We start from the raw sequence: 54,592 nt of genomic DNA on the forward strand, positions 1-54,592 counted from the left end.
CCTCTGGCCACCCCCTCCGTTCCCCCGCAGCGCAAGGAGCCCCGGAAATGGGAGACACGATCATCGAGTGCGGCAAAGGCCACGTCCGCTGGGGCACTTGGGTCCTCGGTGCCTCTGTGACCACGATCAAACTCGGACCACGCCGGCTGGGCTGGTGCCCGGTCGGCCGGCACGTGTCGCTCCTCCGGCGCACCGACGAATCCCAACTGACGCCGGCTCAGCGCCGCGAACTGTTCGGCGACACATGAGCGAGGTGCGTACGGAGCAGGTCGTCGCCGGCTACCGCCGACGGCCGGTGACCACCCCGCTCGATCTGGCCCTCGCACCGGGCGTCCACGTCCTGCTGGGCCGCAACGGCGCCGGCAAGACCACCCTGATGCGCACGCTCGCCGGCGTTCTTCCCCCTCTGAGCGGGCGCGTCAGCGTGGGCGGTACGGACATCGCCGAGAACCCGGACGTCAAACGACGCATCGGCATGCTCTCGCACCGCGCCGCACTCGCCCCTCAGCTCACCGTCCGGGACAACCTGGACTTCTGGGCCACCGTCCAGGGCCTGACGCCGGGCGAACGGGCGCGGCGCATCGCCGACGCCGCCGAGCGCTTCGACATCGCCGCTCTCCTCGGCCGCCGCACCGCCCGGCTCAGCAGGGGACAGCTCCAGCGGGCCGACCTCGCCCGGCTGCTCCTGACTGACCCTCAGGTGCTGCTCCTGGACGAGCCCCTGACCGGCCTCGACCCGGTCAGCGCGGCCGCCACCAGGGACCTGGTCCGAATCTGGGCCGCGGACCGCACCATCCTGTACTCCACCCACAGCGTGCCCGAAGCGCTGACGCTCGCCTCCGGCATCCTCGTACTCAAGGACGGCGCCATCACCTCCTTGCCCGCCGAAACCGGCAGCAGCCCCGGCTTCGAACTGCGCCGCACGCCCTCCGTCGCCGCCACCCGGAAGGACGGCTGGACACCGGTCGACGTGGGCCCGGACGCCACCATCGGCGACGTCGTCGCCCGGCTCGTCCGCGACGGTGTCACGGTCTGCGACATCCGCTCCGTACGGCCCGACACCGAGACCGCCGTCCACCGGCTCCTGGGCGGTGCGTCATGAACGCGGCACCGCTCGCCCGGGCCCTGGCGTCCCGCACCTGGCGGCACCAGGGGAAGCACATCGTGCTGGTCCCGCTCGGAGCGGGCCTCGCGCTCGTCCTCCTGCTGCTGGTCCTCCCCCAGGTCTACCCCGAGGGCATCCACGGCAGCGTCACCGCGGCCTCCGGCGACCTCGCTTCGGTGACCGGCCTGCACGACGCCACCGGCGCCGCCCTGAGCACCGCCCTGCTCTCGGCCCCCAGCCTGCTGGGCGTCGCCGCCGCGCTGATCACCCTCTCCATCAGCCGGGCCGTCGTCGCCGGGGACCTCACCAGCGGTGTCATGGAAGCGCTGCTCGCCACGCCGCTACGGCTCCGTGCCGTCTTCCTCGCCTACACCGGCACCGCGCTGGCCGCCGCGCTGCTCGCATGGCTGGTCCTGGTCGCGGCGTTCACCGGCCCCGCCTGGATCGCGCTCACCGCGGGCGGTGCCCACGTACACCTGAGCACCGGCTACGCCTTGCTGGGCGTCCTGGTCCCGGCGGGATCCATGCTCTGGGCGGCGTCGGTGACGGTCTTCACGGCCTTCCTCTACCCGGCGGGCCTGCGCGCCACGGCCGGCCTCAACGGCGGGCTCGTCCGGACGGTGGCACTGCTGCCCGCCCTCGGCACCACCCTGGCCGTCACGCTGGTGCCGCGGAAGTACACCGAGGTGACCGCCTGGTACGCGGGCGGATCCCTGACCCTGGCCGCCGTCCTGCTCACCGCCGTTCCCCTCGTCTTCAAGGCGGACCGCGTCCTCGAATGACCCTGCTCGTCCCGAGATATCCTCGGGACGAACGCTGGGGGAGGAACGGCAGTGATACGCGTACTCATCATCGATGACGAGGAATTGTTCCGGACCGGGCTGCGGATGGTGCTGGACTCCGCGGACGACATCGCGGTTGTGGGGGACTGCACGGCGACCGAAGCGCCGTCGGCGATGGACACGAGCGCACCGGACGTCGTGCTGCTCGACATCCGGATGCCCGACCGGGACGGCCTGACCGTCCTCGAAGACCTCAAGAGCCGCCCCGGGGCGCCCCCCGTGCTGATGCTGACGTCCTTCGACAGCGACGCCCACGTGGCCCGGGCCCTGCAGGCCGGCGCGGAGGGCTTCGTACTCAAGGACAGCGACCCCGCCTACCTGGCCGGCGCGGTGCGGGCGGTGGCCGCCGGGGGCGGCGCCCTGTCCCCGTCGATCGCCCGCTCGGTCGTCGGGGGATACGTCTCCTCGCTGGCCGGGGAGCGGGCCGAGAGCGTCACGCAGCCACCGGCGGCCGATGCGGGCGACCGCGTGGCGCAGCTGACACCGCGTGAGCGGGAGGTGCTGGCCCTCCTCGGCGCCGGGCTGTCCAATCGCGAGATTGCCACGGAACTGCACCTCAGCCCCGGTACGGTCAAGGAGCACGTGAGCACCGTGCTGGCCAAGCTCGGTACCGACAACCGGGTGCGCGCCGCCGTCATCGCCTGGCAGTCCGGTCTCGCGGGCGCCACGGCGGACCTCGCGCCCCACGGGCTGTGAGCGCGGCCCCGAAGCCCACCGCCGTCCTCCAGCGGGCCCTGGCCCGCTTCCGGCCGCCGACCTGGCTGGTCGAAGGCGCGCTCGTGCTCCTGGCGGGCAGCGACCTGATGACGCGGCTGGGCCCGAGCACCGAACACCCGGTCACCTTCGGTCTGTCGCTGCTGGCCCTCGCGGCCCTGCCCTGGTGCCGCCGACGGCCCCTGGCGGCCCTGCTCCTGACCCTTCCGGCCCTGGCGGTCGGCGGCATGTGGCTCGCCGCCATGATCGCCCTGGTGCGTGTGGCCGTCGTCGCCTCCGAAGCGACGGCGGCTGTGAGCGCCCTGTGCGTCTCCGTCGCGGCGCTGCTGGACTGGTCCGTGTGCGGCGGCCCGTTCCTCGACGCGGGCAACCGGCTCCGCGAGGAGGTCTACGCCGCCCTGGTGGGCGCGGGCCCCGTGGTCCTGGGCCGGCTCCTGCGCTCCCGGCGGCAGATCGCGGAACAGCTCCTGGAGCTGGAGCGGTGCCGGGACCGCGAGCGGGCGGCGGAGCGCGAGGCCGTGGCGGCCGGGGAACGGGCCGCCCTGGCCCGGGAGATGCACGACGTGGTGGGCCACGAGATGAGCCTGATCGCCGTACGCGCGGCTGCGATGGCGCAGGGCAGCGCCGACCCGGCCGTCCGGACAGAGGCCGAGCTCATCCGCGAGCTCAGCGTCCGGGCCCTGGACGAGGTCCGCCACACCGTCGGCGTCCTCACGACCCCCAGGGCCGAGGACGCCGGCCCGGCGGTGCGCCGGCTGGCCGACATCGCGGCGCTGGCCCGGCGCAGCGGCCTGCCGGTCCGGGCCGTCGTGGAGCCGGGGACCGCGGTCCGCTGGCCCGCCGCCGTGGAACTGGCCGCCTACCGCACCGTGCAGGAAGCCCTGACCAACGTCAGGCGCCACGGCGACCCCGCCCGGCCCGTCGAGGTGCGCGTCGAGTCGGTGGACGACGACACCTGCCTGGTGGTCGAGGTCCGCAGCGGGCGGGGGCCCGCCACGGGACGGCCGGCGGGCGGCCACGGCCTGGCGGGGCTACGCGAACGGGCCCGGCTGCTGGGCGGAGACGTGGTCGCGGGACCGGTTCCCGGTGACGCCTATCTGGTGCGGGCGGCGTTCCCCGCGCCGGGGCACGGGCTGGTGGGATCCGTGGAAGCGGCCTGACGGCGAGCGGGGCCGACAGCGGGCGGGCCTGAGGGCAGACGGTCTGACGGCGGGGGCCTGACAGCGGGCGGCCTGACGGGCTCGCAGGACGCGGTGGGCCGCGTCTCCGGTGCCGGCTGCGAAGCCATCGGCGGGACGGTTCGGCTCCGGTGCCGTGACCGGCACGCGTCTCTCCGGTACCTTGCGCCCTTGTCCACGACCGACAAGAGGTGAGCGATGGGCGCGGCGGCGGCTCCGGCGGGTGCGGGCGGGCTGAAGCGGCGGCTGGGGGTATTCGACGCCGTCATGATCGGCCTGGGGGCGATGCTCGGGGCGGGGATCTTCGCCGCCCTCGGTCCGGCCGCCGCTGCCGCCGGACCCGCTCTGCTGCCCGCCCTGGCCCTGGCCGCGCTCGTCGCGTACTGCAACGCCACCTCCTCGGCACGGCTGGCCGCCCGCTACCCGGCCTCGGGCGGAACCTACGTCTACGGCCGCGAGCGCCTGGGCGACTTCTGGGGCTGCCTGGCCGGCTGGGGGTTCGTCGCGGGCAAGACCGCCTCCTGCGCGGCCATGGCCCTGACCGCCGGCTCCTACGCGTGGCCCGGACACGCCCATGCGGTGGCCGCGGCGGCCGTCGTGGCCCTGACGGCGGTCGACTACACCGGGGTGCAGAAGTCCGCCCGGCTGACCCGCGCGATCGTCGCCGCCGTCCTGGCCGTCCTGGCGGCGGTGGTCACCGCCTGCCTGACCGGCGGAGCGGCCGGGGCCGGCCGGCTGCACATCGCCGCGGGCGCCGGTGCGGGCGGCGTGCTGCAGGCGGCCGGGCTGCTGTTCTTCGCGTTCGCCGGGTACGCCCGCATCGCCACGCTCGGCGAGGAGGTGCGCGACCCCGCCCGCACCATCCCCCGCGCGGTCCCGCTCGCCCTGGGCATCACCCTCGTGGTGTACGCGGCCGTCGCCGCCGCGGTGCTGGCCGTGCTCGGACCCGGCCGGCTCGCCGAGGCCGGCGCACCGCTGGCGGAGGCCGTGCGCGCGTCCGGAGCACCCGCCCTGGTGCCCGTCGTCCGCGCCGGTGCGGCCGTCGCCGCGCTCGGCTCCCTGCTCGCCCTCATCCTGGGCGTCTCCCGCACGGCCCTCGCCATGGCCCGCGACCACCGGCTGCCGCACGCCCTGGCCGCCGTCCACCCCCGCTTCGGCGTCCCGCACCGCGCCGAACTCGCCGTCGGGGCCGTCGTCGCCGTGCTCGCCGCCACCGTCGACGTACGGGGCGCGATCGGCTTCTCCTCGTTCGCCGTCCTGGCCTACTACGCCGTCGCCAACGCCGCCGCGTGGACGCTCACCCCGGAGGAAGGGCGCCCGCCGAGGGCCGTGCCGATCACCGGCCTGACCGGCTGCGCGGCCCTGGCGTTCGCCCTGCCCGCGACCTCGGTCGTGGCCGGATCCGCGGTCCTCGCGGCGGGAGCGGCCGCCTACGGCCTCCACAGGACCGTCTCCGAACGGAATTCCGACCGGCCGAGTCGGTGAACTCCCCGCGGTTCAGGGGCTGTTGGTGCCAGACTGCCGCACGCAGCCCCGGCCGGTGAGCCTCGGCGGGGCGGGAGAACGGGGGAAACACCGTGACGCGTCGCACTGTGAAACGCTCGGCGGCCGGCAAGGCCCGTAGCGCGGGCAAAGGTGCTGCAACAGGCAAAGGCGGGAGGGCCCGTAGGGCGTGGAGGGCACGCAAGGAGGCCCTCCTGACCCGCTTCAAGGCCCTTCCGGTCGCAGGGAAGGCCGTGGTCCTCGCCGGACTGGCGGTAGGCGGATTCTTCGCCGCGAAGTTCATCCTCACCCTGGTCCTCGGCCTCCTCTTCATGGCGTTCAGCATCGTCGCGATCCTGTGCTTCCCGCTCATGCTCATCGGGGGCCTCGCGCGCGGCGGTGACGGGAAGCGGGACGGCTTCGACTACGACAAGTGGTGCGAGGAGAACGACGGCCGCGGCCGCTGGCACTCCGACAGCGGCGTGCCGTTCTGAGCGACGGCGCTGGGTGAGGCAGAGGTCGGGTGCCGGCGGACTTGCGCGGCTAACGTCGTTAGCTTTACGCTTCATGCGTCAGGCTAACAGCGTTAGCCCCCTTGTTTGCCGCCACCGCCCGGAGTCCGCCATGCATACCGTCCGCACCTGCATCGACATCGCCGCTCCCGCCTCCCGGGTGTGGCAGGTGCTCACCGACTTCGACGCCTATCCGCAGTGGAACCCCTTCCTGGTCAGCGTCAAGGGCAGGCCCGTGGAGGGCGCCGTGCTGGAGAGCGTCATCGTCAACAACGGCTCCGCCATGCGCTTCCGCCCCACCGTCCGTGCAGCCGTACCCGGGCGGGAACTGCGCTGGCTCGGGCGGCTCGGGGTGCCCGGACTCCTCGACGGGGAGCACTCCTTCCTCATCGAAGAGACCGGGCCCGCCGGCGTGCGGTTCACCCATGCCGAGTCCTTCACCGGCGTCCTCGTGGCCGTACCCTTCATACGTCGCAAGATCGACGTCCATGACGCGTTCGCGGCCATGAACACCGCCCTCAAGCAGCGAGCAGAGCAGCAGTGAACGCCGACCGGCAGCCCGTCCGCACCCTACGCACCCCCCGTGCGGCCCAGATCGTCGCCGCCGCCCGCGACCTGCTCGAAGAGCGCGGCCGCGACGAACTCACCATGCGCGCCCTCGCCGAGAGTCTCGGCATCCGAGCACCCTCCCTCTACAAGCACTTCCGCAACAAGGAAGCCGTGGAGGCGGCCCTCACCGAGGACGGGCTCGCCGAGATGGGCGCCGCCCTGTACGCCGCCTTGCGCAAGGCGCCGGAAGTCGAGCGCGTACCGGCCCTCCTGGCCGCCTACCGGCGGCACGCGCTCGCCCACCAGGGTCTGTACCGTCTGGCCACCACCGGCACCCTGCCGCGCGCGGCCCTGCCCGACGGACTGGAGGAGTGGGCGGGCACCCCCTTCTATCTCGCCACCGAGGACCCGCACCGCGCCCAGGCTCTGTGGTCGTACGCCCACGGAATGGTCGTCCTCGAACTCGACGGGCGCTACCCCGACGGTTCCGACCTCGACCTCACCTGGCAGGCGGGCGCCCTCGCCTTCAAGAACCGCTGAAGCGTGCCGCTGCGCCGCGGGTGAGGGCTTGGTGAGCGTCAGGACTCTTTGAGCGTCAGGGCTTCCGGAATCGCGGCGAACGCGGTGCCGAGTTCGGCGGCGAAGGCGCTCCGGTCCGGGGCGCCGGGGAGGGACACCCACGTCTCCAGCGCGTACCGGAAGGCGGCGACGAGGAAGTCCAGGGCCAGCCGCAGGCGCAACTCGTCGCGGGGGTCTTCGAGGCGGAGCCCGTTCCGGAGGGTCTCGGTCGCGCTGCGGGCCGTGCGGTCGCAGAAGTGCAGGCCGTGGGCGTCCATGGACGGCGTCTCGGCGGCCAGGCGGCGGCTGAGGCGGACGCGTCGCGCCCACCCCTCGTCGGTCATCCGGTCCAGCGCGGCGAACACGGATGCCTGCAGCATCTCCAGGACCGTTCCGCCTGCCGGTTCGCGGGTCTCCAGGTCGCTGAGGAACGCCGCCCACAGGTCCTGGGTCGGCGCCATCGCCACGTCTTCCTTGCTGGTGAAGTTGCGGAAGAACGTGCGCTTGGAGACCTCGACCGCGTCGCACAGTTCATCCAGCGTCACCCCGTCGAAGCCCCGCTCCGTGAACAGCTCAAGGGCGGTGTCGATCAGCGCCTGACGGGTGCGCAACTTCTTGCGCTCGCGCAGCGGCAGGCGCTCGGCACGGGCTTCGGCTGCTCCGTGTGCGTCGGGGGCTTGGTGTGCGTCGGTGGTGGCCATCACCGCCAGTGTAGCGAGGGCGCTAATGCCGCCTGTAGGCTAATGCCACTGAGTGGCACAATTGATTCCGGAAGGGCTGATCCGCCATGCGCGCACTCCTCGTCGATCCCGCCGCCCCCGGCCGCCTGCGCCTGGGCGAGGCGCCGGACCCCGAACCCGCCCCCCACCAAGCCCTCGTCCGCGTCGCGGCGACCTCGCTCAACTTCGGCGAGGTCAAACACGGCCTGGCCGAGGCGCCCGCCGGGACCGTGCTCGGCTGGGACGCCGCCGGTGTCGTGGAACGCGCCGCGGCCGACGGGTCCGGCCCCGCGGCCGGCACCCCCGTGGTCACGCTCGCCCCCGACGGGGCCTGGGCCGAGCTGCGTGCGGTCGACACCGACCTCATCGGCACCGTTCCCGTCGGCGCCGACCTCGGCGCCGTCAGCACCGTCCCCGTCGCCGGCGCCAGCGCCCTGCGCGCTCTGCAGCGAATCGGCCCGATCCTCGGCAAGCGCGTCCTGATCACCGGTGCCACCGGGGGAGTCGGCCGGTACGCGGTCCAGCTCGCCCGCCGTGGCGGAGCCCACGTCATCGCCTCCAGCGGCGACCCCCGCACGCACGGCGACGGCCTGCGGGCCCTCGGCGCGCACGAGGTCGTGACGGGCCCCGAAGCGCTCGCCGAACCGGTGCACGGAATCATCGACATGGTCGGCGGACGACACCTGGTCGAGGGCTACGCCCGCCTCGCCGACCACGGCACCCTCGTCTCGGTGGGCCGCGCCGCCGAGGCGCCCGACACGTTCCCGGCCGGTGCCTTCAGGGGCGCGCCCACCGGCCACGACCGCGCACTGGTCAGCTTCTTCCTCCTGGGCTGCACGGGACTCGGCCCCGACCTGACCCTGCTGGCCGGGCTCGTCGCCTCCGGGGAACTCGACGCACAGATCGCCTGGCGGGGTCCGTGGGAAGCGGCCGTCGACGCCGCCGGCCTGCTCCTCGAGCGCCGCCTGCACGGCAAGGCGGTCGTGGACCTCTCCTGAACCGCCGGTTACTTCGGCTGCGGCACCGCCACGGACGCCCGTACGTGATGCAGGTGCACCACGACGTCGAAGGCGCGTCCGAGGGCGAGCGGCGGCGTCGGGCTGTTGGGGTAGCGCCCGGGGACGACGAACGTCGGGCGCTCCGTGTTGAGCCAGTCCTTGACGACCGGGTCCCGGCCGGCCGCGCGCAGGTCGACGTAGAAGTCGCGGTGGCGCACCTTGTCGAGGGTGTGCTCGTTGCTGCCGGGTGCGGCCGGGCCGACGCTGTACGTTCCCGACTCGCCCGTCGCCGTCTTGGCGCGGTAGTCGCCGCCGTAGAAGGAGGTGCCGACGGCGAGGTAGTCGCGGCCGGCGAGCTCGCGCAGGTCCGCGCCCATCGTCACCGGGTAGTACTCGGGCACCGCGGACTCGTAGGCGACGTGCCCGTTGTGGCCCGAGACCACGAGCCGCTCGCCGGTCTGCCGCTGCCACCATACGGAGGTCTCCGCCATGACCCGGTCGCGCCGGCGGCTCGCGGCCTTCGCCTGGGCCGGGTCGCTCCAGTCCGTGGTGTACTCCGTGGCCATGTGCGAGATGACCAGGGCCTCCTGCAGCACCCAGGGGTCCCGCTTCCCGGCCTCGGCGAGCAGCTGGTACGCGGCTGCCGCGTCCTTCTCGATCGCCTTGCGCTCGGCGAGCGGCAGGGCGTTGTACGCCGCCATGCGCGCGGCCACCCCGGTGGGCAGGGCGCGCAGCGCGGCGTAGTGACGGCGGAGCCGGGGCGCGAGGGCGGGCTCGTTGTCCTCCGCCCAGGTGAGGATGCGGTCGTACTGCTCCGGGTCGGCGTCGGAGAAGTCCAGGCCCACGACCCGGACCTTGTGCGAGGCGGTGCGGTTGTGCTCCCGCATCCAGTCGAAGAGCCGGGCGAGTTCCTCCGTGTCGAGCAGCGAGTACCCGTCCTGGAACTCGTCGTGCATGATCTGCCGCACGTCGCCCTTGCCGCTGAGGATGTACGCGTTCAGCCGCGTGGCCGCCGACCAGCTGATCTCCATGGCGTAGGAGGAGAAGCCCTCGCGCTGGACCAGGTGCCGGAACAGGCGGTCCTTCACCGTGAACAGTTCCTTCGAACCGTGCGAGGCCTCGCCGAAGCCGACGATGGACGCGCCCCGGGTCATCCGGCCGAACGCCGCCAGGTCACCCGTCGGCCCGCCGGGCTCGGCGGTCCGCAGCGGGTGGGCGTACCGCTCCAGGCCGGCGACCACGTCGCGGTCCGAAGAGGCGGTGCGGGCGGGCGCCTGCCCGGTGGGGGAGGCGGCCGCGGCCGCGCCGACGGCGGCCGGGCCCAGGAGGGCGGTGAAGGCGAGCGCGAGGGCCGCTGCCGGCGCTATGGAACGGCGCAGTGATGCGTGTGTCATGCAGGGAAGTTAACCATCACGGAAGTTAACCAACCGTCACGTGCGTAACACGGGTAACGCCCGCCATCCCCGGCGGGTCAGTCGCCGATGCCCGCCGCACGCAGCCGCCGGTGCACCTCGTCCCAGGAGGGGTCGACCGGAGCGGCGAGTTCCGGCTCGCCCACCCCGCGGTCCTTGAAGCCGCTGGACGTGGAGATGCACACGACGGGCCCCTCCCGCTCCGCCTCCTGCCCCGCACTGCGCAGACCGGCCAGCCCCGCCGCGGCCGAGAGCTCCGCCCACAGGCCCTGCCCGGCCAGCTCCGCCTGGGCCGCCCTCATCTGCTCGTCGCTGACCAGCAGCGAACTGCCCCCGCTCCCGCGCACGGCCAGCACGCCGCGGACGCTGCCGACCGGACAGTCGATGCCGTACGCGTCCGTCTCGCCGACGTCGACCCGGGCGGCGGGGACGCCCTGGCGCAGGGCGGCGTGGAGCGGGCCGCCGAGAGCGGGCTCGCAGGCGTGGATGCGCGGGACGCTGTCCGCGAGACCGAGCCGCTGCAGTTCCGTGAAGCCCTTCCAGACGCCGAAGAGCAACTCGCCGTAGCCGGTGGGCACGTACACCGCCGAGGGCACGCCGAGGTCGGCGAAGATCTCGTACGCGACGGTCTTGTAGCCCTCGGCGCCGAAGGGATGGCCGGTGTGGGTCACCGCGAGGTTGCTCACCGGATGCAGGCCCGTGCGCTCGACGATGAGCCGCATCAGCGGCCAGCGGTCGGCGGCCGGCACGGGCAGGACCACCGCCCCGTAGGCGTTCAGGAAGGAAGCGACCGCGGGCGGCATGTCCGAGGACGCGAGGACGACGCAGCGCAGCCCGGCCCGCGCCGCGTACGCCGCGGCCGAGGCGCCGTGGTTTCCGGAGGAGGCGACGACGATGCCGCTCGCCCCGACGCCTACGGCGGCGCCGGCAGTGACCCGGTTGAGCCGGTCCTTGTGGCTCCAGGTGGGGTTGCGGGACTCGTCCTTGACGAAGACCCCGTCGCCGAGGTCGATCAGCGGAGTGCCGCCCTCCCCGAGCCCGGGAGCGAGCAGCGGGGGCAGCAGCGGCGCCCACCGGTCGTGCCCCGCACTGCGGCCGCGCCCGGCCTCGGTGAACAACGCCGGGCTCGCCTTGTCGTACGCGTAGTCCACCTCGAGCGGGTGGGCGATCGTGTCGGTGCTCGTGGTGGGGCATCCGGCCACCAGCGGCGGCCACAGCGGGTGGCGGACCTCCGGGTCGCCCAGGGACCGTTGACCGGTGGCTAGCGATTCTCCTGAAGTCATCGTCGTGGTCATGACGGGGAGTCTAGAAGCCGTCCGGCGCGACGGGGCGTGCCGGATCAGGACCCGGGTACTGTCCGACGGGCAGCCCTGTCCCCAGTTCGGTCCTCAGCTCGGTCCTCAGCTCTGTCCTCAGCCGTGCGGCAGCAGCGCCGGGGCCAGCTCCCGCCACTGCGGCATCGGCAGCGCCGCCGGGTCGGCCGTCAGCACCTGCAGGCAGACGTGGTCGGCGCCGGCGTCGAGATGGCGGCGGACGCGTTCACGCACCGCGTCGACGTCCCCGTAGGCGGTGATGGCGTCGACCAGCCGCCTGCTCGGGCCGCCGCTGATGTCGTCGTCGCCGAAGCCGAGGCGGCGCACGTTGGCCTCCTGATGGGGTGCCGAGGAGACGTATCCGGCGACGTGCGCGGTGGCCAGTTCGCGAGCCCGCGCGCGGTCGGTGTCCAGGACGACGGCCTGCTCGACGCCGAGGAAGGCATCCGGGCCCATGATCTCGCGGGCCATGGCGGTGTGTTCGGCCGACACGAAGTACGGGTGGGCGCCCCAGGTGCGTTCCCCGGCGAGCCGCAGCATCTTCGGGCCCAGCGCGGCCAGTACCCGGCGCGGGGCCGGGTCGGGGACGGGCCCGTGGGCCGGGACCGCGTCCATCGCGTCCAGATATCCGCGCATGGTGGTCACCGCCCGGCCCCGGGCCGGCATCGGGTAGCCGTCGTGGTGGTGGACCGTGTCGTCGACCCGGTGCCCGCCCAGCCCCAGCAGATAGCGCCCGGGGAACGCCTCGCCGAGGGTGCGCTCCGCGGTCGCCATGGCGATGGGGTCCCGGAAGGCGATGTTGGCGATCCCCGAGGCGATCACGATGCGCCGGGTTGCCGACAGCAGGAGCCAGCCCTGCCCCACGGTGTCGCGACCGAACGCCTCCCCGTACCAGATGGCCCCGTAGCCCAACTCCTCGACCTCCGCGGCGGCTTCGCGCACCCGCCCGGCGGGCTGCCCCTCGAAGGCGAAGGTCCAGATCCCGACCCGGCCCGGCTCACCCCGTGTGTCGCGCGTCATCGCATGCCTCCCCTTGAACGTACCGGAGAACCTCTCCGTTTCGGTTTCGGTACGATACGGAGAAGCTCTCCGTTTGGCTACCCCGGCCCGGCCGCGATGCGAGCGGCGGGGGAGGAGGAACGATGACGACCGCGAACGACCGGCCCCGGGCCGAGGTGCCGCGACGCTCGGACGCGCGCCGCAACCGCGAGCGCCTGGTCGCCGCCGCCCGTGCGGTCTTCGCCGAGTCCGGGCCCGAGGCATCGCTCAACGAGATCGCCCAGCGCGCGGGCGTGGGCCCCGGGACCCTCTACCGGCACTTCCCCCACCGCAAGACCCTGCTGGCGGCGGTGCTCAGGGACCGGATCGATACGCTCTGCGGGCATGCCGAGCGGCTGCTGACCGCCGACTCCGCCGACTCCGCCGACTCCGCCGACTCCGCAGACTCCGCAGACTCCGCGGACTCTGCCGACTCTGCCGACCAGGCGCTCGCCGAGTGGCTGCACGCCTTCCTGGAGCACGCCCGGGTCAACCAGGGGCTGGGCGGTTCGCTGCTGCTCGACGAACCGGAGACGCTGGGCGTGGACTGCCACCGGCGGATCGAGGACGCGGCCGCCGCACTGCTCGTCCGGGCTCAGCACGCGGGAACCGCCCGGGGCGATCTGGCCCCCGGTGACCTGGTCCAGCTGGTGGTCGGGGTCGCGCTGGCCACGGTCCGCGGCGAGGATGCCGCCCAGGCCGGACGGCTGCTCGGGCTGGTCCTCGACGCGGTGTACGCGGGGCCCCGTCCTGCGGGTGGCTGACCGCCGACGGGGCGTCACCGGCGGGACGTGGCCGAGATCGGCCGCCGGGGAGGAAACGGCCTTGCCTTCGTGATCACAACGGGGCTGGGATGGGTACATGACGACCGAAGACCGGCGAACGCCGCGTGCCGTGCGACACGGGGTGACCGTGAGCGCCCTGGCGCTGCTGGCGAGCGCACTCGCCCCCACCGCATCACACGCCCACGCCTCCACGGCCGGCGTCTCAACGGCAGCCGCCCCCGGGCCCTTACCGTCCGCCACCCCCGTCGCCTGGAAGCCGTGCAGCGAGGGATCCTCCGTGCAATGCGGCACGGTACGCGTCCCGCTGGACTGGAAGGAGCCGGCGGGAAGGAAGATCGACGTCAAGGTCGCCCGGGTCCCGGCGCGCGACCGGGCGCACCGCGTCGGCGCGCTGTTCTTCAACCCCGGCGGCCCCGGCGGACAGGGCGCGACGATGCTCCAGTACGGCGCCGCTGACACCCTGTTCCGCGGCCCGCTGCGGGAACGCTTCGACATCGTGAGCCTCGACCCCCGGGGCACCGGCGGCAGCCAGGCCCTCGACTGCGGCCCCGTCCTCGACCCCGGCCAGGTGGTCTTCCCCAAGAGCCCGCGCGAGTACGAGCAGATGAGGCGCAGCAGCCGCGCCCGCGGCGAACGCTGCCTCGCCCGGCACGGTGACCTCGTCCGGAACGTCGACACCGTCTCCGTCGCCCGCGACGTGGACGCCTTCCGGGCCGCGCTGGGCGAACAGCGCATCAACTACCTCGGCGTGTCCTACGGCACCTTCCTCGGCGCGACCTACGCCCAGCTGTTCCCGCACCGGATCCGGGCCATGGTGCTCGACGGACCCGTCGACCACGCCTCGGGCCCGTCGCGCTTCCTGCGTGAGGAAGCCGCGGCCATGGAGGGCGAGTTCAACCGCTTCGTCGCCTGGTGCGCCGAGGACACCGCGTGCGCACTGCACGGCGAGGACGCGGGCGCCGTGTACGACCGGGTCGTGGCGCGAGCCGACCGCACCCCGATCCCGGTGCCCGGAGGGAAGGTCGCGGCCGTCAACGGCGACTGGATCCGCATGGCCCTGCCCGAGCAGCTCCTGCGGCTGCGCCTGATCGAGGACAGCGTGGGCGTGAACGCCTGGGTGAAACTGTCCGAGCGGCTGGCCGCCGCGGACCGTCGCAACGACGCCTCAGGCCTCGTCGAGGGCGGAAGTTACGTCGGCAACCCCGACAGCCCGTACACGGTCGTGTCCTGCCTGGACTTCCCGCCGCAGTTCACCGGCTACGCCGACGCCGCGACCCGGCTGCGGCAGGCCCGCAAGGCCGCCCCGCGCACGGGCGCGGCCGCAGAGGCGTGGATCATGTCCGCGTCCTGCGCGGACTGGCCCGTCAAGGCGACCAACCCGTGGCAGCCGACCACCGTACGCGGCGCCCCGCCGATCCTCGTCGCCGCCAACACCCACGACCCGGCGACACCGCTCCCCGCCGCCCGCCGCCTGGCCGCCCGGATCGACGGCAGCCGGCTGCTGGTGACCGACGTGAACGGGCACGTCTCGTACTACAACTCCGCCTGCGCGCGGGAACGGGAGGCCGCGTACCTGATCAGCACCGAGCTGCCGGAACAGCTCACCTGCCGGGGCTGAGCGTTCCCCGGGCGTCCTCCTGCCGCCCCGGTGGCTCCACCCGTCTGCGGTATCCAAAGTCGTGGGGCCGGGAAACCGCTGCTCTGATGGACACGTGTGGGCACGTAACCGTGGACCCGTGGAACTGTGGACCCGTGTATCCGAGGGGCAGGAGGCACAGCATGACCGGTGGCCGACGTGAGGACGAGTCCGGTAGGACCGCCCGGGGGGAGCGGACACCCGGGCCCGGGCGGGCAGCGGATTCCGCTTCGCGTGAGGACGCGATGAACAGACGCCTGGCCGACTGGGAAGAAGAGGGCGGCGCCCTGCCCGACCCACAGCGCCGTTCGCCGAAGCCCGCGCACCACACCGGCCGCTGACGGGCCCTGGACGTACCTGCAGGGCAGTGACGTGGCAGCGAACCGGCCCCTGGTGGCGTTCGGTGCTGTCCATGCTGAGCGGGCGGGCGCCGCCGCGGCCGGTCAGACGAAGCCGGGAGCCGGCGGCTACGGTTCGCGCCGCAGCGGCGCTGTCACCGTCACCGTCACGTAGGGCATCGTGAAGCCGCCGCCCATCGCGTCGATCGCGGCTCCGGTGCTCTCCAGCACCTGTGCCAGCTCATCCGGGGGAAGCCGGGTGAAGGCACCCTGCGTGGGGATCTGGTCCAGCCATGCCTCCCGCGTGTAGGCGTGCTCCCAGTCGAACCGCCACTGTTCCGGCTCGCCGAAGCCGCCCGCCTTCCGGATTCCGTCGGCGGCCTTCGCGGACAGGGCCTGGTACCCGTCCAAGGGGGACTTCGCCATCGCTCTCACGTCGAACGGGGAGCCGGGCGCCACCCGTTGGTAGGCCGCGGCCATGGCCTCGGCCACCTCGGGCGGGACCCGCGGCACGTTCCAGAACGCCGCCAGCCGGCCGCCGGGCCGCAGCACCTGCGCGGCCTTGGCCGCACCTGCGACCGGGTCCACCCAGTGCCAGGCCTGGCCGGCGACGACCGCGTCGAACCGCCGGCCGGCCGGTTCCCAGGCCTCGAACGTCGCCACGTCGACGTCGAGCCCCGACTGCCGCGCCAGGCCGGCCATCCGGGGGTCGGGCTCGACGCCGAGTACGGTGCAGCCGGCCGCCCGGAACTGCCGGGCGGCGATGCCGGTACCGCAGCCGACGTCGAGGACGTCGAGGACGTCGAGGATCTCGGGGGCGCCGACGCCGGCGCCGGCGGCAGTGATCCGCTCCACGACGGCGTCGGGGTAGCGGGGCCGGGCCCGGTCGTAGCGCCCGGCGTCCGAGCCGAACGACTCAGCCGCTCGACGGAACTCATGAGGATCGCGCTCGGAAGGATGGTCAGAAGGTAAAGTGGGCATGCGCCCACTATGGTGGGCGCATGCCCACTCGTCAACGTCAGGGTCAATGCCGACGTCAACGAGCGGGCCGGGAAGCGGGATCGAGAAAGGGACGGATCGCGGTATGCCGACAGGTGTGGCCATGCGCGACGCGCGAGAGCAATTGTTCGATGCCGCCGAGCGCGTCCTTCTGCGGGACGGCCCTCACGCCCTGACCAGCCGGGCCGTCACCACGGAGGCGGGCTGCGCCAAGGGCGTCCTCCACCGGCATTTCACCGACTTCGACGCCTTCCTCGCCGATCTCGTGCAGGACCGCATCGCCCGGATCCACGACCATGCCACCGCCCTGCGCGCCGCCGCCGGCACGGGAACCGTCGCCGGCAACCTCACCGGCGCGCTGACCGACCTGTTCGGCTCGGTCGCCGTGGCGATCGTCGCGCTCGTCACCTTCCGCGACGACCTGCGCGCCCGGCTGCGCCGGACGACCCCCTCCGGCGTTCCGCTCCTGACGGAAGCCACGGCCATGCTCGCCTCGTACCTGGCCGCCGAACGCGGCCTGGGCCGCATCGCGCCCGACGCGGACGTCGACGCCCTCGCCCCCACCCTGATCGGCGCCGGTCACCTGCTGTTCGCCGACCGGAAGACCACCCCGCCGGACACCGAAGCCGTCCACGCGATCGTGACCTCGGTCATCGCCGGGGCGGTGCGAGGCTGAGGAGGCCGCTCAGGAGCACCTCTCACGGGCTCTCCGGGCCGGTCGGTCCCACCGTCAGTACGATCTTGCCGGTGGTACGGCCGGTCTCGCCCAGCCGGTGCGCTTCGGCGGCCTGTTCGAGGGGGAGGACGGTGTCGACGATCACCCGCAGGCGGCCGGACTCGACCAGTCCGCTGATCTCGCGCAGACCTTGCCGATCGGGCTCGACGAGCATGAACACCGCCCGTACCGCCGCGGCCTCGGCCTGCCGCGCGGGGAAGGTGTCGTCCAGCGGGAGGATCGAGACGAGCGTGCCTCCCGGGCGCAGAGTGCGCAGGGAGCGTGCCCAGGTGGGGCCGCCGATGCTGTCGAGGACGACGTCGACGTCGCGGACGGTGGAAGCGATGTCCTGGGTGCGGTAGTCGACGAGTTCGTCGGCGCCGAGCGTGCGCAGCACGTCGTGCTTGGCGGCACTCGCCGTGGCGATGACGTACGCGCCGCGCGCCTTGGCGATCTGCACGGCCAGGTGGCCGACGCCACCCGCCGCGGCGTGGATGAGAACGCGCTGCCCGGGCCGTACCCGAGCGGTGTCGACCAGGGCCTGCCACGCCGTGAGCGATGCCAGCGGCAGGGCAGCGGCCCGGACGTGGTCGAGGCCGTGCGGGCGCGGAGCGAAGTGGCGGGCGGGCGCGGTGACGTACTCGGCGTACGCGCCCGCCGGGTACGGGAAGCGGGGCATCCCGAACACCTCGTCGCCGGGCCGGAAGACGGTCACTCCCGCGCCGACGGCTTCGACGACACCGGCCACGTCGAAGCCGAGGGTGAACGGGGGCACGGCTCCGGTCGCGAACGCGCCGCGCTCGCGGGTCTTCCAGTCGGCGGGGTTCACGCCGGCCGCGCGCACGCGGACCAGGATCTCGCCCCGGCCGGGCTCCGGCCGGTCCGTTTCGATGACCTTCAGGACGCCGGGGCCTCCCGCCTCGTCCTGCGATACGGCACGCATGGTCGGAGGGAGGGCGAGGGGGTGGGACATGAAGGGTTCCTTCTCAGGGGAGTGCGGGTTCTCGAGCCGGCAGTGGTGCCCGGCATGACCCCAAGGCTGCCCGGCCGGTACATCCCCTGGTGGTGGCGTGATGGCCAGGTCGTGAAAGGATCCGGCCATGCACCGCGTAGGCGTCCTGGCCCTGGACGGCGTCGTCCCCTTCGAGCTCGGCATACCCGCCCGCATCTTCGACGCCGCTCGTGACGGCGACGGCAACCCGCTCTACTCCGTGACCACGTGCAGCCTGGACGGCGGCCCCGTGCGCGCCGAAGCCGACTACGACCTCGCCGTCTCCCACGACGCCTCCCTGCTGGCCGCCGTCGACACCGTCGTCATCCCGCCCTCCCACCGGCTGGGCGCGATACGGGACGAGGGCCGCCTGCCCGATCCGCTGCGGCAGGCCCTGGCGGCCATCCGCCCCGGCACGAGGATCGTCGCGATCTGCACCGGCGCCTACGTCCTGGCCGCCGCGGGCCTCCTCGACGGGCGTCCCGCCACCACGCACTGGCGCGAGGCCGACCGGCTGCAGCGGATGTTCACCACCACCCGCGTCGACCCCGGCGTCCTGTACGTCGACGACGGCGACGTCCTCACCTCCGCCGGAGTCGCCGCGGGCATCGACCTGTGCCTGCACATCGTCCGCCTGGACCACGGCAGCCGCGTCGCCAACGAGGTCGCCCGCTCCTGCGTCGTACCGCCCTGGCGCGACGGCGGCCAGGCCCAGTACATCCGCCGCCCCGTCCCGGACCCGGACGACAGCGGCAGCACCGCGGCCGCCCGGGCGTGGGCCTCGCAGCACCTGGCCGAACCCCTCACCCTGTCCGGCCTCGCCGCCCGTGCCAACATGAGCGTGCGCACCTTCAGCCGCCGCTTCCGCGACGAAGCCGGCAGCACGCCGGGCCAGTGGCTGACCCGGCAGCGCGTCGACCTCGCACGGCACTTCCTGGAGACCACCGACTGGCCCGTCGACCTCGTCGCCCAACGGGCCGGACTCGGTACCGGCGCCTCCCTGCGCCGGCACTTCCGTACGGCCGTCGGCGTCAGTCCCTGGACGTACCGCCGCACGTTCCGTTCCGAGCGTTCCGAACGCTCCGAACGCTCCGAGCAGACGACTGCCTGAGAGTCAGATCCCGCGCTCGATCATGTCGATGACGTGCCGGCCCGCATCGTGGGCCTGGGTGGGGTGGAGGCCGCGCAGGGGGCCGTCGATGAGGAGGACGGCGAGCCCGTGGACGGCCGACCAGGCGAGGAACTCGGCGCCGGGGCGCCGGTCTTCGGGCAGGACGCCGGTCTCCACGAGGTCGTCGAGGGCGGCGCCGAGAAGTTCGAAGGGTGTCTTGCCGCCGCTTCCCGCGGCGTCGTCGTCCGCGGCGTGGGTCATGTCGCCCGGGACGTGGAAGGCCGCGCGGAACAGGCCGGGCTCCTCCTGGGCGAAGCGCAGATAGCCCGTACCGACCGCGCGGAAGCGGGCCCGGGCGGCCTCCTTGTCGTCCGCGGCCGGCGGCAGGGCGTCCTGCTCGGCCTCCATGGTGCGGGCGACCCGGGCCATCGCGGCCTGCGAGACGGCGTGCAGGAGGGCACTGCGGTCGGCGAAGTGGCGGTAGGCGGCGTTCGGGACGACGCCCGCCTGGCGGGTGGCGGCGCGCAGCACGACCGCTTCCGGCCCGCCCTCGCGGGCCAGTTCGACGCCTGCCTTGATCAGGGCGTTGCGGAGGTCGCCGTGGCGGTAGGTGCTCCGCGTCGGCCGCGGGCTCTTCGGCCGGCCCTTGTCCGGTGCTGGTGCCGGTGCCATGTCTCCCTCACATGTGGACAGCATCCACTTAGTTCGCTTAGGCTTCTGCAAGATCGATCAGGAGGTGCGGATCTTCCTGCTTCCCGAATGTGGACATCGTACACAAGGGAGCTGCCGTACCTGCCGTGGCCACACGTGAACGAACCCTACGTAACGACAGTTGCGTAACGACAGCTACGTAGACGACGGAAAGGCAGAACACCGACATGAGCGACACCGTCAAAGGCCCCGCCAGCTACTTCCCTTCCATAGAGAAGAAGTACGGCCGCCCCATCGCCGAGTGGAAGAACCTCATCTCCTCCTCGTCGCTGACCAAGCACATGGAACTCGTCGCCTGGCTCAAGGCCGAGCACGGACTGGGCCACGGCCACGCCAACGCCCTCGTGGCCCACACCCTCGCCGAGAACAGCGGGAAGTGACCGGCGCGAGGCCGCTATCGAAGGTCACGCGCGGCTGCGGGATCCGAAGCCGGCCGGTGGAGAACCGGCCTCGCGCCGGGTCCTCGACGATCGCCCGGTCGGCCTTCAGGACGTCAAGGATCTGCGCCTTCTTGCCTTGCCCCAGCGTCACCCGGCGCGGCGGGCCGGCCAGCACGATGCGGTCGGGGCCCAGGACGACGAGCCGGGACGGGTGCGAGGACCGGCCGTACCACCGCAGGAGAAACTGGCCGGATTCCGCCTGCCAGTCACCGTCGAAGACTTCGGCAGGCCGGTTCCCGGAGAGCTCGGTGTCGCGCCGGAGCCGTTCCTTGCGCGCCTTCTCCTCCCGGAGCGCCTGGCGCTCCTTCTTCGTGCGCAGCAGGGGTCCGAGGACGGCCTCGGCGGTCGCTTCCAGGGCGGCGTAACCGATGCCGATCAGCATGAAGGGGGACACTGCGATACAGCCCAGGATCCCGAGGGGACGTATCCGGCCCGGCCGCAGCCGCGGTCGGCCGGCCGCCTCGTGGACATCCTTCGGCGGCTTCGGGACGGGACCCGCGAGTCTGCACCATCCCGCGGCGACGGGGCGCTCGCCCAGCAACTCCGCGGCTGTCCGCCGGGCACGCTTCGAGATCACGGGCTACGCATCCCCCTCGCTGTAAAGCGACCGATCGGTGCGAAAGGGCAAGGAGATCACACCCGGTCCAGGGGCCGGTGCGGCCCGTCGGGGAGTTCGACCGTGATCGCGTCGCCGGGACGCACCCTTCCGCCCGCCTTCACCACGCTCATGATTCCGGCCTTGCGCACGATGTTTCCGTCCTCGTCGCGGCCGACGACCTTCTTCAGCAGCCCCTCCTGGAAGGTGTCGATCTGCAGGCAGGGATTACGCAAGCCGGTGACCTCCACGACGGCCTCGTTGCCGAGGTGCAGCAGCGTGCCGACGGGCAGGCCGAGCAGGTCGAGGCCGCTGGTGGTGATGTTCTCGCCCAGTTCGCCGGGCGCCACGTGGAATCCCTCTTCGCTGAGCTCTGCGAAGAGTTCCGCTTGCAGGAGGTGGACTTGGCGCAGGTTCGGCCGGGTGGGGTCCTGCGCGACACGAGAGCGGTGCTTGACCGTGACGCCGGCGTGTACGTCCCCCTCTACTCCGAGTCCGGCGAGCAACGTAATGCCGGCCCGGTTGGGCTTGGTGAACGAGTATGCGCTGTTGCTGCTGACTGCCGTTACCGTCCCGGCCACTTCTCGGACCCCCGTTCGAAAGTGCTGATCGCCCCGAGCCTAACCCCCCGGCACCGGGGCCGGCGGGCGGGCGGTTCCGCCCGGGGCACCGGGCTGGTCCGGTGCGGTCGGTGCCAGGCGGCCCGTGCGGTGCAGGGCGAACACGGCCAGTGCGCAGACGCCTCCCGTAGCTGCGAGGGCGAGCCATGGGAGCGCGGGGGTTCCGGCGGAACGGGCGGTGTCCAGTGCCGCGCCGGTGAGGAGGTTGCCCAGCGTGATACCGATGCCGCAGATGGTGTTGTAGAGGCCGTAGTGCGTGGCCACGTACCGGTTCCGGGCGAGGGCGACGATCGTGTCCATCTCGAAGGGGTAGGCCAGCATGGTGCCCAGGGCGATGAGGAGTGCCGACAGGAGGGGCGGTCCGACCGCCAGTGCCCAGCGGGCCGGTCCGCCCGGGGGTATCGGGAGCGCGGCGGCCGCCGCCAGGGGCAGGAAGGCGGCCCCCAGGGCGGTGAGCCCGGCGACCAGTGACCTTCCGGTGCCCAAGTGCCGTCTGCACCAAGCGGTGAGCCGGGTCTGGCCCGCGATGGTGGCGAGCCCGGAGGCGGCGAACAGCAGGCCCACGCCGAGGGTCCCGACCCGCTCGTCCCCGGCCGCGCGGCGCACTTCCAGTGGAAGCGCGAGGTACACCTGGAAGGACAGCGCGTACGAGCCGATCATCGCCAGGGAGAACAGCAGGAACGGCCGGTTGGACACCACCGTGCGCCACTGGGAGAACACCGACGTCACCGAGCTGCCGGCCCCGTGCGACGGTGCCCGGGCCGGTAGCGCCCGGACCTGCACGACCGCCAGCACGGTGAAGATCCCGGCCGCCACGAGGCACGTCAGGCGGAAGCCCACTCCCGTCAGCGCCATCCCCACCAGCGGGCCCAGCAGGATCCCGGCCTGGTAGAAGACGTTGAAGAGGGCGAACGCCTCCACTCGCCGCTCGCGGGCGTCGTGGGCGAGGTAGGCCCGTACGGCCGGGTTGAACAAGGCGCCCGCCAGGCCGGTGGCCGCCGACGCCGCCAGCAGCGCGGGCAGGGAGTCGACGAGCCCGAGCACGGCGAAGCCGGCGATGCGCAGCGTCAACCCGGTGATGATCACGGGCTTGTAGCCGAAGCGGTCCGCGAGGGTGCCGCCGAAGAAGAACATGCCCTGCTGGCTGAAGTTGCGGACGCCCAGGATCAGCCCGACGGTCCAGGCGGCCATGCCGAGGTTCCCGGACAGGTACTGGGCGAGGTAGGGCATGAGCATGTAGAAGCCCAGGTTGATGGTGAATTGATTCACCATCAGCAGCTGCACGCTGCGGTCGAAGGTGCGCGCTTGCGACAGGGGGTTCTTCGGGCTCTCCGGGTTCTTCTGGCTCTTCTGGCTCTTCTGGCTCGTCGGGCTCTTCGGGTTCTTCACAGCCGGCCCTCGACGTCCGCACCGGCGCCGCCGCCCTCCTCGGCGGGCCCCGCGCCACGCCGTGAGGCCAGCGGGTCGACGACGGTGACGCACCTCGTCCAGCGGGTGACCTCCTTCTCGTCCGGCCTCCCCACGACCTCGGGCTCCGCGGCCGGGGGCGCGCCGAGGAGGCCGTGGGCGGCGCAGTAGTCGTCGTCGTAGACCGTGCCGAGGTAGCGCTGCGGACCGTCGGGAAAGACGGCGGCGATCCGGGTGTCCGCCGGGAGCGTGCGGGCGAGCCAGCCGGCGACCAGGGCGACCGCGCCGACGCTCCAGCCGCCGCTCGCGTAGTGGGAGGAGGCCAGTTGGCGGCAGGCCCACACGGCCTCGGCGGGGGAGACCCAGTGCACCTCGGAGAAGTGCTCGTACGCCACGTTGCGCGGGTAGATGCTGGAGCCGAGGCCGCGCATCAGCCGGTTGCGGGCCGGCTGCCCGAAGATCGTGGAGCCGATGGTGTCCACGCCGACCAGTCTCAGACCGGGGTAGAGCTGCCGCAGTACGCGCGAGACGCCGGCGGAGTGGCCGCCGGTACCGACGCTGCACACCAGGATGTCGATGTGGCCCAGCCGGGCTGCCAGTTCGAGCGCGAGCGGGGTGTACGCGGCGACGTTGTCGGGGTTGTTGTACTGGTCCGGCACCCACGCGTCGGGGTACTGCTCCCGCAGCCGGTCCACGCGTTCGCGGCGCGCCTGCTGCCACCCGCCGGCCGGGTGGGGTTCGGCGACGACGTTGACCTGCGCACCGTAGGCGCTCAGCAGCCGGGTCAAGGACGACTCCAGGCCGGGGTCGGTGACCAGGGTGACCGGGTGCCCGTAGACCATGCCGGCCAGGGCCAGCCCCAGTCCGAGCGTGCCGCTGGTGGACTCAATGATCATGCTGCCGGGAGCGAGGTCGCCGCGGGCGCGGGCCCGTTCCACCATGTACAGGGCGGGACGGTCCTTGATGCCGCCCGGGTTGAAGCCCTCCAGCTTGGCCCAGAAGCCGTGCCCGGCGGGGGCGAGGGGTTCGGACACGCGCAGGACGGGGGTGTCGCCGACCAGGCCGGAGATGCCGGACAGGCCGGGGAAGCGCGAACGGGCAGCGTGGTCACTGTCGGTCGTCAACGGGTCCATGGTTCGTTCGCCTTTCGGTCGATGCACCGGTGGGGGAGAGGGAAGGGCGAGGGGTGGGCGGTCCCAGGACCCGGGCTTTTCCTGCGGTCATCAAATGCGAAGGAACGCGAAGGAACGCAAAGGAACACGGCGCAGCGCAGGCAGAAGGAACCGAGGCAGGGCGCGGCTTTCTCCGCAATCCCCCTCAGGGGGAGGAGAGAAATACCGAGAATGCGGGCACCAGGACCGGGTGGGAGCGAAATCCCACCGTTTCGGAGTGCCTGACGGACTTCTAGATGCGCAGGACGCGGGACGTCGCCGACGGCGCTGCTTCCGGCGCGGCCGGAGACGGCCGTGTGCCCGGCCGGGAATGCGCGCTCATTGCCCGCAGCGCGTCGCACAGCGCCGAGCAACCGGGGGCGAAGAGGGCCGGGCCCTCCTGGGGCTTGCCGGACGTGCAGTCCTCGGCGCCGTGGGAGGACTCGTCCTCGTGGCGCTCGGAAGCGTCGGTCTGTTCCGCGACGCCGGGAGCGGCGACCGGGGCCGGCTCCCCATGGGCGTGATGCTCGTCAATGGCGTGCGCGAAGGCGGACAGCGCCACCGGCTTGCCGGTCGCGTGACTGACCGCGCTCTCCCCGCTGACGCCGTGGGTGTAGAGCACGCCGAACAACAACAGGGCCAGCCACAGCAGACGCGACGGACCCGGCACCGAGCGGTGGGTCCGTCGCGCGAGGAATACGAGCTGGGCCGAGACCATGACGTGATCGTAGGGAATTCAGGGTCGCCTATGTCAAGGGCGTTGTAGCGAGGGGCACGTGAATCGCGCCGAACCACTGCTCGGCGCCGTACTCCTCGAACCGCTCCACCTCGATGAACCCCAGCTTCGCCGCGAGGCGCATGGCGCGGTCGTTGGCGGTGCGGGTGCAGAGCACCACCGGCTCGCCGGGAACCGCGTCGGCGAACCAGCCGAGTGCCGCCGCGCACGCCTCGGCGGCGTATCCGCATCCCCACGCCTCCGCCAGCAACATATAGCCGAGCTCGGGCTCCCCGGCATCCGGACGGACGTGACCCGGACGCGCGAAGCACGAGCCGTTCGCTCCGTATCGGGGCGGGCGGCCAGGCGACGGGGCCGAGTTCAGTCATGGCGGGCAAGCTATCGCATGCCCGTGTGAGCCGGCTGGGATGTTCCCACCGGGGGCAGGACTTGGCTTAGGTGGTGAAGCCCGCCCGGTCCCTTCGGACGTCAATCGCCGACGGCGTCCTCCCACAGCCGAAAATCGGCCGGCCGGAACCTAGCACCATTCGCGCAGGGCGGGCCAGGTCTTCGGGCCGACTTCTCCGTCGACGGCCAGTGTGCCCTTGCAGAGGCGGTTGTAGTGGTCCTGGAAAGCGCGCACGGCGGCCCGTGTGTCCTGCCCGTACTGGCCGTCGATACCGAACGGCCCGATGTCGTAGTCCCGTTTGACCAGGATGCACTGGGCTTCCTTCACGGCATCCCCGGACGATCCGAATTTGATGACGACGCTGTTGCCGTCGTAGAAGCCGCACGTGAGGGGCGTACTGACGGTGCCCGTGGCTGAGGTTCTGGCCGTGGCCGTGGTGAGGGCCGGGAACGTCACTTCCGCCCACAGCGGCTTGTGGTCGGAGACCTTCGTGTGCGTGACGTCCGAGGACTTCACGTGGACGGACGGCGGGACGAAGAGGTAGTCGAATTTGTCGCCGCCGTCATGGGTCGCCTCGCCGCTACGGCACCAGACGAACGTGCTGACGATGAACTCGCTCTCCTTGATGGTGTTTCCGCACGGGCTGTCGGTCTCCTTGAACGTGCCGTGCGCGCCGCGTCCGTAGCCCGGATCGTAGAAGTTGTCGGCGACCGCCGAGAGGGGGTCGTCGTTGAAGTCCCCGCCGAGGAACTTCATGTACCCGGCGAACTCCGCCCTCGCGAGAATCGCCTTGGCGGCAGCGGCTTCCCTGCGCCGGACGTTCAGGGGGAACGACTCGTTCCCCGAGGTCAGGTGCGCCGAGCAGACGAGGAGCTTGCGGGCGGCCGACTTCACGCAGATCATCTGCCGGCGCTCGATGGGGTCCTTGATGTCCGTAGGGGTCAGGACTTCGGCGAAGGACTTCTCGATGCCGAGGTCCTTGCGGTACAGCACGGCGTTCTGCTGCAGGGCGTTGTTGTGGTAGCACTTCACCGGATTCCGGGAGGTGTCCGTCCCGCCGAAGATATCGGTGGTGGCCAGCTCGTAATCCGCCGAAAGGGCGTTCCGGACACGGTCCGACCAGTCGTTGCAGGCCTCCTGCAGCGTGACGAAAATGGGCTTCCAGTCGCGGACGCTGCGGACCAGGGCGTCCGGTGCTTCGTCGGTGAGCTTGCCGTAGACCTTGTGCCCGCCCGCCTGGTTGAACGTACCGATGACGATCCGGTCCGCCGACAGGGGATTCGCGGGTCTCGCCTGTACTGGCGGGCGCTCCGACGAGGGCGCCGCGTGGCCGACGGCGGCCGGCATCCAGGCCGCGGCCGCGGCGGTCAGCAGTGAGGTCACTCCGAGCATGGCGCGCCTGAGCACAGTCATCCCTGCCCTTCTGGAATGCCGGACCGGCCGAGAGGAGTCTGTGGGGCGCGCCGACACGCGGGCAAGGCGCGAACTGGCCGTCCTCAGTCGACGAGGACGTCGTCGGTCTCCTCGAAGTCCTCGATCTCCGGTGTCCCGCGTACCACGTAGAAGGGAAGGACGACCTGGCCCACCAAGGGCTCGCGGGGGAGGGAGAGGCCGAAGTGACTCTCGACGATGCCGACGGTGCGGCGTTCGCCGCCCTCGTGCTCCTCACCGAGATCGAAACGGCAGACGAGCTTCCCGTCCCGGGCGTAGTCGAGCACCTTCGGGGGATGCGCCGGCGCCGGGTCCAGGCGGATGGCCTCGGCCCCTTGGCGCGACACCTCCGGAAGGCGCTCGTGGCCTGTGGAGTCGCCGTATTCCAGGGCGAAAGACCAGTCGCCGCTCCTGCCGACGCGGATCAGGCCGTCCCCGTCCTCACCGGGGCGGTACAGGCCGTTGGCGACCGCGTCCCACGCCTCCATGTCGCTGATCGGCCTGCGACCGGCACCGGGGAGGTCACCTCCCATGCGGGTGGCCAGTTCCTCCGGCCCTATGCCGCGGGCGAAGACGATGCTCTCGTCCCAGATGTGCAGGTCGAACAGCCACTGAATGCCGTCACGCATGACGTCCGTCCCTTCCCACGGCTTCCCTTCCCCTGACCCTCCCCGCACACTAAGCGGTCCCACTGGCAGCGCGGCCTGCCGCGTCAGTGGGGCCGGACGGCGTGGGGCGTGGCCGGGGTTCAGGATGATGTCGTTATCGACCACTTCAGCTGGGCCGGTGCCGATGACGGGGTTCCCGTGTACTTCGAGGTGTACGCGGGTGCCTTGCCGTAGTCGTCGCCGCCGGTGCCCAGGTACCAGCCGTTGCCGTCGTTCTTGATGAGCTTGGTGCTCGCGTCGTAGGACCATTTCAGCTGTGGGGGAGCGGTTGCCGGGTCACCCGTGTATGTGGTCGTGTACGCCGGGGCCTTGGCGGAGGACGAGGAGTCGCCGCCGCTGCCGAGGTACCAGCCGTTCGCCTCGTTCTTGATGAGTTTGGTGGCGGGGTCGTAGGACCACTTCAGGTTGCCGGGGGCGGAGGCGGGTTCTCCCGTGTATTTGACGGTGTACGTGGGGGCCTTGGCGGGGGACGTTTCACCGCCGCTGTCGAGGTACCACCCCGCGTCCTCGTTCTTGATGGGTGCAGGGGAGGGGGCGGCGGCGTGTGCTGCGGCGGGGGTCAGGGTCAGCATTGCTGCGGCGGCTGCGAGGATCGCGGACCGCCGGGCGAGCGGGTGCATGAGCGGGTGCACGAGCGGGTGCACTGGCATGGTGTGCCTGCCGTTTCTGCGCGTGGCGTCGAGAAGGGAGAAGGCGAACGGTTCGCCTCTGGACCGCGCTGTCCGCAACGAGCATGGGCCCGCGCCCGTTCGCGCACCCACCGGAACCGTTCCCCACCACCGGTTCGTGCATGGGCATGCGGCTCGGCCGGGTGCGCAGCGGCGCCGCCGCGCGTTCGGGGGCGCCCGGCGTGCGCGCGAGGCCGGCGGCAGTGCTCCGGCTCGCAGTACACCCGAGCGCATCTGAGGGTGTTTCAGCCGGCCCCTGGTCGCATGGCGGGTTTCCGGCCCTCGGCCGGGGACACGCGCGGGGATAGTTGGTAGGGGCCCGTAGCGGCCCGGCACGCGGAGAATCACACCAGGGCGGACCGCCACCGCACAACCGGTGCGGGAGCCCGGTGACGTCGACCTCGACCCCAGCAGCCGGAGGTTCCCCATGAGCGGTAGCAGCAGCGGCACGATGAACAGGCAGACCGGCCCGGAACGCCCGTACGACGTCGTGCTCTTCGGGGCGACGGGTTACGTCGGGGAGCTCACGGCCGAGTATGTGCTGGAGCACGCGCCGGAGGGGTGCCGGTGGGCGCTCGCCGGGCGCAACCGCGCGAAGCTGGAGAGGCTGCGGGAGCGGCTGGCGGCGCTCGACTCGCTGCGTGCCGCGGATGTGGCTCTGGTGACCGCGGACGCGGGCGACCCGGCCGCTATGCGCGCACTGGCCGAGTCCACGCACGTCGTCGCCTCGACGGTCGGCCCGTACATCTGGTACGGGCAGGAACTGGTGGCGGCGTGCGCGGAAGCCGGTACCGATTACACGGACCTCACCGGAGAGCCCGAGTTCGTGGACATGACGTACGTACGCCATGACGCCCAGGCCCGCAGGTCGGGCGCGCGCATCGTGCACGCCTGCGGGTTCGACTCGGTGCCGCACGACCTCCTCGCGTACTTCACCGTGCAGCAGTTGCCGGAGGGCGTGCCGCTGACGGTGGACGGCTTCGTGCACGCGTCGGGGATCATCTCCGGCGGCACGCTGGCCTCGTCCCTGGCGATCGCCTCGCGGCAGCGCCAGGCGAAGGCGGCGGCGGAGGAGCGCAGCCGGTACGAGCCGAGGCCGGCCGGGCGCCGGGTCCGGGCTCCGCTGGGGGCGCCGCGGTTCAGTAAGGAGACGGGCACGTGGGCGCTGCCGCTGCCCACGCTCGACCCCCAGGTCGTACGCCGCTCGGCGGCCGCGCTGGAGCGGTACGGGCCCGACTTCCGTTACCGCCACTACGCGTCGGTGAAGCGGCTGCCCGTCGCTCTGGCCGGGCCGGTCGGCCTGGGAGTGGTGTGGGCGGCCGCGCAGGTGTCCCCCGTACGGTCCTGGCTGATGAGCCGCTACGAGCCGGGGCGCGGGCCGAGCGCGGAGCAGCGGGCCCGGGCGCGGTTCCGGGTGCGGGCCGTCGGTGCAGGCGGCGGCCGGCGCGTGTTCACCGAGGTGACGGGCGGTGACCCGGGCTACGGGGAGACGGCGAAGATACTGGCCGAGGCGTCACTGAGCCTCGCCCTGGACGACCTGCCGGCCACCGCCGGCCAGGTGACGACGGCTACGGCCATGGGCGACGCGCTGATCGCACGGCTACGGGACGCCGGCATGCCGTTCCGCGTGTGTCACACCGACTGACGAAGTGGTGCCCAGAGGGTGTGCACAGGGTCAGCACTGGGGGCGCTTGCCGTGGTTGGCCGCCTTGCGGCGGGCCCTCTTCTTGCGACGCCGCTTCGAGGACATGCCGTCTCCTCTCCCGATTCATCCCCCCATCCATCCCCCCTTTCATTTTCCATCAATTTATACCGTTCAGGCATGATCTGCTCGGCGAGCGCCCGGGCTGAGCAGGAGCTCCGTCTCGGTGACGATGATCCCGGGTTCCGCCGTGGGGACCATGTGGTCGGCCTGGTGCGCGAGGACGTGCCGGCCGCGCGGCGACTGCCGGGCGCGGTACGCGTGGGAGGCGTTCACCGACGTGCGGGCCTGTGCGCTCATGCCGAGGGTGGGCCGGGTCGCGGAGATGACCGTGACCGGAAGGTCGCCGAGAGCCGGCGGGTGGTCGAGCAGGGCGCGCAGGTCGGCCTCGACGGTGGCCTGTTCGGCGCCCATGGACCGTATCGCCGTGACGGTGAAGGCCTCCGCCCGCATGTCGGCGGCGGCGTCGGGCGGCAGGGCGGCGGTCACCTTGCGGAAGAGGAGGCCGAACATGCCGAGGCGGGCGAGCAGCATGGCCATGCGGAGGCGGCTCTTCTCCAGCTTGCGGATGGAGGGGTCGAAGAGCAGGTCGCAGGCCTCGTCCGTGGGATCGGCGAGCACGAGGCCCGCGATCCGCTCGGGCCGGGCCGCCGCGGCGAGGCGCACGATCGGGCCGCCCCAACTGTGCCCCACCAGGATGAACGGGCCGGGTCCGAGGTGGTCGAGCAGGTCTCCCAGATCGTCGGCGAGCCTGGCGAGGTGGCGCCGGCCCGAGGGGTCGGGCGCGCCGCGGCCCAGGCCGCTGCGGTCGTAGACCACGGTCCGTGCCGACTTCGCCAGAGCCTGCTGGGCGGGCGCCCAGTACGAGCGGGTCGCGGCCAGGCCTCCTTCGAACACCACGGTCGGCCTTGCGTCTTCCGCCCCGCCTGCTGCCGGCCCGGGCCGTTCCATGAAGTACAGCTCGCGTCCGTCTCGGGTCCGTGCGGTGCCGGGAGTTCCCTGGCTGTGCTGTCGCTGCATGGTGACCGTCCTCAGAAGCGGATCCGGCAGGCCGTTCGAACGAAAGTGAACTTAGGCTAGCCTAAGTTGCCGGTGGGGTGACCCAAGGTTGTCCCAGTAGTCTTTGTCGCTGTGACCGGTACTGACGCAGCGCTCAAGACGCGCTTCCTCGTTCTCCACGACTACGGCATGGGCGGCTCGTGGTGGTGGGTCTCCGCGCGGTCGGAGCGGGAGATCCGCGAGACGTTCGCGTGGGTCGAGGTCGTCACGGACCCGGAGACCGTGGCGTGGCGCGGGGGCGACGACGACCTGGAGGAAGTCGACATCGACGCGCCGCGGATGCCCCCGGGCCTGGACGGGCTGCGGTCCGCGCGCGACGCGCAGCGCGGACGCCCGGGCTTCGGCGCCCTCGCCGGCAAGGACGTCCTGTACCTGCGCCGCCGATGGGACGAAGGGGATGAGGGGGATGAGGGGGACGACGAGAGCAGCGAGGGCGACGAGGATTCGGCCGTCTACCTGATGGAGGTCGGGCCCGACGGGCGCCGCACGCGGCAGGTCGAGCTGTCCGAGGACGGAAGCGTCGTCAAGAGCACCCCCGACGACTGGCCCTTCAATCCGCCGATCGTGGACGTCTTCGCCCCGGAAGTGGCGGGGCAGGAGATCAGCCGCGCCGAGTTCGAGGAGCACTGGGCCCGTGCGCGGCCGTTCGTTGGGGACGCCGGCTGACGGCGAGCGTGTCAGCGGCCGTGCTCCGCGAACGCCGCGGCCACCTCCTCGCGCCCCGCGCCCGCCGCGAGCAGCAGGCGCAGGAGCACCCTGGCCTTGTACGGGTCGAGCAGCCCGCCGTTGATCAGCCCGCGTTGCTGCAGGTCGGTCTCCGAGCCGGGCGCGCTGTAGGTGTGCCGCAGCACCGGGCCGCTGCCCGTGCGGGAGGTCAGCACGACCGGGATGCGGTCGGCGAGAGCACCCAGTACGGGGGCGAGGGGTGCGGGCACGTGCCCGACGCCGAAGCCGGCCACCACCAGGCCCCCGTACGTCTCGGCGAGCCCTTCGAGCCGGTCCCCGTCGTCGTCCAGGGTGACGCAGTGCAGGGCCACGCGCGCGGCGTCGACCCGTGCTCTGCTGCAGCCGGCCGGCAGGACGGTGGTACGGCGCGGCGGCACGGCCAGGACCCGCACCTCGCCCTCGATGACGTGGCCCACCGGCCCGGCGTTCGGTGACGTGAACGTCGCCGTGCTCGTGCTGTGGGACTTGCGGACCCATCGCGCCGCGTGCACCTGGTCGTTGAAGGCGACCAGCGCGCCGAGTCCCCGCGCCGCGGGGGAGGCGGCGACGTGCGCGGCCGCGAGCACGTTGGCCGGCCCGTCGGCGCCGGCCATGCCGGGCTGCCGCATCGCGCCGGTCAGCACGAACGGTGCCTCGTGCTCCCAGACCAGGTCGGCGAGGAACGCGGTTTCCTCCAGCGTGTCGGTGCCCTGTGTGACGACGACACCGGCCGCCCCGTCCGCCACGGCCCGCGACGCGGCCGAGACGACGTCGAGCACCTGGGCGAAGGTCAGGCTCCCGCTCGGCACGGCATGGACGTCCTGCACGTCCAGCACCGCCCCGAGCCCGTCGAGCCCGGGCACCGCAGCCGTGATCTCGGCACCGGTCAGCCGCTCACCCTTGGCGCGCCCGGACACCGATATCGTGCCCCCGAGCGCGAACAGCGCGATGTTCACGTTCCCCCCTCGTCACCGTCGACAGGCGCCAGATTACGGTGCCGTACGGCCCCGGAGGGCAGGGCCTCCCTCAGGCCCTGGGCTGGGTGAAGCGGATGCGGTTGCCGAAGGGGTCGCGGAGGCCGCAGTCGGTCCCGTACGGGCGGTCGGTGGGCTCCTCGGTGAACTCGACGCCCCGGGCCAGCAGCGTCTCGTACGTCTTGCGGCAGTCGTCCGTGGTGAAGATGAGCCAGCCGCCCATCGCCCCCTTGGTCACCAGCTCGCGGACCTGCTGCGCCGTCTCCTCCGACATCGCCGGGGCGCCCGGCTTCTCCAGCAGGATCTGGCGCTCGGGCCGGCCCGGGACGCGGACGGTCAGCCAGCGCATGAAGCCCATGTCGACGTCGGCGGCGACCTCCAGACCGAGCTTGCCGACGTAGAAGTCGAGGGCCTCGTCCTGGTCGAGGACGTATATCTGCGATTGCGTGATGGCGTTGAACATGTGCACCACGCTACGGGGAGCGCCGGGCGAAAACTTATCCAAAACTGCTCGGTCGCGGGAGGGGGGGCGAACTGCTCGGTCGCGTGAGGCCGACAGCCGGTCAGCCGCTCGGCCGCGTCCACGCCATCGTGAAGCACGTCGGCACGCCCGCGGACACCGCTTCCTTGCGGTACGTCCGCGGCGACCGGCCGACGATGTCGCGGAAGGTGCGGCTGAAGGTCCCCGGGCTGCCGAAGCCGACCTCGAAGCAGATGTCCGTCACGCTGCGGTCGGTCTCCCGCAGCAGGAACATCGCGCGCTCGACGCGCCGCCGCTGCAGGTAGCGGTGCGGCGTCTCGCCGAACACGGCCCGGAACGTGCGCGTGAAGTGGGCCTCCGACACCAGGGCGATCCGGGCCAGCGCCGGCACGTCCAGGGGTTGCGCGTAGGCGCGGTCCATCGCGTCACGGGCCCTGAGCATGCGGCGGTTGGTGTCTTCGGCGGGAGTGCGGCTCACGGCGCCATCACATCACGGGCTCACGGCCCGCCCGCTCCTGAGGCCGGCTCACTCCTGAGGCCGTGCCCCGGGGGCCGGGCGGGGCCCGGCGAAGGACTCCGCCTGCTGGACGAACTGCGGGAGCCACTCCTCGTACGAGACCCCGCGCATGTACTCCAGTGCCATCTCCGCATCCTTGCCGACCACCGTGTGGAGGGGGGTGGCGGGGTTTTCCACAGCGGCGACGATGCCCTCGGCGGCCTCACGGCTGTCCGCTGCCCCCTCGCCCATCCGCGAGAGGAAGCGCGCCAGCCACGCCTCGTCCGCCGCGTACGGGTCGTCGCCGGAGGACTGCCGCTTGGCGGCGTTCTCGTGGATCCGTGAGCTGAAGGCGCCCGGTTCGACGCACAGCACGCGGATGCCGAACGGCTGCACCTCCGTCGCCAGCGCCTCGCTCGCCGCCCCGAGCGCCGCCTTGCTGGAGGTGTAGAACCCGCCGTACGGCACCGCCCACATCCGGGCAGCCAGGGAGCTGACGTTGACGATCACACCGGCGCCGCGGGCCCGCATGGCGGGGAGGGCGGCGCGGATGGTACGCAGCGCACCCCAGTAGTTGGTCTCCATCACCGCGCGCGCCTGTTCCAGGGACGCGCCCTCGACGGCGCTGGTGTAGTCGACCCCGGCGTTGTTCACGAGTACGTCGATCCCGCCGTGCCGCTCCTCGACCGTCCGCACGGCGGTGGTCACGGACGTGTCGTCGGTGACGTCGAGCGTCAGCACCTCAATGTCCAGGCCTTCGGCGCGCGCCCGTTCGCGGAGCGCGTCCGCCTTGGCCGGATTCCGCATCGAGGCGTGGACGCGGTCCCCGCGCCGGGCGAACGCCAGGGCCGTCTCCAGGCCGATGCCGCTGCTGCAACCGGTGATGAGGACTGTCGCCACGGCCGACCGCCTGCCTTCCGTCGAAGATATCGGTGTCACTGATGCCGGTGTCGCCGATGCCGGTGTCGCTGATGCCGATGCCGGTGATGCCGGGATTCCGGATCCGTCGGCAGACTACGGGCGGCAGGGGAACGGCTTCAGCCCCTACGTCCCCCTACCGCTGCGTTCTCTTCCCCGCGGCGTGAGGTAGGGGACCGAATGCCGCCAGCGCGGTGGGCGTGAGCAGACCAGGCTGGCCGCATGACGAATCCTGATGCTGGTGCTGACCTGCGCATGACCGACGACCGCAACGCCGGCCGGTTCACGGCCGGTCGGCCGACGATTGACAGACCGACGGCTGATCAGTTGCCGGCTGACCATCCGCCGACTGACCACCCCGTGACCGACTCCGTAGCCTTCCTCGCGGGCATGTACGAAGCGGAGGCGGCTTTCCTCGCGGCGGGCGGACCGGGCAGGGCCGCGTTCGGCCTCCTGGCCCCCTACTTCGCTCCCGACGTCGTCCTGCACCAGGCCGATGCCCTGCCGTACGGCGGAACCTGGCGCGGTCACGCGGGCATCGAGGGCAACATGCGGGCGATGGCCGCGGCGTGGGAGCTGTTCGAGTTCGCCGAGCAGGAGTTCCTCGCCACCGGCGGCACCACGGTGGTACGCACTCTGGTCCGTGCCCGCGCCCGGGCGACGGGCCGCGAACTGACCTTCCCGATCCTGCAGACCATCACGTTCAAGGACGGCAGGATTTCCGAAGTGCGCCCCTTCTACTGGGACACGCAGGCCGTAGCCGAGGCGTGCGCGGCCCCGGCGGAGGGCGAACTGCCCCGGTGACAAACGTTTTGCGTCCTGCCCGCCGGTGTCCTGCCGCCCGGTTACGGAACGGACGCGCCCACCACTTCCTGGCCGGGTTCGCGCCGCGTGGCGTCCAGGCGGTCGAGGAACACCGCGGTGACGGACGCGAGCGGTTCGGCGTCCGTGCGCCGCACCTCGAAGGTGCAGCCCTCGGCGTCGCCCGCCGCGGCGGAGGTGCGCTGGGCCGCGGCGTGCGGCACACCCGTGTACGCGGCCAGGGCGGCGGCGATCACGTCACCGGAGTACAGGCACAGGCCGGGCGCGTCGGCGAGAGCGTGCCCGGCCCCGACGACCTGCTGCGTCGCGCAGAAGCAGCTGCCCGGGTCCGTACGCACCCATACGCCGGCGCCCGTGTTTCCGTCCCCGCCACCGACCGGTCCGACGGTGCGGGCGTCGCGCACGAGGGCGGGTACGTCCATCCGGCGTCCCGTCGCCAGTAGGGCCCGGCTGTGGGCGACCAGGCGGTCCGCCGCCTCGGCGAGAGAGACTCCGCCGCCGTCTTCGCCGCCCCGCTCGCGGCGCAGGCTGCCTTCCTCGAAGTAGCGCGGCCACAGGGCCATGGCCTGAGTGACCGACCACGCCCAGTACATCTCCTCGGGTGTGACCTCTCCGTTCCCGAAGGCGAAGTTGAACTGGTCGAAGAGCGCGGGCTCGGTGAGGCTGTCGATGAGTCCGGCCGTCAGACAGGTCCGGTAGTCCGCGGAGCCGGGGATCGGGTAGAAGGGGTTGGTGTAGAACCGCACGCCGGCCAGCGCGCAGTTCACGGAGTCCTGGGCGATGTCGGCGAGGCTCTGGCCAGGGAGTCCCACGATGAGCGAGCCGTTGACGTCGAGGCCGTGCCGCCGGAAGAGCGAGGCCCCGGCGGCCACCTTGGGCAGTGAGGTGAATCCCTTGCGCATGCGGCGCAGCCGCGCGGCGTCGGTCGTCTCCAGGCCGAAGAAGAGGCTTTCGAACCCGGCGGCGACCATCTCCGCCACGAGGTCGTCGGAGAGCTTCAGCACGGTGATTCCGTTGGGCAGCCGGAGTTTGACCTGCAGTCGCCTTTCCCTGATGATCCGGCATATCGAGCGGACCCGCTCCATGTCGAAGGTGAAGTTGTCGTCCTCGATGAGGAACCGGTGCACGCCGAATCGGTTGACGTAATGTTCGATTTCGTCGACGACGTTTTCGGGGGTCCGGGCCCGGAACTCCTTCCCCACGGTGGCGTGGACGGTGCAGAAAGTGCAGCTGAAGGGACAGCCGCGGCTGGTGATGAGCGTGGTCGTCCCGTCGTAGCGGGAGAAGTCGAGCTGATCGGCGGCGGGCGGCGCGAGGGCGTCGAGGTCGGCGGCGAACGGGGCCCGCGGGCGGATGTGCGGAGCGCCCGGCTCCGTACATCCGCAGAACCCCTCGCCGCACCGGAAGGCGATCCCCGGCAGCCGGTCCAGGCGGCGTTCGCCCGCCAGCCCGGCGACGAGCGGGCCGACCGTCGCCTCGGCCTCGCCGAGCACCACGACGTCGATCTCCGGCACTTGCAGGGCGTGCGGGAAGCTCACGGTGCCGTGCTGACCGCCCAGGAGGACCACCGCCCGCGGGTGGATGCGCTTGGCCAGCCGCGCGAGCTCGTAGGCGGACTCGTAGAAGGGCGTGAACATGCAGGAGATGCCGATGACATCCGGCCTGCAGCCGCGCAGCGCCTCTTCCGTCCGCTCCCGGCGCGCACCCCAGTGCAGGATGTGCTGCCAGCGCGGGTGGTGCCGGAGTTTCTCCCGCTCCTTCGCGGTGAGTTCGTCCTCGGGAACCACGTGGTTGTCCTCGGTGAAGGAGAGGGCGTCGAAGATCGTCGTCCGGTGTCCGGCCTCCCGCAGCGCGGACGACAGATAGGCGAGCCCGATCGGCACGTGCCGGCCGACCTCCACCATGCAGGCCCGGATCGGTGGCTTCATCAGCAGGATGCGCATGGCTTCTCCTCAGGGGTCGGAGGCCTCGCAAGGCACCCCCGAACACCTGTGCACGCTCCCGGAACGGTGCCTGAAAGGTGCCTGAAAGACGTGGGTCGATCCGCCCCATTCTGTGCCGTACTTCCGGCTCGGACCAGGTGGTTTTACGCCCCATGCAACCGGCGGCGGCATTCGCTCCCGGCAGGAACATTCTCTCGGGGGAGACAGGGAAGACAGGGAAGACAGGGAAGGCGGGGAGGGCAGGGAGGGCAGGAAAAGCAGGGAAGGCGGGAAAGGGGTGCGGGGAACCGGGTTCATCAGGTTGCGCAGAGGGCTTTATGTCTTCTCCGCGCTGAACGACTTCGTCCCGCTCGTCCCCGTGGTCGCCCTGCGCTTCGCCGACGCCGGCCTGAGCTCCGTCGAAGTCTCCTCCCTGTTCGGACTGCTGGCCGTCTCGGCGCTGCTCCTGGAAGTGCCGTCAGGAGCCTGGGCGGACGTCGCCTCACGCCGGATGCTGCTCGCCCTCGGCGCCGTCCTGCGCGCCGGCTGCTTCGTCCTGTGGGCGCTCGCACCGTCCTACCCCGCCTTCGTGGCCGGGGTGCTGCTCTGGGGCGCCTGCCACGCCCTCACCTCGGGAACCCTGGAAGCCCTGGTCTACGACGAACTCGCCGCCGGGGCCTCGGCCGCGAGCTATCCACGGCTGCTGGGGCGCTCCCGCGTCGGCGCCCTCGCCTCCAACGTGCTCGCCACGCTCGTGGCCACCCCACTGCTCGCGGTGGGGCACTACGTCCTGGTCGAAGCCCTCAGCGCGGCGGTCTGCGCGGCCACGGCCGGGGCGGCGCTGTATCTGCCGGAGACGCGGCGCGATGCGCGACGCGTCGGGCTCGTCTCCGTCTCCCCCTCCGACGTCGGCTCCGACGTCGTCTCCGGCGCTCTCTCCGACGCCCGCGCGGCCGAACGCAGTGCCGCGCGCTACCTCGCGATGCTCCGCGCGGGGCTGGCCGAGGTGCGCGGCGATCCGGCGGTGCGCCGGGCGGCCGCCGTGGCCGCCGTCCTCCCCGCGGTCCTCGTCATCGACGAGTACCTTCCCCTGCTGGTGCGTTCGACGGGCGTGTCCACCGCCTTCGTGCCGATGCTGGTGATCCTCGCCGTCGTGGGCAAGGCCCTGGGCGGATGGCTCGCCGGACCGCTGGCCGGGCTGCGCGCCCCGCGGCTGGCCGCCGCCCTCGCGGCCGCCGCGGTGCTGCTCGCGACGGGCTCCCTCGGGCGGCACCCGCTGGGCATCGTGCCCGTGGCCCTGTGCCTGGGCATCGTCCAGCTGGCCATCGTGCTGTCGCAGGCCCGCCTCCAGGACGCCGTCCGCTCGGATGCGCGCGCCACGGTCACCTCGCTGGCGGGGCTGGGCACCGACGCCGTGGCCATCGCCTTCTACATCGCCTACGGCCTGGGCTCGTTGTGGGGCGGTGTCCCCGTCGTCATCGCCGGTTTCGCCGCCGTACCGCTGCTGCTCGCCCTGGCAGTGCCGCGCTGGCTCCCCGGGCCGGGCGTAGCTCCGGCCCGAGCTTCCCCATGACCCTATGACCCCATGACTCCATGGCCCACCCCCCCATGACTCCATGACCCCATGGCCTAATGGTCTATTTAGACTATAGGCTTCGGGTCATGCCGCGCCGCGTCCTCGACAACCCGATCGTGCTCGCCGTGCTGGGCCTCCTGCTGGAACAGCCCTCGCACCCTTACCAGATGCTCGCCGAGCTGCGCACGCGCAGCGATCACCACGCCGCCGCCGTCAACCGGGGCTCGCTCTACAACGTCGTCGCCGCCCTGACCGAAGCCGGCTGGGCAGCCGTGGAAGGGCAGCAACGGTCCGGAAACCGTCCGGAGAAGACCGTCTACGCCCTCACGCAGGCCGGCTACGAGGAGCTCGTACGACGCCTGGACTCCCACATCCGCCGCCCCGAACGGGAGTTCTCGCAGTTCCTCGGCGCGGTCGCCTACCTCGGCGCCCTCGGCCCCGACGGCGCCGTCGACGCCCTCTCGGAGCGGGCCCGCCGCCTGCGCGAGCGCACCGCGGCCGACGAGGAACGCCTCGCGGACGCCCGGAAGGCCGGCGTGCCCCGGCTGCACGTCATCGAAGCCGAATACGCGCTCGACCTCGCCCGCTCCGAGACGGCCTGGATCGACGCCGTCATCGACGACATCCGCACCGGCGCGCTGACATGGCCCGCCGAGACCGAGAGGAACCGCACCGCCGATGCCGACCACACGTGACGGACTCCTCTTCGGGATCTACCCCGGCGGAGTCACCGGTGACGACACCGGAGGCCTGGCCGCAGGCCCGCCCGACGACCCCGCCCGCATAGCCACCGCACTCGGCCTCCTCCAAGGCGAGCCCGAACGTCCCTTCCTGGTGCGGGCCTACACCGCGTTCGACGAGACCACCCGGCCCGGCGGGCCGCACGCGACGTCGGCACCGGCCGCCGCGGAGCAGTACGCGGGACGGGGGCGCCGCCTGGACTTGGTGGCGCAGTACCGGTCCGCAGCCGGAGACGTCGACGGCTACTGCGCGTTCCTGCGCGAACTGGTCGACCAATACGGCGCCGTTACGCACACCCTGCAGGTGACCGAAGAGCCGAACGTCACGACGATGCCCACGCTCGACGGCTACTACCCCCGCGTGCAGGAGGCGATCGCCCGAGGCGTCCGCGCCGTCAAGGCGCGGGCACGGGAACTCGGGCACGACCACCTGCGCGTCGGCTTCAACACCACTCCCCTCTTCGGGCCCGCCGCCTCCTTCGTCGCCGACCTCACCGACCAGGGGAAGGCGAGCTTCGTCGGCGACCTGGACTACGTGGGCCTGGACTTCTTCCCCGACGTCTTCCGGCCCGTCGCCGCCGCCGACCTGGCGGCCGCCACGGAAGGGCTGCTGCGCCACCACCGGGACGCCGTCCTGGCCCCCGCGGGCCTGGCACACCTCCCGCTGCACATCACCGAGCACGGCTGGCCCACCGGCCCCGACCGCCCCATGGCGCGCCAGGCGGACGTGGTCGAGACCGTCGTACGGACCGTCGCGGCCCTCGCGGAAGAACTCCTCATCCGCACCTACACCCACTTCGCGCTGCGCGACGCCGACAGCGCGGAGCCCGGCCTGTTCCACCGGTTCGGTCTCATGACCGACGACTACACCCCCAAGCCGGCCTTCGACGCGATGCGGGCGCTCGTCGCGGAGCTGGGCTGAGGGGGCGCGGGACGGGCCGACCGGAAGGCCACTTGCGCAGCCGTCGCACCTGGTCACGGCAGGTAGGACGGTGGTAGCCGCAATCGGATCAGCGTGCCACCGTGGGTGTCATGGACGGAAACAGGCTCCGGCACAGACTCGGCCACCTCCTCACCCCGCACCGCCACGAAGCCGCGGACAAGGTCGACGCGGCGATGGAGGCCTCCCGTGAGGGCATGCGCACCTTGTGGCTGTCGCTCGGAGTGCTGGGCGCCACCACGGTCGTCCAGGCCGTGATCGCCGCGCTCTCCGGGTCGGTGGCACTGTTCGGCGACACCCTCCACAACGCCGCCGACGCGCTGACCGCCGTACCGCTGGGCATCGCGTTCGTGCTCGGGCGACGGGCCGCCGACCGCCGCTACACCTACGGTTACGGGCGCGCCGAGGATCTGGCGGGCGTCGCGGTCCTCGTGGTCATGGCGGCCTCGTCCGCCCTGGCGGCGTACGAGGCCGTCGACCGGCTCGTGCACCCCCGCGACGTCACGCACCTGTGGGCGGTGGCCGCGGCCGCGCTGGCCGGCTTCGCCGGCAACGAGTGGGTGGCCCGGCACCGCATCCGCACCGGCCGGCGGATCGGCTCCGCGGCCCTGGTCGCCGACGGCCTGCACGCCCGCACCGACGGCTTCACCTCCCTGGCCGTCCTCCTCGGCGCCGGGGGCGCCGCCTTGGGCGCGCGCTGGGCCGACCCCGTCGTCGGCCTGCTCATCACGGCCGCGATCCTCCTCGTCCTGAAGGACGCGGCCCGGGAGGTCTTCCGCCGCCTGATGGACTCCGTCGACCCGCACCTCGTCGACAGCGCCGAGAACACCTTGCGCGGCGTGGACGGAGTGCGCGACGTGGGGCAGGTGCGGATCCGCTGGGTCGGCCATGCCCTGCGCGCCGAGGCCGACATCGTCGTGGATCCGCACCTGACCGTCGTCCACGCCCACCGGCTGGCCGTTGCCGCCGAACACGCCCTGATCCACGCCGTCCCCCGGCTGACCGCCGTGACCGTGCACACCGACCACACCCCCGTGGGCGGCGACCCGCACGCCCTTCTTGCCCACCACGGCGCGTGACACGCCGGCCGCCCCCGCTTACGACGTGCGCTTACGACGTGATCAGCCGGGTGGCGTTCTCCTCGAGGATGGCCGTCGCCTGGGCGTCGGGGAGTCCCGAGTGCCTGATGTAGTCGGTGGCGGTCAGGAACTGTTCACCGGCCTGGTGGGGGAAATCGGTGCCCAGGACCAGCCGGTCGGCTCCCAGGGACTCCACGGCCGCCCACAGCGCCGGCACATGTCCGTGTCCCACCGTGTCGTACCACATGCGGCGCGCCGCGGCGCTCGGCTTCTCCGGGATGTCCGGCGCCTCCCAGAGGTACTGGTTGTCCGCCCGGGCCAGCACCATGGGAAGAGCCCCTCCCAGGTGCGAGATCACGATCCTCAGCCGGGGACAGCGGCTGGGCACACCGGCCGGAATCAGGTGCATCACGGCGACGGTGTCCTCTACGGGCGCGCCGATCGTCCACGTCAGACGGTGGCCTGCGGATCAGCGGCGACTCGGCGCCGGTGCCCGCCGGGTGCACGTAAAGGATGCTTCCGCGCCGGTCCAGCTCCGCGAAGACCGGCTCGAACGCCGGGTCCGCCACCGAGCGCCCCAGGACCGACGTCGTCGTGCACGCCCCCGCCATGCCCAGCTCGTCGAGTGCTCGCGCCAGTTCCTCCAGCGCGGCGTCCGTGTGCGGGAACGGCAGCGCGGCGAACGCCCGGAACCGGTCCGGCCATCGCCGCACCACCTCCGCGTACAGGTCGTTCACCGTGCGCGCGGCACGCACGGCGTGCTCACGGTCGGTGAAGTGCGGTGACTGGGGCGTGACCGACATGGAGCCGGAGCCCGGCACCGTGGCCCGACCGGGGACGAAGCCTCCCCCCGGTATCGGCCGGTACGGCGCAGATGACGGTCACCGGGGCGGTGAGCTGCCGCGCGGTGCGCTACTTGCTCCCGGCCTCGATTTCGGCCAGGCATTCCAGGACGGCCTGCTCGCGCGGGTCGTCGAGCGATGCGTAGATCTCCAGGGCGCGTCGGAGCGTCCGCCGGGCCTGCCGGGCGAGGCCCCGGGCCCGGTAGCCGATGCCCAGCTGGTGCAGGGCGTGGGCGGTTCCGGCGCGCATGCCGGTGCGTTCGTGGAGGTCGAGTGCCGTCCGGTAACACGTCTCGGCCTGGTGGTGGTTGCCCATCTCCCGGTGGGCGGTGGCGATCAGCGTCCAGGTGGAGGCCTGGAGCCACAGGGAGCCGTGCGCGCGGTGGAATTGTTCCGCCCGGTACAGCGGGTCGACGGCCTGCTCGGGCCTGCCGAGCGCGATCCGCAGCTCGCCGAGGCCGCCGAGGGCCACACCCATGGACCACGCGTCGCCCGCGCCGGTCGAGAGGTCCACCGCGCGGGCCGCGTGGCCGGCGGCCTCCGCTCCCAGGCGCCGGTGCAGGCAGGAGAGCGTGTACGCGACCAGCGCCGTGCTCTCGCCCACTGCGTCGCCCGCCGCGGCGAACCGGTCGACCGTCCGCCGGTAGTGCTCACCGGCCCGTTCGTGATCCCGCAATCCCGCCCGGGCCGCGGCGAGCACGCTCTCGGCGCAGGCCTCCGCGAGCGGTCCGCTGCCCTCCGCCGCCGTACGGGCCACGGTTCCGATGCTCAGCAGGTCGCCGTGGTGATGGCGCAGGTACAGGAACGGCCAGAGTGCGTAGGGCAATTGCCACGCCACCGGACTGCCCGCCGCGCCGGCGGCCTCGACGCACGCCTTCAGATTGGCCCGCTCGCCCTCGCACCACTCCAGCGCCTCCGCGAGCGAGGCGAACAGCAACGGCGCGCACCGCGCGGGCACTTCCACGGTCGCCGCCCGGTGCCGGCCGTGGCCCAGCAGCACGTCCGCCACCGATTCGGCCGAGTGCAGGTACCAGGCGAGGATGCGTGCGGTGCACGCCGCCAGTTCCTCCCGGGTCTCGTCGGCCCGGGCGCACTCGCGCGCGTAGTCGCGCAGCAGGTCGTGCATCCGGTACCGGCCGGGCCGCACCTCCATCACGAGGTTCGCGGCCCGCAGTTCGCCGAGCAGCCGGCCGGCCGCCGCGGCCGGCTCGCCCACGACGGCCGCCGCGGCCTCCACGCCCATCTCGGCGCCCGGGTGCAGCGCCAGCAGCCGGAACGCCCGCGCCTGGTCGGGCGGGAGCGCCTGGTAGGACCAGACGAACACCGAGCGCACCTCGGCGCTGCTCTCTCCCGGCACCGCCAGGACGTCCAGCCGTGCACTGCCGGCGTCCGGTTCCGCGGCCAGCGCGGCGGTGAACGGATCCCCCCACTCCACCAGGTGCTCGGCCGCGATCCGCAGGGCGAGCGGGAGGCATCCGCAGTAGCGGGCGACGGCCGACAGCGTCGCGTCGGTGCCGTCCGTGCCCTCCGTGCCGCCTGTACCGTCCGTGTCGCGTGCGTTGTCGTCCGGGGCGGCAGGGGCGCCACCGGATCCCGGTATTGCCGGTATTGCCGCCCGGACCTCCGGTGCCGTCCGCCGCCCCAGGGTGCTCCGCAGGAACCCCACCGCCTCGTCGACGGGCAACGGCTCCAAGGGGATCCGCAAGGCACCGTGCCGTACGCTCAGGGCGGTCAGCCGCCGCCGGCCGGTGACGACGACGAGACTGTCACCGACGGCCGGCAGCAGCGGTGCCACCTGAGCGGCACCGGCGGCGTCGTCGAGCACCACGATCACCCGGCGCTCCGCCAGCACACTGCGGACCAGGGCGAGCCGCTCGGCCGGTTCCACCGGAACGCTCTGCGGCGGCCGCCCCATGGCGTGGAGCAGCCCGGTCGCCACGTCCTCCGGTGCCGTCCGTCGCCCGGACGGACCGTGGGCACCCAGGTCGGCGAAGAGCACCCCGCCCGGCCATGACGAGGCCAGACCTCCGGCGAGCGTGACGGCGAAGGTCGTCTTGCCGACGCCGCCCATTCCGTCCACGGCCACCACGGCGGGACCGGAGCGCCCGGCGAGGAAGGTGCGGACCCGCTCGGCCTCCGCCTCCCGGCCCCACATCCGCCCCACGGCGGGCAATTGGGCCGGTACCGGACTCCCGGTGCGCGGCCTTGCCGGCTTTCCGCCCACCCCTTGGGCCGCGTCTACGGACTCCTCGGCCCGGAGCCGTTCGCGGACCAGCCGGGCCAGGGTGTCGCCCGCGTCCATGGCACGGTCGCACCGCTCGGCCAGTTCCAGGCTGAGGGGGCGCAGGCCGTTCTCGACCCGGCTCAAGTAGCTCTTGCTGTAGTGGACCTGGAGGGACAGCCGGGCCAGCGACCAGCCGCGCCGGACGCGCAGGGTACGCAGGTGCTCGCCGGTCAACACCTTGCGTCTCCCATGCCTCGTGCATCACGGGACGCACCCCGCGTCCCGGGGGATACCGTACCTCTCGGCCTCCCGCCACCCGCTATCGGTTGCCGGTCGTTGCCAACTCTCCGGCAACGACCGGCAACGGACCGTCAGGTCTCACGGCCCGTCAGCCTCGGTCTCCTTCCTCCAGGTGCGGGGAAACCCGATTGCCGCTCCGATTGCCCGTGGGTAGCGTCACCGCCCGTGACACCGACATCGACACCGACGCCGAAACCCGCACCGACGCCGGTTCTGCGTACGGAACGCCTTCTCCTGGCCCCCTACACGCCCGAGGACGAAGAGGACTTCGTCGCCCTCTTCCAGGACCCGCGCGTGTCCCGGTGGATGGGTGACGGTCCCGCCGGCGAGGACGAGGACCGGGCGCTCTTCGGGCGGATCTTCACCAAGGTCTACGCGGGGAACCTGTTCGACGTCTGGGCCGTGCGCCGGCCGGACAGGCGCCTGGTCGGGCACGCGGAGATCAAGCGGACCGACGAGGTCCGGGGGTACGAGATCATTTACGCGCTCGCGCCGGAGGCCTGGGGTTCCGGTCTCGGCACCGAGCTGGCGGAGGCGATCGTCGCCTACGGCTTCGGCACGCTCGGTCTGACCGAGGTGCACGCCACGGTCGCCGAACCGAACAAGGCTTCCCTGGTCGTCCTGGAGCGGCTCGGATTCGAGCACGTCCGGGACATCACGGAGGACGACGGCAGCACCACGCGCGTGCTCACGCGACGGGCCGGTGGGCCGGTGGGGTGACAATGCGGGCCGGACGGTGCCCGCCGTCCGACCCTGAGGGCATGGCATTCAGCAAGATCCCGTCAGGTGACCGGCCCGGGGACGCGCCCCCGCCGGGCACGCCCACCGCCGAGGCGAGCCCCAAGAGGCGCTACGAACAGGCGCACGCCTGGGCCGGGACGCTGGCGGGCGTGGTGGCCCTCGGGCTCTCGGTCTACAACCTCGTCGCCTTGCAGCGCGAGCCTTCCGTCGATGTCGCCCTGCCGCACATCGCGCGCGTCGCCCAGGGGAAGGACACCTGGCTCTACTTCCAGCCGACGCTGTCGACGCGGGTCAAGACCGAGCGCGTCGAGGTGATCACCCAGGTCGAGCTCCACCTGCGGCCGACCGCACCGGGCGGCAAAGGGCCCGCCTTCTTCTGGGACGAGACGGGATCGTTCTCCTACGACGCCGCAGCCCGCAACCTCACCTACCAGCGGGTGGCGGACCCGAGCCCCCTCCTGGTCAGCCAGAGCACCCCGCAGCAGCCGCTGCTCCTCTTCAACGCGGTCGGCTGGGGATTCGCCGCCGGCAGGTACGAAGGCACCTTGGTGCTGCGACGCGCGAGCGGGCAGGAGCCGCTCAGGGAAGGCTTTTGCGTAGCGGTGTCCAAGGCGGCGGCGACCACCTTGCGGGACCGCGGCCAATACCGGTTCCACGACTTCCGGGACGACGTGCCGGGCAGCGAAACCCATGAGGAAGAGTCCAAGGGCTGCTACGTCCTCTCGCCGGTGTAGTCACCCCGGCGGGGGACGGGGGATAGCCGCACGGGTGAGGCCGAGTGCCGCGCGATATACGGCTCGGGGCCGACGATCCGGGAGGGTGCGGACGTGAAGGATGGATCACGTCCGCACCACGAACTCCCAGGAGAGCACAGTGATTTCCTCATCCCGTCGTAAGTCGGTTGCCGCGCTGGCCGCCCTTGCCGCCGGCCTCACCATGACCGGTGTTTCCTCGGCCTCGGCTTCCGGGTCCGTGTCCGCGTCCGCCGACCATCGTGAAAGGAAGCCGGAGTACGCGAGCGTGACCGGCAGCGGGGAAATCGTCCTGCCCTACTACAAGGACAACGACATCCGTTCGTTCTCCTTCGATGCCCACGCCGATCCGTTCAGCCGGCCGTTGCCCGGATTCGCAACGGGCCTTCCCATCGACGCCAGAGGGACGATCAAGGTTTCGCACTATGACGCCGTGAAGAAGAAGACCACCACGTCCGAGGGCCGCGTGGACTGCCTCGTCACCAGCCCCCGCACCGTGACGCTGACGGCGGTCATCACCAAGGTCAGCCCCGGTGGGCCGGACAGCCTCGGTCACCGGGTCGGGTTCAGCGTTTACGACGGGGGCAAGGACGGGGGGCGCTCCAAGGACCGGGTGGGGTTCTCCTGGAACGGCGTGAACTTGATGCCGAACGGCAAGGCCGCGCCCGACGCGCCCGTCGGCACCTGCATGGCGCCCGCCCCGTACGCCCCCGTCGTCAAGGGCGGCTACACGGTCAAGCACGCGGAGCTGCTGCCGGCGCCCCCGAAGCGCTGATCCCGCCGCGCCCTCGTCCTGCGGTTGCCGCTGCTACTCGACGACGAGCTCGACGGGGATGTTGCCGCGGGTGGCCTTGGAGTACGGGCAGACCTGGTGGGCCTGCTCCACCAGGCGGGTGCCGGTCTCGCCGGCCAGGGTGTCGGGGAGCTCGACGCGGAGGACGACGGAGAGGCCGAAGCCGGAGTCGTCCTTGCCTATGGAGACCTCGGCGGCGACCGAGACGTCCTTCGTGTCGACCTTGGCCTCGCGGCCGACCAGGCCGAGGGCGCTGGCGAAGCAGGCCGCGTAGCCGGCGGCGAAGAGCTGCTCGGGGTTGGTGCCCTGGCCGTTGCCGCCCAGAGAGGCCGGCATGGCCAGGGCGAGGTCGAGCCGGCCGTCGGAGCTGACGGTGCGGCCCTCGCGGCCGTTGGCGGTGGCGACAGCGGTGTACAGCGCGTCCATGGAAGACCCCTTCGATTGCTTGCCGTGCGGCGGTCCGGTCGGGCCCGCCGCATGAGCACAATGATTGCACACGATTAAGTTGTGCACAATTAAATGGGGGTGCGGGATACGCTGGGGCCATGACCACTCCGCCCTTCCCCCTCCCGGACGACGCGGAGCTGCTCCGCCTCGATCACCAGATCTGCTTCTCCCTGAACGCCGCCGCGCGGGCCTTCGGCGGCGTCTACCGCGACGCCCTCAAGGACCTCGGTCTGACCTATCCGCAGTACCTGGCGATGCTCGTCCTGTGGGAGGAGCCCGGCGCCCGGCCCGTCAAGGCCATCGGCGAGCGGCTGCGGCTCGACTCCGGCACGCTCTCCCCGCTGCTCAAGCGGCTGGAGGCGGCCGGCCTGGTGACGCGCGAGCGCAGCACGGAGGACGAGCGCTCGGTCGTGGTCCGGCTCACCGAGGCGGGCGAGGCCCTCCGCGTACGCGCCCTGCCCGTTCCCCGCCGGATCGTCACCGCGACCGGGCTGTCGCTCGAAGAGGCCCTCACCCTGCGGGCACTGCTGGAACGGCTCACGGGGAACCTCGACGCGGCGCAGGGCGAGGGCCGGTAGCAGGACTGGCCTCTACGCCCTCCACGAAGCGGACGGCGCGCGGCCGCGGATCTGCACCGTGGCGACGCACCGGATGTGCGGCGCTTCGGTGAAGGTGAGTGCCTCGCCGACCGGCTCAGGCGTAGGCCCTGGCGATGAGGTACGCGAGGAGGAGCAGCGCGGCCAGGATCAGTGCCGGGACGGCGATGATTTTGGCCGTCCGGGTGAGGACTCGGGTCGCGTGCGCGGGGCCCTCCGCATAGTGCGTTTGTGATGCCGCCGACGAGCCCAGGCTGGTGCGGGCGACCGTGACGACGACCAGCGCCAGGACCGCCGTGATCAGGGACGCGACGAGCGGCCCCGTCATGCCGGCTTCGGCGACTTCCGTCTCCAGGTCCGTCCTGGGGTCGTACACGCGCGCTTCCACCGCCTGGAGCGCCGCAGCCGCGGCCAGGACGAGCGTGACCAGCGAGGCGACGGACAGGCCCAGGGCGGCGGCCGCGAGGGCCGGCGCGCGCTGCGGGCCCGCGGGCGCCGGAGGCGGGTGCGGCACCGACGGCGTGGGGGGCGCCTGCGAGGTGGGCGCTTGCGCGGTGGGCCGGCGTGCGGGGCGTGCGGGTGACGCTGCCGGCGGTCCGGTCTTGGAAGGTGGTGTGCGGACCGCATCCCGCCTGCCCGGCGGCTCCCTGACCGGCGTTCTCGTCCGCAGGGGCGGGTGGGCCGCCGCCGGTGGCGGAGGTGGTGGCGGTGGTGGAGGTGCCGGCGTCGGCGGCCGTGCAGGCGGCGCGGGTGGCTTGCCCGCCGCCACCGGCTTGCTCAGGCGGTCCGGCCTCTCCGGGCGCACCCCCGCCCGCCCTTCGGTCACCGGCAGCAGCTCCACCTCCACGTGGATCCGCCCCTCCCCGACGGCGCCCTTCAGCACGATGTCACCGGCGAGGCGCCCCGGCCCCGCGGAGGTGTCGACGCTGACGTCGAGCCCGTCGGGAGTTGCCGCGGCCCGCAGCCAGCCCGCCTCGGGGTGGGCGGCGCAGCTGCGGGCCAGGGGCGGGCCGAGGAGGCGGACCGGCCGGTGCGGCGCGGGGGCGTGCCGCCTGACCGGGCCGAAGTCCAGGCGGGCGGGGTGCGGATCGACGGTCACCTCGCCCAAGGCGCGGCCCGCTTCGTCGGCCACGGCCCGGATGTCCTTGCGCGCCATCTCCGCGAGGGCGGCGCGGGCGCCCTCGGCGACCGACAGGTCGGGGTTCTCCATGCGGGCCCGCAGCTCGGCGACGGCTCCGCGGCGGGTGTAGAGGTCGGGGCTGTGCATCGCGGCGCGCACGTCGCCGGGCACGGGGGAGGGAACGATCCGCTGCCGCCGGCTGCGGGCCAGGTACAGGTCCCCTTGCATGTCGACGCTGCGGCTGGGGGTCTGGTGCGGGTTCTCCTGCCGTACGCGGTCGAAGACGTAGTCGTACAGCTCGTCGAGGGAGATCCGGCCGTCCTCGTCCAGGTCGGCCTCCCCGGTGGCGAGGCCGGAGACGAGCGCGCTGGTGAACACCGACGGCCGCGGGCCGGACGTCCGCGTCAGCTGGGCGCCCTCGAAGGCGTACTCCATGGAGTTGGAGGCGGTGATCACGGCCCAGCCGCGCCCGCCGCCGAGCTTCTCGCCGGCGAAGGACTCCAGGACGTTGACGTCGCCCGCGGCGCGGGGGACCGCGCCCTGGGGGAAGGCGCCGCCGTAGCAGCAGTCCAGGAAGAGGACGATGCTGCGGGCGCGGGTGGAGGACATGCAGCGGCGTACGAAGTCGGCCGGCACGGCGGTGGAGGCCAGGCGCCGGGGCAGGGTGTTGCCGGCCGCGAAGTACAGTTCGCCGGACTCGCTCTTGAGCCCGTGACAGGAAAAGTGGACGACGAGGGTGTCGGCGGGCCGCCGGTCGGAGAAGAAGTCGTCGAGCCGCATGCTGATGACGTGCGAGGGCTCGTTGCGAAGGATCCGGACGTCGAACCCGCCGATCCGCGGATCGCCCAGGACGCCCGCCAGCGCCTCGGCGTCCTGCGCCGGTGACGTCAGCTGCCTCAGCCCTTCGTCCTGGTAGCGGTCGTTGGCGATGATCAGCGCGAACCGGGACTCCGTCATGGCGGCACCTCACCGGGTGGCACCTCACCGGGCGGCGCGTCCGCGGGAGGCACGGCACCATGCGGGGTGTGACGGCGGACGAAGAGGTCGAAGGCCTCGGTGACCTGCTCCGGCGTCGCCTCGGAGAGCTCCAGGACGTCGTCGTCGAACGTCAGCCGCAGCGACGGCCGGGACTCCCGGCAGCGGCCCCACCACCCCTGGACGACGCCGACGACCTGCTGCAGCGCCCCGGCGGCCGCACCCAGGTTCACCAGCAGCGCACCCACCTGGGCGACGTCCACCGCCCGCGCCCCCGGCGGCACCTCCGCCGCGGCCGGGAGGGACGTCACGTCGTCGACGTCGAGCCGGAGGAGCTCCCGGCGGAGGTAGCCGGTCAGCTTCTCGATGTGCTCGGCGTCCGCGCCCTCCTCGGACAGGAGGATCTGCAGTTCGTTCTCCACCCGCATGCGCCCCTCGTCCGGCCTCGTTCCGGCTCACTTCCAGTCTGTGATCCCTCCTACCCCTGCGCAACCAGGGTCCGGGGCCCTTCGCCTCCGGGCCCGGTCGGTGCCGGCGGTGTGCTCGCCGCTCGCCGGTCGCCGGTCGCCGCGCTCCGCCGTGCGGCGGAGCCGGACCGTCCGCGCGCATGATCCCCGCGCGGCGGGCGGCCGGAAGAGTGGTCGCATGGCAACGAGCGCGAGCACTACAGCCGAAGGCACCACACCAGGGAAGAACACGGAACGTGCGAGGACGGTGGACACCGGGACCGAGCGCCCCGTGCCGCTGTGGGCGGAGCGCATCGTCCGCCTGCTCCCCCTGCTCGCCCTGCCCGTGTGCCTGTGGCGGCTGCCCATCGGCTTCGGCCATCCGATGGGCATGGACGTCGAGCCCATGGCGCTGGCGCGCTGGGCCGCCGTGGCGTACGTCGGCGCGCTCAGCCTGCTGACCGAGGCCGCCGCCCTGCTGTGCCGGGGGCTGGTCCGGCCCTGGGGCGAGGTCGTGCCCCGGTGGGTTCCGCGGCTCGGCGGCAGGCGCATCCCGCCCGCGGTGGCACTCGTCCCCGCCACCCTCGGCGGCCTCTTCCTCACGTGGCTGCTCGTCGACTGGGTGCTGTGCGTGTTCGAGATCGGCGGCTTCGCCGACGTCCCGTACACGAGCGTGGGGTGGAGGGTGCTGGCGGACGTGGTCGGCGGCCTGTTCGTCCTGTGGGGGCCGTTGGTGCTGGCCGTGACGTACGCCTACCACCGGCGCCGCCGGACCGGCTCCTGAAAAGCCTGGTCGCGAAAGCCCGTTGAGGTTGCGGGGTACGGTCAGGGTGGTGACCTTGCCGTCGCTCAGCACGAGCGGGGGCGGGTGCCCGCAGTTGATCAGCCGGAGCACCGGCTGGTCGTCCGGGATGTCGAGGACCGCGGCGGTGATCAAGCCCTCACCGGTCGTCCGGCCGTCGGTGGGCTCCGTCATGTCCCAGTGCCACGTACATCGAGGCGATCCTCAGGGGTCCCAGCCGCGGCCTGGAGACGCCGAACCACCAGGCCCCTCCGTGGAAGACGCCGATCACCACTTGGGCCCCGCCGATGGCCGCGCTGATCGCCGGGGCGGCGACCAGGAGGGGCCCAGGTGGATGTCAGGGGGCGTCAGCAGGTCGACGACCACCACCAGGGCGATGAGCCCCAGCGGCACGGCGACCGCGGACCGGCCGGTGTGCCACCACCGGCCGGATCCGGACGCGCTGCGCCGGAGGGGCATGAGTACTGCTTACCTTCTCGGTGTCCTCGTCGCCCTCCGGCGCTCCGGCCGGGCGGACGGTCTCCGGGGGCGGGTCGGCGGTGTGCCGGGCCCAGGGGAGGTAGACGGCCGCGGTGAAGGACAGGCCCACGATCCAGGAGACGTCCGCGCCGCCGAGCAGGGGAGTCAGCGGACCGGTGTAGAGCTTCTGGGCCAGGAACGGGATCTGGGCGAGCACGCCGAGGGCGTAGCTGCTGAGCGCGGGCACGTTCCACCTGCCGTAGCGACCGTCCGGGTCGTACAGCGCGGGTATGTCGACGCGCTCGCGCGACACGAGGTAATAGTCGGTCAGGTTGATGGCGCTCCAGGGCGTGAACACCATGAGCAGCAGCAGGACGAAGTTCTTGAAGTTGTCGAGGAAGTCCGCGCTCGCCGCGACCGCGACCGCGGTGGCCACCGCCGTGAAGGCGGTGATGTACAGCGCGCGGGCGGCCGGTGTGATCGTGGACCGGCCGTCGAAGGCGGTCACCGTCGTCAGGACCGACATGAAGCCGCCGTACGCGTTGAGGCAGTTGACGGTGAGCTTGCCCACCAGCACCACCAGGTAGATCAGGAAGCCGGCGGCCGCGGGCCCGGCCAGCTCGCCGACGAACCCGACCTGGTCGGCCAGGAACGACTCGCCCGCCACGGCCGCGATCAGGGCGCCCAGGGTCATGGCCCACTGCGATCCGAGGACGCTGCCGGAGAAGGTCGACCAGAAGGCCGCCCGCGCGCTGGTGGTACGGGGCAGGTAGCGCGAGTAGTCGGCCACGTAGGGGCCGAAGGTGAGCTGCCAGCCGGCGCCGAGCGAGACGGCGAGGAGGAACGTCGCGGCGTCGAAGGACTGCCGGCCGACGTGCGCGGCCACGTCGTACCGGACGAACACGGCTATGAGGAGGTAGCCGAGACCGACGGCGCCGACCACGGTCGCCACCCGGCCCGCGAGGTGGATGAGGCGGTAGCCGGCCAGGGCGACGGCGGCGGTCAGCGCGCCGAAGACCAGGATCCCGGTGGTCGTGTCGTGCAGGTGCAGGAGCCTGCGGACGGCCTGCCCTGCCAGTACGGACCCCGTCGCCGCGAAGCCCAGGTACATCAGGACCACCATCACGAGCGGGACCACCGCCCCGAACACACCGAACTGCGCGCGGCTCGAAATCATCTGGGGCACCCCGAGTCGCGGCCCCTGGGCGGAGTGCAGGGCCATCACCACGCCGCCGAGGACGTTGCCGGCGAGGAGCGCCGGGATCGCCCACAGCGCGTCGGCGCCGAAGACGACCGCCAAGGCGCCGTCGACGACGGCGGTGATCTGCATGCTCGCGCCGAACCAGAGCGTGAACTGGCCGTGCGGGGCGCCGTGGCGCTCGGCATCCGGGATGACCTCGATCGTCCGGCGTTCCGGGGCGAGGGGGGATCGGGCCGACGGCTGTCCGGGCGACGTCATGGGTGCCACACTCCTGGCTCGCGCGATGGTGCGCAGAATCTGGCACGGGCCGAAAACCGGAGTCAACGGGTGGGCTGCCGTCGTGTAATATTGCCGATGTCGCCGGGGAAACCGGGCGAAAAGCAGAGCAGCAGGACAGCAGCACTGGTAGAACAGTTGAACACGGGGCTATAGCTCAGTTGGTAGAGCGCCTGCATGGCATGCAGGAGGTCAGGAGTTCAATTCTCCTTAGCTCCACAGTGAACGGGACGGAGGCCACCCACGCCGGGTGGCCTCCGTCCTGTTGTGCGTTCCCCGTGCGTTCCCCGATGGGGGGAGTTTGCGCACCCGTCCGGGTGACGGGCGTTTCTCGGATCATCGGACGGCCCAAGATCCTTCATGACCGCGGCACGCTGCCCTTGCCCAGTCCTACCAGCCGCGGACTGGGCAAGGGCGAGGACGGCCCGGGGCGGCGACGCCCGGCGACGAGTGCGAAACCTCCGCCAAACGGGACATCAGCGTCAATCTGCGAAGCTTTCCGTATGAACTCTCGGCTCCACTTGCTTGCCGCACGCTGGCCCGCCCTCGTCCCGGCGCTCGCCGCCGTCGTCCTGGCCCTGACCTGGGGGCGGTCACTGTCCGCCGGGATGGTGGCCCTGGTCAGCTGCTGCCTGGCCGGCGCCGTGCTCTCCGCCGTGCACCACGCGGAGGTGATCGCGCACCGGGTCGGCGAGCCCTTCGGATCGCTCGTCCTCGCCGTCGCGGTCACCGTCATCGAAGTGGCCCTCATCGTCACGCTCATGGCCGACGGAGGCGACAAGAGCGCCTCCCTGGCCCGCGACACCGTCTTCGCCGCCGTCATGATCACCTGCAACGGCATCGTCGGGCTCTCTCTCCTCGTGGGAGCCCTCCGCCGCCGCGTGGCCGTCTTCAACGCGGAGGGCACCGGAGCCGCCTTCGCCACCGTGGCCACCCTGGCCGGCCTGAGCCTGGCCCTGCCGACCTTCACCACCAGCACCCCGGGCCCGCAGTTCTCCCCGGCCCAGCTCGTCTTCGCCGCGGTGGCCTCGCTCCTCCTCTACGGCCTGTTCGTGGCGACCCAGACCGTGCGCCACCGCGACTACTTTCTCCCCGTGACCGCCCAGGGCGAGGTCATCGACCACGACGACCACGCCGACCCGCCCACGGCCCGCACCGCCCTGACCAGCCTCGGCCTGCTCGCCGTCGCCCTGGTCTCGGTCGTCGGCCTGGCCAAGGGCGTCTCCCCGGCGATCGAATCCGGCGTGGCCGCCGCGGGCCTGCCCGCCTCCGTCGTCGGCGTCGTCATCGCCCTGCTCGTGCTGCTCCCCGAGACCATCGCCGCCCTGCGCGCCGCCCGCCGCGACCGCGTCCAGACCAGCCTCAACCTCGGCCTCGGCTCGGCCATGGCCAGC

The 54,592-nt window shown here is 72.5% G+C and carries 55 protein-coding genes, 1 tRNA gene and 2 pseudogenes (1 of these 58 cut by a window edge); 29 read left to right on the forward strand and 29 right to left on the reverse strand.

Annotated features, from left to right (window positions below):
- Nucleotides 1-47 precede the first annotated feature (47 nt).
- The 9 genes from ACSNOG_RS07635 (at nt 48) to ACSNOG_RS07675 (ending at nt 6,922) form a co-directional block, all read left to right on the forward strand.
- Nucleotides 48-248 carry a hypothetical protein gene (locus ACSNOG_RS07635; RefSeq protein ID WP_436751777.1) on the forward strand — a complete coding sequence of 67 codons (201 nt, stop codon included), beginning with the start codon at nt 48-50 and terminating at the stop codon, nt 246-248.
- Nucleotides 245-1,102 carry an ABC transporter ATP-binding protein gene (locus ACSNOG_RS07640; protein WP_436751778.1) on the forward strand — a complete coding sequence of 286 codons (858 nt, stop codon included), beginning with the start codon at nt 245-247 and terminating at the stop codon, nt 1,100-1,102. The genes ACSNOG_RS07635 and ACSNOG_RS07640 overlap by 4 nt, the downstream gene beginning before the upstream one ends.
- Nucleotides 1,099-1,887, forward strand: a complete 789-nt coding sequence (locus ACSNOG_RS07645; protein WP_436751779.1) for a hypothetical protein — start codon at nt 1,099-1,101, stop codon at nt 1,885-1,887. Before ACSNOG_RS07640 ends, ACSNOG_RS07645 begins: the two co-directional genes overlap by 4 nt.
- Nucleotides 1,888-1,938: 51 nt before the next feature.
- Nucleotides 1,939-2,643, forward strand: coding sequence for a response regulator (locus ACSNOG_RS07650; protein WP_436751780.1), 705 nt, complete (start codon nt 1,939-1,941; stop codon nt 2,641-2,643).
- Complete coding sequence (locus ACSNOG_RS07655) at nt 2,640-3,821, forward strand: sensor histidine kinase (RefSeq protein ID WP_436751781.1); 1,182 nt, start codon at nt 2,640-2,642, stop codon at nt 3,819-3,821. The genes ACSNOG_RS07650 and ACSNOG_RS07655 overlap by 4 nt, the downstream gene beginning before the upstream one ends.
- 216 nt (nt 3,822-4,037) lie before the next feature.
- Nucleotides 4,038-5,324, forward strand: coding sequence for an APC family permease (locus tag ACSNOG_RS07660; protein ID WP_436751782.1), 1,287 nt, complete (start codon nt 4,038-4,040; stop codon nt 5,322-5,324).
- A 251-nt stretch (nt 5,325-5,575) separates the two neighbouring features.
- Nucleotides 5,576-5,815, forward strand: coding sequence for a hypothetical protein (locus tag ACSNOG_RS07665; protein WP_436751783.1), 240 nt, complete (start codon nt 5,576-5,578; stop codon nt 5,813-5,815).
- A gap of 130 nt (nt 5,816-5,945) precedes the next feature.
- Nucleotides 5,946-6,377, forward strand: coding sequence for an SRPBCC family protein (locus tag ACSNOG_RS07670; RefSeq protein WP_436751784.1), 432 nt, complete (start codon nt 5,946-5,948; stop codon nt 6,375-6,377).
- Complete coding sequence (locus tag ACSNOG_RS07675; protein ID WP_436751785.1) at nt 6,374-6,922, forward strand: TetR/AcrR family transcriptional regulator; 549 nt, start codon at nt 6,374-6,376, stop codon at nt 6,920-6,922. The genes ACSNOG_RS07670 and ACSNOG_RS07675 overlap by 4 nt, the downstream gene beginning before the upstream one ends.
- A 38-nt stretch (nt 6,923-6,960) precedes the next feature.
- On the opposite strand, the gene ACSNOG_RS07680 is transcribed toward ACSNOG_RS07675, so the two are convergent.
- Nucleotides 6,961-7,641: a TetR/AcrR family transcriptional regulator gene (locus ACSNOG_RS07680; RefSeq protein WP_436751786.1), complete on the reverse strand. Its 681-nt coding sequence runs from the start codon at nt 7,639-7,641 to the stop codon at nt 6,961-6,963.
- 86 nt (nt 7,642-7,727) lie between these two features.
- Here ACSNOG_RS07680 and ACSNOG_RS07685 point away from each other — a divergent pair, with 86 nt between their 5' ends.
- Nucleotides 7,728-8,657, forward strand: a complete 930-nt coding sequence (locus ACSNOG_RS07685) for a zinc-binding dehydrogenase (RefSeq protein WP_436751787.1) — start codon at nt 7,728-7,730, stop codon at nt 8,655-8,657.
- Between the two features lie 8 nt (nt 8,658-8,665).
- On the opposite strand, the gene ACSNOG_RS07690 is transcribed toward ACSNOG_RS07685, so the two are convergent.
- The 3 genes from ACSNOG_RS07690 to ACSNOG_RS07700 form a co-directional block, all read right to left on the reverse strand.
- Entirely contained in the window at nt 8,666-10,051 is a 1,386-nt protein-coding gene (locus tag ACSNOG_RS07690; RefSeq protein WP_436751788.1) for an erythromycin esterase family protein, read from the reverse strand.
- Nucleotides 10,052-10,128: 77 nt separating this feature from the next.
- A complete protein-coding gene (locus tag ACSNOG_RS07695; protein WP_436751789.1) occupies nt 10,129-11,364 on the reverse strand; it encodes a threonine synthase in 1,236 nt (411 codons plus the stop codon).
- A gap of 117 nt (nt 11,365-11,481) precedes the next feature.
- Nucleotides 11,482-12,402, reverse strand: a complete 921-nt coding sequence (locus ACSNOG_RS07700) for a TIGR03620 family F420-dependent LLM class oxidoreductase (RefSeq protein WP_436751790.1) — start codon at nt 12,400-12,402, stop codon at nt 11,482-11,484.
- 122 nt (nt 12,403-12,524) lie between these two features.
- On the opposite strand from ACSNOG_RS07700, the gene ACSNOG_RS07705 reads away from it, so the two are divergent.
- Nucleotides 12,525-13,184 carry a TetR/AcrR family transcriptional regulator gene (locus tag ACSNOG_RS07705; protein WP_436751791.1) on the forward strand — a complete coding sequence of 220 codons (660 nt, stop codon included), beginning with the start codon at nt 12,525-12,527 and terminating at the stop codon, nt 13,182-13,184.
- A gap of 298 nt (nt 13,185-13,482) precedes the next feature.
- Nucleotides 13,483-14,823, forward strand: a complete 1,341-nt coding sequence (locus ACSNOG_RS07710; RefSeq protein ID WP_436751792.1) for an alpha/beta hydrolase — start codon at nt 13,483-13,485, stop codon at nt 14,821-14,823.
- A 485-nt stretch (nt 14,824-15,308) separates the two neighbouring features.
- Here ACSNOG_RS07710 and ACSNOG_RS07715 read toward each other — a convergent pair whose 3' ends face one another.
- On the reverse strand, nt 15,309-16,160 hold the full coding sequence (locus tag ACSNOG_RS07715) for a class I SAM-dependent methyltransferase (protein WP_436751793.1): 852 nt from the start codon (nt 16,158-16,160) through the stop codon (nt 15,309-15,311).
- A gap of 103 nt (nt 16,161-16,263) precedes the next feature.
- On the opposite strand from ACSNOG_RS07715, the gene ACSNOG_RS07720 reads away from it, so the two are divergent.
- Nucleotides 16,264-16,854: a TetR/AcrR family transcriptional regulator gene (locus tag ACSNOG_RS07720; protein WP_436751794.1), complete on the forward strand. Its 591-nt coding sequence runs from the start codon at nt 16,264-16,266 to the stop codon at nt 16,852-16,854.
- A 22-nt stretch (nt 16,855-16,876) separates the two neighbouring features.
- Here ACSNOG_RS07720 and ACSNOG_RS07725 read toward each other — a convergent pair whose 3' ends face one another.
- Nucleotides 16,877-17,866 (reverse strand): NADP-dependent oxidoreductase, encoded by a 990-nt coding sequence (locus tag ACSNOG_RS07725; protein ID WP_436751795.1) that lies wholly within the window; start codon nt 17,864-17,866, stop codon nt 16,877-16,879.
- A gap of 127 nt (nt 17,867-17,993) precedes the next feature.
- Here ACSNOG_RS07725 and ACSNOG_RS07730 point away from each other — a divergent pair, with 127 nt between their 5' ends.
- Nucleotides 17,994-18,995 carry a GlxA family transcriptional regulator gene (locus ACSNOG_RS07730; RefSeq protein ID WP_436751796.1) on the forward strand — a complete coding sequence of 334 codons (1,002 nt, stop codon included), beginning with the start codon at nt 17,994-17,996 and terminating at the stop codon, nt 18,993-18,995.
- A 3-nt stretch (nt 18,996-18,998) separates the two neighbouring features.
- Here the strand turns inward: ACSNOG_RS07730 and ACSNOG_RS07735 are convergent, their stop codons facing one another.
- Nucleotides 18,999-19,667, reverse strand: coding sequence for a TetR/AcrR family transcriptional regulator (locus tag ACSNOG_RS07735; protein WP_436751797.1), 669 nt, complete (start codon nt 19,665-19,667; stop codon nt 18,999-19,001).
- A 206-nt stretch (nt 19,668-19,873) separates the two neighbouring features.
- Between ACSNOG_RS07735 and ACSNOG_RS07740 the strand changes: the two genes are divergently transcribed.
- Complete coding sequence (locus ACSNOG_RS07740; protein ID WP_436751798.1) at nt 19,874-20,086, forward strand: DUF4287 domain-containing protein; 213 nt, start codon at nt 19,874-19,876, stop codon at nt 20,084-20,086.
- Here the strand turns inward: ACSNOG_RS07740 and ACSNOG_RS07745 are convergent.
- The 9 genes and pseudogenes from ACSNOG_RS07745 to ACSNOG_RS07785 form a co-directional block, all read right to left on the reverse strand.
- Nucleotides 20,007-20,528, reverse strand: coding sequence for a hypothetical protein (locus ACSNOG_RS07745; protein WP_436751799.1), 522 nt, complete (start codon nt 20,526-20,528; stop codon nt 20,007-20,009). The two genes, ACSNOG_RS07740 and ACSNOG_RS07745, sit on opposite strands and share 80 nt — an antisense overlap.
- A 251-nt stretch (nt 20,529-20,779) precedes the next feature.
- Nucleotides 20,780-21,322 carry an MOSC domain-containing protein gene (locus ACSNOG_RS07750; protein ID WP_436751800.1) on the reverse strand — a complete coding sequence of 181 codons (543 nt, stop codon included), beginning with the start codon at nt 21,320-21,322 and terminating at the stop codon, nt 20,780-20,782.
- Nucleotides 21,323-21,361: 39 nt separating this feature from the next.
- Complete coding sequence (locus tag ACSNOG_RS07755; protein ID WP_436751829.1) at nt 21,362-22,633, reverse strand: MFS transporter; 1,272 nt, start codon at nt 22,631-22,633, stop codon at nt 21,362-21,364.
- A 113-nt stretch (nt 22,634-22,746) separates the two neighbouring features.
- Complete coding sequence (locus tag ACSNOG_RS07760; RefSeq protein WP_436751801.1) at nt 22,747-23,901, reverse strand: PLP-dependent cysteine synthase family protein; 1,155 nt, start codon at nt 23,899-23,901, stop codon at nt 22,747-22,749.
- Between the two features lie 271 nt (nt 23,902-24,172).
- A complete protein-coding gene (locus ACSNOG_RS07765) occupies nt 24,173-24,637 on the reverse strand; it encodes a hypothetical protein (protein WP_436751802.1) in 465 nt (154 codons plus the stop codon).
- Between the two features lie 28 nt (nt 24,638-24,665).
- A pseudogene (locus ACSNOG_RS07770) lies at nt 24,666-25,032 on the reverse strand (GNAT family N-acetyltransferase).
- A gap of 140 nt (nt 25,033-25,172) precedes the next feature.
- Nucleotides 25,173-26,456, reverse strand: a complete 1,284-nt coding sequence (locus ACSNOG_RS07775) for a peptidoglycan-binding protein (RefSeq protein WP_436751803.1) — start codon at nt 26,454-26,456, stop codon at nt 25,173-25,175.
- 83 nt (nt 26,457-26,539) lie between these two features.
- Complete coding sequence (locus ACSNOG_RS07780) at nt 26,540-27,103, reverse strand: DUF6461 domain-containing protein (RefSeq protein ID WP_436751804.1); 564 nt, start codon at nt 27,101-27,103, stop codon at nt 26,540-26,542.
- 119 nt (nt 27,104-27,222) lie between these two features.
- Nucleotides 27,223-27,792, reverse strand: coding sequence for a hypothetical protein (locus ACSNOG_RS07785; protein WP_436751805.1), 570 nt, complete (start codon nt 27,790-27,792; stop codon nt 27,223-27,225).
- 469 nt (nt 27,793-28,261) lie between these two features.
- On the opposite strand from ACSNOG_RS07785, the gene ACSNOG_RS07790 reads away from it, so the two are divergent.
- On the forward strand, nt 28,262-29,455 hold the full coding sequence (locus ACSNOG_RS07790) for a saccharopine dehydrogenase family protein (RefSeq protein WP_436751830.1): 1,194 nt from the start codon (nt 28,262-28,264) through the stop codon (nt 29,453-29,455).
- Nucleotides 29,456-29,626: 171 nt separating this feature from the next.
- Here the strand turns inward: ACSNOG_RS07790 and ACSNOG_RS07795 are convergent, their stop codons facing one another.
- The gene (locus ACSNOG_RS07795; RefSeq protein WP_436751806.1) at nt 29,627-30,412 is read right to left on the reverse strand and encodes an alpha/beta fold hydrolase; all 786 of its coding nucleotides are present in this window, start codon (nt 30,410-30,412) and stop codon (nt 29,627-29,629) included.
- Nucleotides 30,413-30,643: 231 nt separating this feature from the next.
- On the opposite strand from ACSNOG_RS07795, the gene ACSNOG_RS07800 reads away from it, so the two are divergent.
- Nucleotides 30,644-31,237 (forward strand): hypothetical protein, encoded by a 594-nt coding sequence (locus tag ACSNOG_RS07800; RefSeq protein WP_436751807.1) that lies wholly within the window; start codon nt 30,644-30,646, stop codon nt 31,235-31,237.
- Nucleotides 31,238-31,248: 11 nt separating this feature from the next.
- On the opposite strand, the gene ACSNOG_RS07805 is transcribed toward ACSNOG_RS07800, so the two are convergent.
- From ACSNOG_RS07805 to ACSNOG_RS07820, 4 genes are all read right to left on the reverse strand, one after another.
- Nucleotides 31,249-32,232, reverse strand: a complete 984-nt coding sequence (locus ACSNOG_RS07805) for an asparaginase (protein WP_436751808.1) — start codon at nt 32,230-32,232, stop codon at nt 31,249-31,251.
- Between the two features lie 70 nt (nt 32,233-32,302).
- Nucleotides 32,303-32,713, reverse strand: a complete 411-nt coding sequence (locus ACSNOG_RS07810; RefSeq protein ID WP_436751809.1) for a VOC family protein — start codon at nt 32,711-32,713, stop codon at nt 32,303-32,305.
- 100 nt (nt 32,714-32,813) lie between these two features.
- Nucleotides 32,814-33,209, reverse strand: a complete 396-nt coding sequence (locus ACSNOG_RS07815) for a helix-turn-helix domain-containing protein (protein WP_436751810.1) — start codon at nt 33,207-33,209, stop codon at nt 32,814-32,816.
- Between the two features lie 48 nt (nt 33,210-33,257).
- Nucleotides 33,258-34,127, reverse strand: coding sequence for an SDR family oxidoreductase (locus tag ACSNOG_RS07820; RefSeq protein ID WP_436751811.1), 870 nt, complete (start codon nt 34,125-34,127; stop codon nt 33,258-33,260).
- Nucleotides 34,128-34,535: 408 nt separating this feature from the next.
- Here ACSNOG_RS07820 and ACSNOG_RS07825 point away from each other — a divergent pair, with 408 nt between their 5' ends.
- Nucleotides 34,536-34,949: a nuclear transport factor 2 family protein gene (locus ACSNOG_RS07825; RefSeq protein ID WP_436751831.1), complete on the forward strand. Its 414-nt coding sequence runs from the start codon at nt 34,536-34,538 to the stop codon at nt 34,947-34,949.
- A gap of 41 nt (nt 34,950-34,990) precedes the next feature.
- On the opposite strand, the gene ACSNOG_RS07830 is transcribed toward ACSNOG_RS07825, so the two are convergent.
- The gene (locus tag ACSNOG_RS07830; RefSeq protein ID WP_436751812.1) at nt 34,991-36,910 is read right to left on the reverse strand and encodes a B12-binding domain-containing radical SAM protein; all 1,920 of its coding nucleotides are present in this window, start codon (nt 36,908-36,910) and stop codon (nt 34,991-34,993) included.
- A 301-nt stretch (nt 36,911-37,211) separates the two neighbouring features.
- On the opposite strand from ACSNOG_RS07830, the gene ACSNOG_RS07835 reads away from it, so the two are divergent.
- From ACSNOG_RS07835 to ACSNOG_RS07850, 4 genes are all read left to right on the forward strand, one after another.
- A complete protein-coding gene (locus ACSNOG_RS07835) occupies nt 37,212-38,462 on the forward strand; it encodes an MFS transporter (RefSeq protein WP_436751813.1) in 1,251 nt (416 codons plus the stop codon).
- Nucleotides 38,463-38,551: 89 nt separating this feature from the next.
- Nucleotides 38,552-39,160 (forward strand): PadR family transcriptional regulator, encoded by a 609-nt coding sequence (locus ACSNOG_RS07840; RefSeq protein WP_436751814.1) that lies wholly within the window; start codon nt 38,552-38,554, stop codon nt 39,158-39,160.
- Nucleotides 39,144-40,127 (forward strand): hypothetical protein, encoded by a 984-nt coding sequence (locus tag ACSNOG_RS07845; RefSeq protein WP_436751815.1) that lies wholly within the window; start codon nt 39,144-39,146, stop codon nt 40,125-40,127. Before ACSNOG_RS07840 ends, ACSNOG_RS07845 begins: the two co-directional genes overlap by 17 nt.
- A gap of 110 nt (nt 40,128-40,237) precedes the next feature.
- Complete coding sequence (locus tag ACSNOG_RS07850) at nt 40,238-41,224, forward strand: cation diffusion facilitator family transporter (protein ID WP_436751816.1); 987 nt, start codon at nt 40,238-40,240, stop codon at nt 41,222-41,224.
- 31 nt (nt 41,225-41,255) lie between these two features.
- Here the strand turns inward: ACSNOG_RS07850 and ACSNOG_RS07855 are convergent, their stop codons facing one another.
- From ACSNOG_RS07855 to ACSNOG_RS07865, 3 genes and pseudogenes are all read right to left on the reverse strand, one after another.
- A complete protein-coding gene (locus tag ACSNOG_RS07855; protein ID WP_436751817.1) occupies nt 41,256-41,633 on the reverse strand; it encodes an amidohydrolase family protein in 378 nt (125 codons plus the stop codon).
- Nucleotides 41,634-41,757: 124 nt separating this feature from the next.
- Nucleotides 41,758-42,027 (reverse strand): annotated as a pseudogene (locus tag ACSNOG_RS07860) (amidohydrolase family protein); the annotation flags it as partial.
- Between the two features lie 109 nt (nt 42,028-42,136).
- Nucleotides 42,137-44,527, reverse strand: coding sequence for an ATP-binding protein (locus ACSNOG_RS07865; protein ID WP_436751818.1), 2,391 nt, complete (start codon nt 44,525-44,527; stop codon nt 42,137-42,139).
- A 228-nt stretch (nt 44,528-44,755) separates the two neighbouring features.
- Between ACSNOG_RS07865 and ACSNOG_RS07870 the strand changes: the two genes are divergently transcribed.
- The 3 genes from ACSNOG_RS07870 (at nt 44,756) to ACSNOG_RS07880 (ending at nt 46,858) form a co-directional block, all read left to right on the forward strand.
- The gene (locus ACSNOG_RS07870) at nt 44,756-45,310 is read left to right on the forward strand and encodes a GNAT family N-acetyltransferase (protein WP_436751819.1); all 555 of its coding nucleotides are present in this window, start codon (nt 44,756-44,758) and stop codon (nt 45,308-45,310) included.
- A 41-nt stretch (nt 45,311-45,351) separates the two neighbouring features.
- Nucleotides 45,352-46,065: a hypothetical protein gene (locus tag ACSNOG_RS07875; RefSeq protein ID WP_436751820.1), complete on the forward strand. Its 714-nt coding sequence runs from the start codon at nt 45,352-45,354 to the stop codon at nt 46,063-46,065.
- Nucleotides 46,066-46,204: 139 nt separating this feature from the next.
- Nucleotides 46,205-46,858 (forward strand): hypothetical protein, encoded by a 654-nt coding sequence (locus ACSNOG_RS07880; protein WP_436751821.1) that lies wholly within the window; start codon nt 46,205-46,207, stop codon nt 46,856-46,858.
- Nucleotides 46,859-46,891: 33 nt separating this feature from the next.
- On the opposite strand, the gene ACSNOG_RS07885 is transcribed toward ACSNOG_RS07880, so the two are convergent.
- Nucleotides 46,892-47,302, reverse strand: coding sequence for an organic hydroperoxide resistance protein (locus ACSNOG_RS07885; RefSeq protein ID WP_436751822.1), 411 nt, complete (start codon nt 47,300-47,302; stop codon nt 46,892-46,894).
- A 119-nt stretch (nt 47,303-47,421) separates the two neighbouring features.
- Here ACSNOG_RS07885 and ACSNOG_RS07890 point away from each other — a divergent pair, with 119 nt between their 5' ends.
- On the forward strand, nt 47,422-47,901 hold the full coding sequence (locus ACSNOG_RS07890) for a MarR family winged helix-turn-helix transcriptional regulator (protein WP_436751823.1): 480 nt from the start codon (nt 47,422-47,424) through the stop codon (nt 47,899-47,901).
- 115 nt (nt 47,902-48,016) lie between these two features.
- On the opposite strand, the gene ACSNOG_RS07895 is transcribed toward ACSNOG_RS07890, so the two are convergent.
- Together ACSNOG_RS07895 and ACSNOG_RS07900 are read right to left on the reverse strand one after the other, a co-directional pair.
- Nucleotides 48,017-49,996, reverse strand: a complete 1,980-nt coding sequence (locus ACSNOG_RS07895) for a caspase family protein (protein WP_436751824.1) — start codon at nt 49,994-49,996, stop codon at nt 48,017-48,019.
- Nucleotides 49,993-50,442, reverse strand: a complete 450-nt coding sequence (locus ACSNOG_RS07900; protein ID WP_436751825.1) for a hypothetical protein — start codon at nt 50,440-50,442, stop codon at nt 49,993-49,995. The genes ACSNOG_RS07895 and ACSNOG_RS07900 overlap by 4 nt, the downstream gene beginning before the upstream one ends.
- Nucleotides 50,443-50,728: 286 nt before the next feature.
- Between ACSNOG_RS07900 and ACSNOG_RS07905 the strand changes: the two genes are divergently transcribed.
- Complete coding sequence (locus ACSNOG_RS07905) at nt 50,729-51,244, forward strand: hypothetical protein (RefSeq protein WP_436751826.1); 516 nt, start codon at nt 50,729-50,731, stop codon at nt 51,242-51,244.
- 355 nt (nt 51,245-51,599) lie between these two features.
- On the opposite strand, the gene ACSNOG_RS07910 is transcribed toward ACSNOG_RS07905, so the two are convergent.
- Entirely contained in the window at nt 51,600-53,180 is a 1,581-nt protein-coding gene (locus ACSNOG_RS07910) for a purine-cytosine permease family protein (RefSeq protein ID WP_436751827.1), read from the reverse strand.
- Nucleotides 53,181-53,344: 164 nt separating this feature from the next.
- Between ACSNOG_RS07910 and ACSNOG_RS07915 the strand changes: the two genes are divergently transcribed.
- Together ACSNOG_RS07915 and ACSNOG_RS07920 are read left to right on the forward strand one after the other, a co-directional pair.
- Nucleotides 53,345-53,417 (forward strand) — tRNA-Ala (locus ACSNOG_RS07915).
- A 284-nt stretch (nt 53,418-53,701) separates the two neighbouring features.
- Nucleotides 53,702-54,592: the 5' portion of a calcium:proton antiporter gene (locus ACSNOG_RS07920; protein ID WP_436751828.1), read on the forward strand. 210 nt of this gene lie beyond the right edge of the window; 891 of the gene's 1,101 nt are visible here — the first part of the coding sequence; its start codon is at nt 53,702-53,704; its stop codon lies beyond the right edge, outside the window.

It is taken from the genome of Streptomyces sp. URMC 124 (assembly GCF_051386455.1).
In the GTDB taxonomy this organism is placed as follows: domain Bacteria; phylum Actinomycetota; class Actinomycetes; order Streptomycetales; family Streptomycetaceae; genus Streptomyces.

Excerpts from the sequence above, each read along its gene's own strand:
- ACSNOG_RS07715 (WP_436751793.1), bottom strand. The coding sequence starts at position 16,160 with ATGCCCACTTTACCTTCTGACCATCCTTCCGAGCGCGATCCTCATGAG.
- ACSNOG_RS07855 (WP_436751817.1), bottom strand. The coding sequence starts at position 41,633 with ATGCACCTGATTCCGGCCGGTGTGCCCAGCCGCTGTCCCCGGCTGAGG.
- ACSNOG_RS07685 (WP_436751787.1), top strand. The coding sequence starts at position 7,728 with ATGCGCGCACTCCTCGTCGATCCCGCCGCCCCCGGCCGCCTGCGCCTG.
- ACSNOG_RS07740 (WP_436751798.1), top strand. The coding sequence starts at position 19,874 with ATGAGCGACACCGTCAAAGGCCCCGCCAGCTACTTCCCTTCCATAGAG.
- ACSNOG_RS07730 (WP_436751796.1), top strand. The coding sequence starts at position 17,994 with ATGCACCGCGTAGGCGTCCTGGCCCTGGACGGCGTCGTCCCCTTCGAG.
- ACSNOG_RS07840 (WP_436751814.1), top strand. The coding sequence starts at position 38,552 with ATGCCGCGCCGCGTCCTCGACAACCCGATCGTGCTCGCCGTGCTGGGC.
- ACSNOG_RS07690 (WP_436751788.1), bottom strand. The coding sequence starts at position 10,051 with ATGACACACGCATCACTGCGCCGTTCCATAGCGCCGGCAGCGGCCCTC.
- ACSNOG_RS07900 (WP_436751825.1), bottom strand. The coding sequence starts at position 50,442 with ATGCGGGTGGAGAACGAACTGCAGATCCTCCTGTCCGAGGAGGGCGCG.
- ACSNOG_RS07700 (WP_436751790.1), bottom strand. The coding sequence starts at position 12,402 with ATGACGCGCGACACACGGGGTGAGCCGGGCCGGGTCGGGATCTGGACC.
- ACSNOG_RS07705 (WP_436751791.1), top strand. The coding sequence starts at position 12,525 with ATGACGACCGCGAACGACCGGCCCCGGGCCGAGGTGCCGCGACGCTCG.
- ACSNOG_RS07755 (WP_436751829.1), bottom strand. The coding sequence starts at position 22,633 with ATGGTGAATCAATTCACCATCAACCTGGGCTTCTACATGCTCATGCCC.
- ACSNOG_RS07680 (WP_436751786.1), bottom strand. The coding sequence starts at position 7,641 with ATGGCCACCACCGACGCACACCAAGCCCCCGACGCACACGGAGCAGCC.
- ACSNOG_RS07735 (WP_436751797.1), bottom strand. The coding sequence starts at position 19,667 with ATGGCACCGGCACCAGCACCGGACAAGGGCCGGCCGAAGAGCCCGCGG.
- ACSNOG_RS07695 (WP_436751789.1), bottom strand. The coding sequence starts at position 11,364 with ATGACCACGACGATGACTTCAGGAGAATCGCTAGCCACCGGTCAACGG.
- ACSNOG_RS07885 (WP_436751822.1), bottom strand. The coding sequence starts at position 47,302 with ATGGACGCGCTGTACACCGCTGTCGCCACCGCCAACGGCCGCGAGGGC.
- ACSNOG_RS07725 (WP_436751795.1), bottom strand. The coding sequence starts at position 17,866 with ATGTCCCACCCCCTCGCCCTCCCTCCGACCATGCGTGCCGTATCGCAG.
- ACSNOG_RS07910 (WP_436751827.1), bottom strand. The coding sequence starts at position 53,180 with ATGACGTCGCCCGGACAGCCGTCGGCCCGATCCCCCCTCGCCCCGGAA.
- ACSNOG_RS07775 (WP_436751803.1), bottom strand. The coding sequence starts at position 26,456 with ATGACTGTGCTCAGGCGCGCCATGCTCGGAGTGACCTCACTGCTGACC.
- ACSNOG_RS07720 (WP_436751794.1), top strand. The coding sequence starts at position 16,264 with ATGCCGACAGGTGTGGCCATGCGCGACGCGCGAGAGCAATTGTTCGAT.
- ACSNOG_RS07895 (WP_436751824.1), bottom strand. The coding sequence starts at position 49,996 with ATGACGGAGTCCCGGTTCGCGCTGATCATCGCCAACGACCGCTACCAG.
- ACSNOG_RS07670 (WP_436751784.1), top strand. The coding sequence starts at position 5,946 with ATGCATACCGTCCGCACCTGCATCGACATCGCCGCTCCCGCCTCCCGG.
- ACSNOG_RS07660 (WP_436751782.1), top strand. The coding sequence starts at position 4,038 with ATGGGCGCGGCGGCGGCTCCGGCGGGTGCGGGCGGGCTGAAGCGGCGG.
- ACSNOG_RS07790 (WP_436751830.1), top strand. The coding sequence starts at position 28,262 with ATGAACAGGCAGACCGGCCCGGAACGCCCGTACGACGTCGTGCTCTTC.
- ACSNOG_RS07780 (WP_436751804.1), bottom strand. The coding sequence starts at position 27,103 with ATGCGTGACGGCATTCAGTGGCTGTTCGACCTGCACATCTGGGACGAG.
- ACSNOG_RS07745 (WP_436751799.1), bottom strand. The coding sequence starts at position 20,528 with ATGCTGATCGGCATCGGTTACGCCGCCCTGGAAGCGACCGCCGAGGCC.
- ACSNOG_RS07875 (WP_436751820.1), top strand. The coding sequence starts at position 45,352 with ATGGCATTCAGCAAGATCCCGTCAGGTGACCGGCCCGGGGACGCGCCC.
- ACSNOG_RS07785 (WP_436751805.1), bottom strand. The coding sequence starts at position 27,792 with ATGCCAGTGCACCCGCTCGTGCACCCGCTCATGCACCCGCTCGCCCGG.
- ACSNOG_RS07850 (WP_436751816.1), top strand. The coding sequence starts at position 40,238 with ATGGACGGAAACAGGCTCCGGCACAGACTCGGCCACCTCCTCACCCCG.
- ACSNOG_RS07760 (WP_436751801.1), bottom strand. The coding sequence starts at position 23,901 with ATGGACCCGTTGACGACCGACAGTGACCACGCTGCCCGTTCGCGCTTC.
- ACSNOG_RS07640 (WP_436751778.1), top strand. The coding sequence starts at position 245 with ATGAGCGAGGTGCGTACGGAGCAGGTCGTCGCCGGCTACCGCCGACGG.
- ACSNOG_RS07830 (WP_436751812.1), bottom strand. The coding sequence starts at position 36,910 with ATGCGCATCCTGCTGATGAAGCCACCGATCCGGGCCTGCATGGTGGAG.
- ACSNOG_RS07825 (WP_436751831.1), top strand. The coding sequence starts at position 34,536 with ATGTACGAAGCGGAGGCGGCTTTCCTCGCGGCGGGCGGACCGGGCAGG.
- ACSNOG_RS07890 (WP_436751823.1), top strand. The coding sequence starts at position 47,422 with ATGACCACTCCGCCCTTCCCCCTCCCGGACGACGCGGAGCTGCTCCGC.
- ACSNOG_RS07810 (WP_436751809.1), bottom strand. The coding sequence starts at position 32,713 with ATGTTCAACGCCATCACGCAATCGCAGATATACGTCCTCGACCAGGAC.
- ACSNOG_RS07765 (WP_436751802.1), bottom strand. The coding sequence starts at position 24,637 with ATGGTCTCGGCCCAGCTCGTATTCCTCGCGCGACGGACCCACCGCTCG.
- ACSNOG_RS07635 (WP_436751777.1), top strand. The coding sequence starts at position 48 with ATGGGAGACACGATCATCGAGTGCGGCAAAGGCCACGTCCGCTGGGGC.
- ACSNOG_RS07845 (WP_436751815.1), top strand. The coding sequence starts at position 39,144 with ATGCCGACCACACGTGACGGACTCCTCTTCGGGATCTACCCCGGCGGA.
- ACSNOG_RS07645 (WP_436751779.1), top strand. The coding sequence starts at position 1,099 with ATGAACGCGGCACCGCTCGCCCGGGCCCTGGCGTCCCGCACCTGGCGG.